59 protein-coding genes and 2 pseudogenes (1 of these 61 cut by a window edge) are annotated in these 57,283 nt (G+C 61.6%); 35 read left to right on the top strand and 26 right to left on the bottom strand.

The features are described 5' to 3' along the window. Window positions 1–696, top strand: the final stretch of a protein-coding gene (locus tag G8767_RS26380; protein ID WP_166812714.1) for an AMP-binding protein. Its footprint begins 807 nt before the window's first position; the window shows 696 of its 1,503 coding nt (coding positions 808–1,503); the start codon falls outside the window, past its left edge; its stop codon occupies window positions 694–696. A 52-nt stretch (window positions 697–748) separates the two neighbouring features. Here G8767_RS26380 and G8767_RS26375 read toward each other — a convergent pair whose 3' ends face one another. The 6 genes from G8767_RS26375 to G8767_RS26350 all read right to left on the bottom strand — a co-directional run bounded on the left by G8767_RS26375 (window position 749) and on the right by G8767_RS26350 (window position 6,798). Beyond that, the gene (locus G8767_RS26375) at window positions 749–1,036 is read right to left on the bottom strand and encodes a putative quinol monooxygenase (protein ID WP_095972772.1); all 288 of its coding nucleotides are present in this window, start codon (window positions 1,034–1,036) and stop codon (window positions 749–751) included. Between the two features lie 75 nt (window positions 1,037–1,111). Then, a complete protein-coding gene (locus G8767_RS26370; RefSeq protein WP_166812712.1) occupies window positions 1,112–1,744 on the bottom strand; it encodes an HAD family phosphatase in 633 nt (210 codons plus the stop codon). A gap of 38 nt (window positions 1,745–1,782) precedes the next feature. Then, window positions 1,783–2,457, bottom strand: a complete 675-nt coding sequence (locus G8767_RS26365) for a TetR/AcrR family transcriptional regulator (protein WP_095972774.1) — start codon at window positions 2,455–2,457, stop codon at window positions 1,783–1,785. A 68-nt stretch (window positions 2,458–2,525) separates the two neighbouring features. Further along, the gene (locus G8767_RS26360) at window positions 2,526–3,917 is read right to left on the bottom strand and encodes an MFS transporter (protein WP_003943131.1); all 1,392 of its coding nucleotides are present in this window, start codon (window positions 3,915–3,917) and stop codon (window positions 2,526–2,528) included. 250 nt (window positions 3,918–4,167) lie between these two features. After that, entirely contained in the window at window positions 4,168–5,823 is a 1,656-nt protein-coding gene (locus G8767_RS26355) for an AMP-binding protein (RefSeq protein ID WP_166812710.1), read from the bottom strand. Window positions 5,824–5,826: 3 nt separating this feature from the next. Further along, window positions 5,827–6,798, bottom strand: coding sequence for a phosphotriesterase (locus G8767_RS26350; RefSeq protein ID WP_095972776.1), 972 nt, complete (start codon window positions 6,796–6,798; stop codon window positions 5,827–5,829). Between the two features lie 159 nt (window positions 6,799–6,957). Between G8767_RS26350 and G8767_RS26345 the strand changes: the two genes are divergently transcribed. Continuing rightward, window positions 6,958–7,518 carry a QsdR family transcriptional regulator gene (locus G8767_RS26345; RefSeq protein ID WP_166812708.1) on the top strand — a complete coding sequence of 187 codons (561 nt, stop codon included), beginning with the start codon at window positions 6,958–6,960 and terminating at the stop codon, window positions 7,516–7,518. Window positions 7,519–7,757: 239 nt separating this feature from the next. Here the strand turns inward: G8767_RS26345 and G8767_RS26340 are convergent, their stop codons facing one another. The 4 genes from G8767_RS26340 to G8767_RS26330 are packed head-to-tail and all read right to left on the bottom strand — an operon-like array spanning window position 7,758 to window position 10,951. Then, entirely contained in the window at window positions 7,758–9,017 is a 1,260-nt protein-coding gene (locus tag G8767_RS26340) for a D-amino acid dehydrogenase (protein ID WP_124568113.1), read from the bottom strand. Beyond that, entirely contained in the window at window positions 9,014–9,409 is a 396-nt protein-coding gene (locus G8767_RS26335) for a RidA family protein (protein ID WP_095972779.1), read from the bottom strand. The genes G8767_RS26340 and G8767_RS26335 overlap by 4 nt, the downstream gene beginning before the upstream one ends. Further along, entirely contained in the window at window positions 9,402–9,530 is a 129-nt protein-coding gene (locus tag G8767_RS36400) for a hypothetical protein (RefSeq protein ID WP_260395616.1), read from the bottom strand. The genes G8767_RS26335 and G8767_RS36400 overlap by 8 nt, the downstream gene beginning before the upstream one ends. After that, window positions 9,527–10,951, bottom strand: coding sequence for a sodium:solute symporter family protein (locus G8767_RS26330; RefSeq protein ID WP_124568112.1), 1,425 nt, complete (start codon window positions 10,949–10,951; stop codon window positions 9,527–9,529). Before G8767_RS26330 ends, G8767_RS36400 begins: the two co-directional genes overlap by 4 nt. Before the next feature lie 158 nt (window positions 10,952–11,109). On the opposite strand from G8767_RS26330, the gene G8767_RS26325 reads away from it, so the two are divergent. Next, on the top strand, window positions 11,110–12,258 hold the full coding sequence (locus G8767_RS26325; RefSeq protein ID WP_095972781.1) for a sugar diacid recognition domain-containing protein: 1,149 nt from the start codon (window positions 11,110–11,112) through the stop codon (window positions 12,256–12,258). Between the two features lie 115 nt (window positions 12,259–12,373). Here G8767_RS26325 and G8767_RS26320 read toward each other — a convergent pair whose 3' ends face one another. Further along, window positions 12,374–12,910, bottom strand: coding sequence for a cupin domain-containing protein (locus G8767_RS26320; protein ID WP_095972782.1), 537 nt, complete (start codon window positions 12,908–12,910; stop codon window positions 12,374–12,376). Window positions 12,911–13,162: 252 nt separating this feature from the next. Between G8767_RS26320 and G8767_RS26315 the strand changes: the two genes are divergently transcribed. From G8767_RS26315 to G8767_RS26285, 7 genes are all read left to right on the top strand, one after another. Next, window positions 13,163–14,674, top strand: coding sequence for a Na+/H+ antiporter NhaC family protein (locus G8767_RS26315; RefSeq protein ID WP_206029809.1), 1,512 nt, complete (start codon window positions 13,163–13,165; stop codon window positions 14,672–14,674). Between the two features lie 64 nt (window positions 14,675–14,738). Next, complete coding sequence (locus G8767_RS26310) at window positions 14,739–15,671, top strand: dihydrodipicolinate synthase family protein (RefSeq protein ID WP_124568110.1); 933 nt, start codon at window positions 14,739–14,741, stop codon at window positions 15,669–15,671. Further along, window positions 15,668–16,873, top strand: coding sequence for an FAD-binding oxidoreductase (locus G8767_RS26305; protein ID WP_095972784.1), 1,206 nt, complete (start codon window positions 15,668–15,670; stop codon window positions 16,871–16,873). The genes G8767_RS26310 and G8767_RS26305 overlap by 4 nt, the downstream gene beginning before the upstream one ends. After that, entirely contained in the window at window positions 16,863–17,147 is a 285-nt protein-coding gene (locus G8767_RS26300; RefSeq protein ID WP_095972785.1) for a (2Fe-2S)-binding protein, read from the top strand. The genes G8767_RS26305 and G8767_RS26300 overlap by 11 nt, the downstream gene beginning before the upstream one ends. Beyond that, window positions 17,148–18,581, top strand: coding sequence for an NAD(P)/FAD-dependent oxidoreductase (locus tag G8767_RS26295; protein WP_166812706.1), 1,434 nt, complete (start codon window positions 17,148–17,150; stop codon window positions 18,579–18,581). It abuts the gene before it with no gap. A 151-nt stretch (window positions 18,582–18,732) separates the two neighbouring features. Then, on the top strand, window positions 18,733–19,437 hold the full coding sequence (locus G8767_RS26290) for a FadR/GntR family transcriptional regulator (RefSeq protein ID WP_124568106.1): 705 nt from the start codon (window positions 18,733–18,735) through the stop codon (window positions 19,435–19,437). Between the two features lie 15 nt (window positions 19,438–19,452). After that, window positions 19,453–20,259: an ATP-binding cassette domain-containing protein gene (locus tag G8767_RS26285; protein WP_124568105.1), complete on the top strand. Its 807-nt coding sequence runs from the start codon at window positions 19,453–19,455 to the stop codon at window positions 20,257–20,259. A 12-nt stretch (window positions 20,260–20,271) separates the two neighbouring features. On the opposite strand, the gene soxR is transcribed toward G8767_RS26285, so the two are convergent. Beyond that, complete coding sequence (soxR, locus tag G8767_RS26280) at window positions 20,272–20,712, bottom strand: redox-sensitive transcriptional activator SoxR (protein WP_060937845.1); 441 nt, start codon at window positions 20,710–20,712, stop codon at window positions 20,272–20,274. 63 nt (window positions 20,713–20,775) lie between these two features. On the opposite strand from soxR, the gene G8767_RS26275 reads away from it, so the two are divergent. Together G8767_RS26275 and G8767_RS26270 are read left to right on the top strand one after the other, a co-directional pair. Further along, the gene (locus G8767_RS26275; protein ID WP_166812704.1) at window positions 20,776–22,227 is read left to right on the top strand and encodes an MFS transporter; all 1,452 of its coding nucleotides are present in this window, start codon (window positions 20,776–20,778) and stop codon (window positions 22,225–22,227) included. A 32-nt stretch (window positions 22,228–22,259) separates the two neighbouring features. Then, entirely contained in the window at window positions 22,260–22,463 is a 204-nt protein-coding gene (locus G8767_RS26270) for a DNA-binding protein (protein WP_095972789.1), read from the top strand. A gap of 9 nt (window positions 22,464–22,472) precedes the next feature. On the opposite strand, the gene G8767_RS26265 is transcribed toward G8767_RS26270, so the two are convergent. From G8767_RS26265 to G8767_RS26255, 3 genes are all read right to left on the bottom strand, one after another. Next, window positions 22,473–23,624, bottom strand: a complete 1,152-nt coding sequence (locus G8767_RS26265) for a GGDEF domain-containing protein (RefSeq protein WP_346843043.1) — start codon at window positions 23,622–23,624, stop codon at window positions 22,473–22,475. A gap of 178 nt (window positions 23,625–23,802) precedes the next feature. Then, complete coding sequence (locus G8767_RS26260) at window positions 23,803–24,942, bottom strand: serine hydrolase domain-containing protein (protein ID WP_166812702.1); 1,140 nt, start codon at window positions 24,940–24,942, stop codon at window positions 23,803–23,805. A gap of 104 nt (window positions 24,943–25,046) precedes the next feature. Continuing rightward, window positions 25,047–25,916 carry an oxygenase MpaB family protein gene (locus tag G8767_RS26255; RefSeq protein WP_166812788.1) on the bottom strand — a complete coding sequence of 290 codons (870 nt, stop codon included), beginning with the start codon at window positions 25,914–25,916 and terminating at the stop codon, window positions 25,047–25,049. 116 nt (window positions 25,917–26,032) lie between these two features. Between G8767_RS26255 and G8767_RS26250 the strand changes: the two genes are divergently transcribed. Then, window positions 26,033–26,665, top strand: coding sequence for a TetR family transcriptional regulator (locus G8767_RS26250; RefSeq protein WP_235170517.1), 633 nt, complete (start codon window positions 26,033–26,035; stop codon window positions 26,663–26,665). Between the two features lie 2 nt (window positions 26,666–26,667). On the opposite strand, the gene G8767_RS26245 is transcribed toward G8767_RS26250, so the two are convergent. Together G8767_RS26245 and G8767_RS26240 are read right to left on the bottom strand one after the other, a co-directional pair. Further along, on the bottom strand, window positions 26,668–27,360 hold the full coding sequence (locus tag G8767_RS26245; RefSeq protein WP_124568099.1) for a GntR family transcriptional regulator: 693 nt from the start codon (window positions 27,358–27,360) through the stop codon (window positions 26,668–26,670). Between the two features lie 9 nt (window positions 27,361–27,369). Continuing rightward, the gene (locus G8767_RS26240) at window positions 27,370–28,512 is read right to left on the bottom strand and encodes an acyl-CoA dehydrogenase family protein (RefSeq protein ID WP_166812700.1); all 1,143 of its coding nucleotides are present in this window, start codon (window positions 28,510–28,512) and stop codon (window positions 27,370–27,372) included. Window positions 28,513–28,639: 127 nt separating this feature from the next. Here G8767_RS26240 and G8767_RS26235 point away from each other — a divergent pair, with 127 nt between their 5' ends. Then, entirely contained in the window at window positions 28,640–30,160 is a 1,521-nt protein-coding gene (locus G8767_RS26235) for an aldehyde dehydrogenase family protein (protein ID WP_166812698.1), read from the top strand. A 20-nt stretch (window positions 30,161–30,180) separates the two neighbouring features. Here G8767_RS26235 and sfnG read toward each other — a convergent pair whose 3' ends face one another. After that, entirely contained in the window at window positions 30,181–31,305 is a 1,125-nt protein-coding gene (gene sfnG, locus G8767_RS26230; protein WP_095972840.1) for a dimethylsulfone monooxygenase SfnG, read from the bottom strand. Window positions 31,306–31,403: 98 nt separating this feature from the next. Between sfnG and G8767_RS26225 the strand changes: the two genes are divergently transcribed. Then, window positions 31,404–32,624: an SfnB family sulfur acquisition oxidoreductase gene (locus G8767_RS26225; protein WP_166812696.1), complete on the top strand. Its 1,221-nt coding sequence runs from the start codon at window positions 31,404–31,406 to the stop codon at window positions 32,622–32,624. Window positions 32,625–32,630: 6 nt separating this feature from the next. Here G8767_RS26225 and G8767_RS26220 read toward each other — a convergent pair whose 3' ends face one another. Further along, a complete protein-coding gene (locus G8767_RS26220) occupies window positions 32,631–33,293 on the bottom strand; it encodes a TetR/AcrR family transcriptional regulator (RefSeq protein ID WP_124568095.1) in 663 nt (220 codons plus the stop codon). 119 nt (window positions 33,294–33,412) lie between these two features. On the opposite strand from G8767_RS26220, the gene G8767_RS26215 reads away from it, so the two are divergent. Together G8767_RS26215 and G8767_RS26210 are read left to right on the top strand one after the other, a co-directional pair. Then, window positions 33,413–34,807 carry an MFS transporter gene (locus G8767_RS26215; protein ID WP_095972797.1) on the top strand — a complete coding sequence of 465 codons (1,395 nt, stop codon included), beginning with the start codon at window positions 33,413–33,415 and terminating at the stop codon, window positions 34,805–34,807. Between the two features lie 6 nt (window positions 34,808–34,813). Next, the gene (locus G8767_RS26210; protein WP_095972798.1) at window positions 34,814–35,809 is read left to right on the top strand and encodes an ABC transporter substrate-binding protein; all 996 of its coding nucleotides are present in this window, start codon (window positions 34,814–34,816) and stop codon (window positions 35,807–35,809) included. Here G8767_RS26210 and G8767_RS26205 read toward each other — a convergent pair. Next, complete coding sequence (locus G8767_RS26205; protein WP_166812694.1) at window positions 35,796–36,623, bottom strand: AraC family transcriptional regulator; 828 nt, start codon at window positions 36,621–36,623, stop codon at window positions 35,796–35,798. The two genes, G8767_RS26210 and G8767_RS26205, sit on opposite strands and share 14 nt — an antisense overlap. A gap of 140 nt (window positions 36,624–36,763) precedes the next feature. Between G8767_RS26205 and G8767_RS26200 the strand changes: the two genes are divergently transcribed. Both G8767_RS26200 and G8767_RS26195 read left to right on the top strand, forming a co-directional pair. Beyond that, window positions 36,764–37,432, top strand: coding sequence for a DsbA family protein (locus G8767_RS26200; protein ID WP_166812692.1), 669 nt, complete (start codon window positions 36,764–36,766; stop codon window positions 37,430–37,432). A 148-nt stretch (window positions 37,433–37,580) separates the two neighbouring features. Next, on the top strand, window positions 37,581–38,012 hold the full coding sequence (locus tag G8767_RS26195) for a MarR family transcriptional regulator (RefSeq protein WP_095972800.1): 432 nt from the start codon (window positions 37,581–37,583) through the stop codon (window positions 38,010–38,012). A gap of 54 nt (window positions 38,013–38,066) precedes the next feature. Here the strand turns inward: G8767_RS26195 and G8767_RS26190 are convergent, their stop codons facing one another. Continuing rightward, window positions 38,067–38,759 (bottom strand): alpha/beta hydrolase, encoded by a 693-nt coding sequence (locus tag G8767_RS26190; protein ID WP_166812690.1) that lies wholly within the window; start codon window positions 38,757–38,759, stop codon window positions 38,067–38,069. 176 nt (window positions 38,760–38,935) lie between these two features. Here G8767_RS26190 and G8767_RS26185 point away from each other — a divergent pair, with 176 nt between their 5' ends. Further along, complete coding sequence (locus G8767_RS26185) at window positions 38,936–39,844, top strand: AraC family transcriptional regulator (protein ID WP_166812688.1); 909 nt, start codon at window positions 38,936–38,938, stop codon at window positions 39,842–39,844. A gap of 2 nt (window positions 39,845–39,846) precedes the next feature. On the opposite strand, the gene G8767_RS26180 is transcribed toward G8767_RS26185, so the two are convergent. Together G8767_RS26180 and G8767_RS26175 are read right to left on the bottom strand one after the other, a co-directional pair. Then, a complete protein-coding gene (locus G8767_RS26180) occupies window positions 39,847–40,575 on the bottom strand; it encodes a YdcF family protein (RefSeq protein WP_166812686.1) in 729 nt (242 codons plus the stop codon). A gap of 266 nt (window positions 40,576–40,841) precedes the next feature. After that, on the bottom strand, window positions 40,842–42,125 hold the full coding sequence (locus tag G8767_RS26175) for a PucR family transcriptional regulator (RefSeq protein WP_166812684.1): 1,284 nt from the start codon (window positions 42,123–42,125) through the stop codon (window positions 40,842–40,844). Window positions 42,126–42,261: 136 nt separating this feature from the next. On the opposite strand from G8767_RS26175, the gene G8767_RS26170 reads away from it, so the two are divergent. Both G8767_RS26170 and G8767_RS26165 read left to right on the top strand, forming a co-directional pair. Further along, on the top strand, window positions 42,262–43,137 hold the full coding sequence (locus G8767_RS26170) for an SGNH/GDSL hydrolase family protein (RefSeq protein ID WP_166812682.1): 876 nt from the start codon (window positions 42,262–42,264) through the stop codon (window positions 43,135–43,137). 50 nt (window positions 43,138–43,187) lie between these two features. Then, window positions 43,188–44,564 carry an MFS transporter gene (locus G8767_RS26165; protein ID WP_095972805.1) on the top strand — a complete coding sequence of 459 codons (1,377 nt, stop codon included), beginning with the start codon at window positions 43,188–43,190 and terminating at the stop codon, window positions 44,562–44,564. A 50-nt stretch (window positions 44,565–44,614) separates the two neighbouring features. Here G8767_RS26165 and G8767_RS26160 read toward each other — a convergent pair whose 3' ends face one another. The 3 genes from G8767_RS26160 to G8767_RS26150 all read right to left on the bottom strand — a co-directional run bounded on the left by G8767_RS26160 (window position 44,615) and on the right by G8767_RS26150 (window position 47,620). Continuing rightward, window positions 44,615–45,865 (bottom strand): Tat pathway signal protein, encoded by a 1,251-nt coding sequence (locus tag G8767_RS26160; RefSeq protein ID WP_240952824.1) that lies wholly within the window; start codon window positions 45,863–45,865, stop codon window positions 44,615–44,617. A gap of 5 nt (window positions 45,866–45,870) precedes the next feature. Next, a complete protein-coding gene (locus tag G8767_RS26155; protein WP_166812678.1) occupies window positions 45,871–47,196 on the bottom strand; it encodes a lipase family protein in 1,326 nt (441 codons plus the stop codon). A gap of 235 nt (window positions 47,197–47,431) precedes the next feature. Beyond that, window positions 47,432–47,620, bottom strand: coding sequence for a hypothetical protein (locus G8767_RS26150; RefSeq protein WP_166812676.1), 189 nt, complete (start codon window positions 47,618–47,620; stop codon window positions 47,432–47,434). A 58-nt stretch (window positions 47,621–47,678) separates the two neighbouring features. Between G8767_RS26150 and G8767_RS26145 the strand changes: the two genes are divergently transcribed. The 13 genes and pseudogenes from G8767_RS26145 to G8767_RS26090 all read left to right on the top strand — a co-directional run. Next, complete coding sequence (locus tag G8767_RS26145) at window positions 47,679–47,870, top strand: hypothetical protein (RefSeq protein ID WP_143538729.1); 192 nt, start codon at window positions 47,679–47,681, stop codon at window positions 47,868–47,870. A gap of 219 nt (window positions 47,871–48,089) precedes the next feature. Further along, window positions 48,090–48,455, top strand: a pseudogene (locus G8767_RS36395) (transglycosylase family protein); the annotation flags it as partial. Between the two features lie 54 nt (window positions 48,456–48,509). Next, window positions 48,510–49,067: a M23 family metallopeptidase gene (locus G8767_RS35580; protein WP_206029814.1), complete on the top strand. Its 558-nt coding sequence runs from the start codon at window positions 48,510–48,512 to the stop codon at window positions 49,065–49,067. 153 nt (window positions 49,068–49,220) lie between these two features. Beyond that, entirely contained in the window at window positions 49,221–49,886 is a 666-nt protein-coding gene (lepB, locus tag G8767_RS26135; RefSeq protein ID WP_240952831.1) for a signal peptidase I, read from the top strand. A gap of 106 nt (window positions 49,887–49,992) precedes the next feature. Beyond that, entirely contained in the window at window positions 49,993–50,346 is a 354-nt protein-coding gene (locus G8767_RS26130; protein WP_124568083.1) for a VOC family protein, read from the top strand. A 53-nt stretch (window positions 50,347–50,399) separates the two neighbouring features. Then, window positions 50,400–51,449, top strand: a complete 1,050-nt coding sequence (locus G8767_RS26125; protein WP_095972812.1) for a saccharopine dehydrogenase — start codon at window positions 50,400–50,402, stop codon at window positions 51,447–51,449. Further along, on the top strand, window positions 51,446–52,030 hold the full coding sequence (locus G8767_RS26120) for a TetR/AcrR family transcriptional regulator (RefSeq protein ID WP_095972813.1): 585 nt from the start codon (window positions 51,446–51,448) through the stop codon (window positions 52,028–52,030). The genes G8767_RS26125 and G8767_RS26120 overlap by 4 nt, the downstream gene beginning before the upstream one ends. 21 nt (window positions 52,031–52,051) lie before the next feature. Continuing rightward, window positions 52,052–52,678: an SMI1/KNR4 family protein gene (locus G8767_RS26115; protein WP_095972814.1), complete on the top strand. Its 627-nt coding sequence runs from the start codon at window positions 52,052–52,054 to the stop codon at window positions 52,676–52,678. After that, window positions 52,675–53,775, top strand: coding sequence for a galactose-1-phosphate uridylyltransferase (gene galT, locus G8767_RS26110; RefSeq protein WP_166812786.1), 1,101 nt, complete (start codon window positions 52,675–52,677; stop codon window positions 53,773–53,775). The genes G8767_RS26115 and galT overlap by 4 nt, the downstream gene beginning before the upstream one ends. Beyond that, on the top strand, window positions 53,775–54,905 hold the full coding sequence (gene galK, locus G8767_RS26105) for a galactokinase (protein WP_166812670.1): 1,131 nt from the start codon (window positions 53,775–53,777) through the stop codon (window positions 54,903–54,905). The genes galT and galK overlap by 1 nt, the downstream gene beginning before the upstream one ends. A 118-nt stretch (window positions 54,906–55,023) precedes the next feature. After that, window positions 55,024–55,473, top strand: a complete 450-nt coding sequence (locus tag G8767_RS26100; RefSeq protein WP_042446409.1) for an Rrf2 family transcriptional regulator — start codon at window positions 55,024–55,026, stop codon at window positions 55,471–55,473. Between the two features lie 31 nt (window positions 55,474–55,504). After that, window positions 55,505–56,698, top strand: coding sequence for a globin domain-containing protein (locus tag G8767_RS26095; RefSeq protein WP_166812668.1), 1,194 nt, complete (start codon window positions 55,505–55,507; stop codon window positions 56,696–56,698). A gap of 92 nt (window positions 56,699–56,790) precedes the next feature. Next, window positions 56,791–57,171: pseudogene (locus tag G8767_RS26090) on the top strand (LysE family translocator); the annotation flags it as partial. Between the last annotated feature and the right edge of the window lie 112 nt (window positions 57,172–57,283).

Genomic DNA, 57,283 nt, shown 5'->3' with positions numbered 1-57,283 from the left:
TCCGGTGGCGCATCACTTCCCGGTGAAGTTGCTCGCGCCTTCGAAGCACGGTTCAACTGCACGATCCTCGAGGGCTACGGCCTGACCGAGACGAGCGCATTCGGAACTTTCAACAGCATCGACCGCGTTGCAAAGATCGGATACACCGGCCTCGCCGTACCGCGCACCGAGGTCGAGGTGCGTGATCACGACGGAAATGTCTGCGAGGCAGGCACAGTGGGCGAAGTATTCATCAAAGGACCGACGGTCATGAAGGGCTACTGGAAGCGCCCTGACGACACGGCCGCCGTTCTTTCCGACGACGGATGGTTCCGCACCGGAGACCTCGGCGAGACCGACGCCGACGGTGACCTTCGCATCGTCGACCGAGTCAAGGACCTCATCATCCGTGGTGGATACAACGTCTATCCAGGCGAGGTCGAAGAGGTGCTCTACCAGCATCCCGACATCATCGAGGCCGCGGTGATCGGCATACCCGACGACTACTACGGCGAGGAGGTCGCGGCAGTGGTGGCCGTGCGCCCAGGCTCCGACCTCGAGGCAGACGCCGTCACCTCGTGGGCTCGGGAACGTCTGTCCGCCTACAAGATTCCGCGGGTGGTCCAGTTCATCGACGCCCTCCCGAAGGGTTCGACGGGGAAGATCCTCAAGCGATCGATCGACCGCACCGAACTCCTCGCCCAGAAGCAGAACTGAAAAAACAGGTGAGCCCCGGCGAGATTTCGCCGGGGCTCACCTGTCCATTCGCTCAGAGAGCGTCGAAGTACTCGATCTGCGGGGCGCCGGCGAGGAACGGCGCCATCGCCTTTCCTGCAGCCTGGAAATGCTCGGACGTTCCGTGTGCCTTGATGGCAGCGCCGTCCTGGTACAACTCCATGAACTTGTAGGAATTCGTATCCGTCTTCGAGCGGATCAGTTGATACAGAATTGTTCCGGGCTCTTCTGTGCGCACCTTCTCGGCGAGTTCGGCGATTACGGCTTCGAACTGCTCGCCGCTTCCGTCCTTGACGGTGATATCCGCGATGACAGCAATCATTCATTCCTCCAAAAGTGTTCCGGCAATATCCGAGTGTTCCAGCAGTGTCCACGTGTTACCGAGAAACCTACAGTTTCACCGCGTGGGCAGTAGTCCGAACGTCGATTCCAATTGTCTGCGAGTGCTTTCCGCATCAGTGTGAAGAATGCCGGCGATCCCCACCCGCGCCGCACCGTCGAGGTTCTGTTGCAGATCGTCGATCATCACGGCGTCGTCGGGCGCGACGCCCAGTCGCTCACACGCAATGGTGTAGATCTGACGAGAAGGCTTGCGAATCCCGACTTCCGACGAGATCACCACCTCATCGGCCAACTCCTCGAGGACAAATCCCGCATAACAATCACGCCCGAAAGCATTCGACACGAGCGCAACAGGGTGTCCCGCTGCCCGAACATCTGCGAGCAGACGCACCATCTCCTCGTCTCGAATCAGCCCGGCCTGCATCCGGTCCACCAATCCGGCGCTGTCGACGACGGCGCCGTGTGCTCGTAGCCGTTCCCCGAATCCGACCTCGAAGGCCTCCTGGTCGATCTTTCCGGATTCGTGATCGGAGAGCAGCTTCTTCGAGACGTCGTCGCGGGAAAGCAGGGTCAACGGAAGTCGTGGGTCGCCGCCGAGCGAGGCCCCGAAGTCTTCGAAGGCCTGCAGAACACTGGAGGTGAGGACTCCACCGAAATCGACGAGCACTGCCGTACGCGTGGGTGTCATTGCTCCATCAGACACCAGACATGAACCCGGCGTCAACATCAATTTTGTTGCAGCGAGAATTGCAAAGTGTTGATCCACAACCGGTTGACCGTATCGAGCAGACCGTCGAAGGTCACTCCGGCCGCGCCGTCCTCGCCGCCGCGGGATACGAAGTACCCGAACGCAAGTCGACTGATCATCCCGGAGAGCGCCCGAGACGTCAGGAGCGGATCGAGATTCGCGTCCGCCAGACCCGCTTTCTGCAGCTTCTCGATACTGCGCGCGTTGCGTCGAACAAACGCGTCAGCGCGCTCGAGGCGCAGAACCCGGAACTCCGGATCGATGCTTGCGACCTGCTCGAGCAGTCCCATCAGCTTCGCGTTCCGTCGGTACGCCTCGAGGTACGCGCGGTTGCTCGCCGCGATGACGTCAGCGGGATCCGCGCCTTTCGGAGTGTGCGGCATTCCCGGATGCATCATGTCTTCTCGCGCCAGCTCCATCACAGCCGCGAAGATCTCTTCCTTGCTCGCGAAGTAGGTGTAGAAGGTGCCGGCCGAGCACTGGGCCTCCACCGTGATGTCGATCAGACGCGAGTCCAGATAACCGGTCCGCTCGAAGACGGTGCGAGCCGCATCGATCAACGATCGACGCGTACGCAAACCACGCTGAGTGGAGGGAAGTTCCCGTGACACTGTCGACGAAGCATCTTCGGAGCCTGTGCGTGCTGCAGCCATGCTCCAGTTATACGTCAGACGCCCGCCACCGGTGACCGGTAGCGGGCGTCTGTTCGAAACCGAAGGTACTACTTGGCGTAGAGATGCGCGCCGGGAATGGCGTTCGGATCGTCCCGAACTTCCTTCGGGTTGGTCTCTTTCAGTACCCAGGCGCTGAAGAAGGTCACCAAACCCATGAGTGCTACGAACACGGCAACCCACGTCGTGGTTCCGGTCTTCGCGATAAGCGCGGTCATGATGAACGGGGTTCCACCACTGACCGTGATCGCGGCCAACTGGTAGGCCAACGATGCTGCCGAGTAACGCACGTTGGGTGCAAACAGCTCACCCATGTATGCCGCGATCGGCCCGTAGGTCATCGACTGGAACACACTGCCGACCGTGACTGCGATGAAGAACAGCGGCAGGGACTTGGTGTTGATCAACCAGAAATACGGGAATGCCCACACCACGATCGCCGCGGCGCCGATCAGGATCATCGGACGACGACCGATCTTGTCCGACATCTTCCCGGACCACAGCACCACGCCGACTGTCAGCAACGCACTCAGGAGCGAGATGATGAGCAGTGAGTTCCGCTTCAACCCCAGTTCGGTTGTGCCGTAGCTGAGTACACCGGCGATACTGATGTAGAACAGCGCATTGGTGGCGGCCAGAAGTCCGCAACCGAGCAGAATCTTGCGCCAGTGATCCTTGAGCGCCTGAGCCAGTGGAGCCTGAACGACGACATCCTTCTGATTCTTCTTTGCATCTTCCTGCAGCTCGAGGAACTCCGGCGTGTCCTCGACCTTCGTCTGGATGTACAGAACCACCGGGAAGAGCAGCGCGCTGGCGAAGAACGGAACCCGCCAACCCCAGCTCAGGAATGCTTCGTTGGAAATGGTCGCGGTCGCGACGAGGAAGACCAAGTTGCCCAGCACTACACCGAACGACACACCCATCTGACCGAAAGTGCCTGAGAATCCACGCTTCTTGGGACTCGCGGATTCAGTGAGGAGAAGGACGATTCCGCCCCACTGGCCACCGCAGGCGAGGCCCTGGATGAATCGCAGTGTCACCAGAAGAATCGGAGCGACGACGCCGATTGCCGAAGCACTCGGAATCGCGCCGATCAGGAACGTCGCGACAGCCATCAGCAACAGGCAGGTGACGACGGCGGGCTTGCGTCCGTACTTGTCGCCGAAGTGTCCGGCGACCAAACCACCGATGGGACGGGCCACGAAGCCGGCCCAGAACGTACTGAACGAGAGCAGTGTGCCCATCAGTGCGGATGAGTCGGGGAAGAACACATGCGGAAAGACCAGTGCCGCAGCCGTTCCGTACAAGAAGAAGTCGTACCACTCGATGGAACTGCCGAGCAGTCCCGCGCCGAGAAGTTTGCGGTGCGCCTTCTTCTTCTTCCGTTCCTGATCGGACAGGCCCCCTGCCTGCGTGCTCGAATCCACTGCCGATCTCGTCATGGGTTACTCCTCGATGGGTCGGACGCTCGTCGCGCCGGGAGCTGAGAAGTGAAACCGGGCCAGAAGTAGAAACTGACACCAACTTCAACTCTGCGGCGTTGCGATCAGTCTGCGATACAAAAAGAGTGATGTCAATCACTGAAATACATTGCCGCATAAGGGACTAAATCCCCTATCGATGCTCGCCGATCACCACGACGAATGGCCGGCTCACCCAGTCGGCGGCCGGCAATTCGTTTGTCAGGTGGATCTAGCTCGGTACCCGCAGTTCGCGACGGAGAATCTTTCCGCTCACGGTCTTGGGCAGGTCGTTCATGATCTCGACGATGCGCGGATACTTGTATGCTGCAAGTCTTTCCTTGCAGAACTCGACCAGATCCTCGGTGGTCGCTTCGGATCCTTCCTTGAACGACACGAAGGCCTTCACGGTTTCACCGCGGTACGGATCCATGACACCGACGACGGCGGCTTCCCGCACGGCAGGGTGTTCGTAGAGAACATCTTCCACTTCGCGCGGCCACACCTTGAAGCCCGAGGCATTGATCTGATCCTTCATCCGGTCGACGACGTAAAACCAACCGTCACTGTCCATGAATCCGATGTCGCCGGTGTGAAAACGACCGCCTGGCATGGCATGTGCAGTTTCCTCCGGCTTGTTCCAGTAACCGAGCGCGACCTGCGGACCGGAGACCACGATCTCGCCGTACTCGCCGATCGATACCGGCTTGTCGTTCTCGTCCACTATCTCGGCGTACGTGTTCGATACCGGAACACCGACGGCAACGGCGCCCGACGACGGATCCACCGGCGCTTCACGCGAATTCGGTACCACGATTGCCGGGCTGTTCGTCTCGGTCAGCCCGTAGCCGTTGTGAATGTAGTGACCGAACTTCGCCCGGAACGCTTCCAACGCTGCGTGCGGGATCGGCGCGCCACCTGAATACACCGACTCGAGACTGCTCAGCGATTCCTTCGAGACTGCCGCGCTGTCCGTCCACGCGATGAATACGGTGATCGCACCGATGATCGCGGTGGCCCGATGTTCCGAAATCGATTCCGCTGCAACAATGGGGTGGAATCGGCAGGTCAGAATCGTGGGCGCGCCGGCCAGGAGTGGAGCCGCGACGTGCCCGATCAACCCGGTGATATGGAACAGTGGCGCCACCGCGAACATCGCGCCGCCGGGGCGCAACCCCAACCAGTCCCGATAGATCTGTGCTGCGAACACGACATTTGCGTGTGTGTTCATCGACCCCTTCGGCGGGCCGGTTGTCCCTGACGTATAGGGAAGGTAGGCAAGGTCTTCCGGGGACAGATCGACCTTCTCGGGCTTCTGCCCTCGATGAGCCTCGATCAATTCCAGTAGATCCGGAAATCCATCATGACGAATCCTGGACGCCGAACCGAAGATTCGTTCATCGTCGCGCGACTGGAAATCCAGTTCCGACGTGGTGACGACCCGTCTCACTGCGGTGCCCTCGGACGCAGTCGCCACGGTCTCGGCCGAGGACTCGAGACAGATGACTGCTACCGCGCCGCTGTCGGCGAATACGGTGGCCAGCTCACGGTCCCGGTACATCGGATTGACCGGAACCACGACGGCGCCGCGCTTCCAGACCGCGACCGTCGCGATCACGAACTGCGGAACATTCTGCAGGACAAAGGAAACTCTGTCACCGAAACCGATTCCGTCCTCGGCGAGGGCTACGGCAAGCGCGTCCGACATCTCGTCGAGCTCGGCAAAGCTGACGGTCGTGTCGAAGTACCTGATGATCGGGGCGTCGCGATCGCGATCCAGCGACGCACGGAACATCGTCAGGGCATCGGCATGCTCGATGTCCACGTTCGGCGGAGTGTCAGCGTCGTAGTTGGCGAGCCAAGGCTTGCTCTCGTACACGTTGGTCATAGCTCAGCTCTCGAAGTACCGACGTGGGTTGTCCACCAGCATGGTGTTGATCTGATCCTCGGTGACGCCACGTTCGAGCAGCGTGGGGATGACCTGATCGCTGATGTGGGTGAAGTTCCAGTTCGGTACCGCGGCAGCCTTGGCTTCACTCGAGAACCAGTCGATGAAGCATGAGGCATCATGTGCCAGAACCATTTTCTCGGCATAGCCGCGGCGCGCCAGTTCCACGACGGTGTTCACCCGCTCCTCGAACGGGAGCAGAACATCGAGACCGAAACGGTCCATCCCGAGTAGCGAGCCTGCATCGGCCAGCTCACACAGGTAGTCCAGGTCGGTGGAATCACCCGAGTGCCCGATGACCACCTTGGTCAGATCCGCACCCTCCTCGGCCAGAACCTTCTGCGCAACGAGGCCCGATTCCGTGTGCGGGTTGGTGTGGACCGTGATCGGTACACCGGTTTCGACCTGTGCCTGACCGACAGCTCGCATCACCCGCTCGACGCCGGGAGTCAGACCAGGTTCTTCGATGGCGCACTTGAGGAACGACGCGCGGATGTCGGTGCCGGCAATGCCGTCCTTGATGTCCTTCACGAACAGATCGACCATCGGCTCGCGAACGTCGAACAGCAAACCTGGTCCGGTGTAATGGAATTGGAACGGGATGTCGTTGTAGGTGTAGACGCCGGTCGCGACGATGATGTTGAGGTCGACCTGCTCGTTGATCCGGGCGATACGCGGGATGTAGCGACCGAGTCCGATCACCGTGGGATCGACGATCGTGCTGATCCCTCGTGATTTCAGTTCGGACAGCTTGGTCACTGCATCGGCTACGCGAGCCTCCTCGTCCCAAGGCTCCGGGTAGTCGGGATAGTTCTGACGCATCTCCTCACCCAGAACGAAGACATGCTCGTGCATCAACACCTTTCCCAGATCGGCTGTGTCCACCGGCCCACGAACGGTTTGTACTGAACTCATCGATCGAACCCCTGACTGTGATCGCCATCACTAACATGAGACAATGAGCTAGTGTGTCTCACGTCGCTTGGTTCGTCAATAGGCTCGGATCCACCCGAGGCCCACCTCTGTTCGACCGCCGAAATTGTGCAGTACCGGACAACCGGAGAGAATGTCCCGATGCCTACCGACCTCGAACGCCGACGCGCGATCGACACCGCCGCGAGCATGTACCTCGCGGAGGAACCACTCGACATGTCACTGCTCGCCGAACGTCTCGGAGTAGGCCGCGCGACGCTCTACCGCTGGGTCGGCAACCGCGACGAACTGCTCGGAACAGTGCTGGCCGAGGCCACCGAACGGACATACCGGAAGGCGATGTCGCAGGCGTCGGGGCAAGGTCCGGAGTACATCCTCGACGTCTTCGGTCGCGTCATGCAATCGGTGGAATCGTCGACCGAACTGCGAGCGCTGACCAAACGCGAACCGATGGTGTTCATCAAACTCGCGATGATGCCCGGCTCCATCGAATCGATCTCCGCCTCCATCACCGCCGAAATCCTGCAATCCCAGGTCGACGCCGGCCAACTGACGATCACGCTTTCGCCGCAAGTGCTGGGCGAAGCTCTCGTTCGCATCTGCGACGTACACCTCTACGCCCCTCTACTCGGGCGGGAAAAGGCGGAGATCGAGACGGCCCTCGACCTGATCGCACTGCTTCTCGGCGTCACCCGTAACTAACAGGAAAACACGGGCACATCAGCAAGCGTTACCGCATTCGACGTCGAACCCACCAACCGTATGCTCGCATCCCGCACTCGACGCCAACGTGATTGCGGATGGCTGTAAATGGGTCGAACGAATCAATCTCGTGTCGGCTTTCGACGGGGCGAAGTCCTCCGATCCATCGTCACGATGTGAGTGCCCGCCGCCCTGTTCGCTCCACGAAGCCAACAGGGCGGCGGTAGTCACCACTCGAATCAGTGCCGCCTCGACTGAATAGGCGAATACGGTGATGGATCCAGATCCGGATCGAGCCCGTCCACGATGTCGCACAACATCTGTGCGGAACCGCAAGCCATCGTCCAACCCACGTGGCCGTGCCCTGTATTGAAGTAGAGGTTGTCCAGTCTGCCTCGGCCGATCAACGGAGGCCCATCCGGAGTCATCGGACGAAGGCCCGTTCGATACTCGGCCGTGTCCCAATCGAGGGCATCTGGGAACAATTCGTTGCCGGCTGCGATGATCCCCTTGAAGTCCTTCGGCGACTGACTCCGGTCGTATCCTACAAACTCCGCGGTTGCTGACATTCTCACCTTGTCCCCGAATCGCGACCAAGCGACCAGAGTTCTTTCGTCAATGCCCCCGACGGTTGGTGCACGTTCGGCATTTTTCACTCGCGCGGTGAGGGTGTACCCCTTCGCCGGGTATACGGGCAGACGAAATCCGCTGTTTCGCGCTAGAAGTGGACTCGATGCACCCGCAGCCAGCACATATCCGTCCGCGCGGACACGACGAGCGCCCACGACGAGCGAGTCGACAGACGCGCCGTCGGTTTCGACTCGATCGACAGCCTCACCGAGGTGAAAGGTCACACCCAAGCGTTCGCAGGATGCTGCCAAACCCAGCGAAAAGCGATGTGGATCACCAGTTCCATCCGAGCGGTCGTGAATCGCTCCTGCGAACTCGGCTCGGCTGGAAGCGAGAGCTGGTTCCACAAGCGGAATCTCGGAGCTACTCAACACTTCCTGAACTCGTCCGTGATCTGCCAGAAGCCTGGAGTTCCCGACCGCCTTTCCAAGCTCTTTCTCGTCGCGATACAGATAGAGGACACCACCGTCAGTTTTCCAATACTGAAGTTCCTCTCGAACGGCGATCTGTTCCATGAGTTGCTGGCTGTACTTCGCGAGCGCGAGCTTGGAGAGCGTATTCGAACGAGACCGCGACGGAGTACATTCACGCAGGAAACGCGTGCCCCACCGCAACAACGGGATGTCCACTCGGGGAACAACTCGGATCGATGTTTGTGCGCCTGCCATAGATCGAACGAGCATAAGCGGGGCGGATGGCGACGCCCATGCATACGAGTGCCCCGGTGCAATCAAACCTGCTGTGCTGGAGGATGTATCGGATGCCACCCCACTCCGTCGATCATAGACGTGCACTTCATGTCCGCGCTGCGCCAGCGAGTAGGCTGACGCGACCCCGACCACCCCCGCGCCGATAATTGCGATCTTCATCGGATACCACCACTTCCGCGAACCGCGGTGGCCGAAATCTCGACCAGCAGTCGCGAATCCAACAACTGCGCGACAACAGTGGCACGCGCCGGCCTGATGTCGGCAAACCAGTGGGACCACTCTCGATTGAAGTCGTCCGCGTAGGCTGCGTCTGCCAGATAGACCGTTGCCTGCACTACGTCTGCAAGCACTGAACCGACCCCGACCAGAACGTCCGCCAACCGCGAAATACATTGCGCTGTCTGCGCGGTCACATCGCCTTCGTGAACGACGGCGCCGTCGTCGTCGAACGACACCTGGCCGGAAACATACACGAGTTCGCCGGCCGCAACTGCAGACGGATAGACCGACGACAAAGTCGTAATTCCGGCAACATCGAAAGTCTCACGCATTGTCGTTCTCCTCGTCATGCAGAACCTCTTGAACATAGAACTTCCAGCCGAGGAATCCCACCCAGAGAGTCACCACGATGACTGCCACCGGGACACCATAGAGAAGCAGTTCGAGAATCATGCCGGATCTCCTTGCAGGACAGGTGCTACCGGATGTGGACGGCGTGGATACTTGGTATTGGTCGACACCGCGACAACAACAAATACGAGCAGGTTGGCAATGACGCCAGGGATCAGCCCGTCCAAGCCGAAGGGTGATTCGAGCACCCACTGCCACATTGCGGTGACAACAGCGCCGGCTCCGATCGCCGAAAGCGCAGCGGGTGTCGATCGGACTCCGAAGAGAACCGCACCGAACAGTGGGACGATCACTGTGGGAGCCCACAGTGTGTAGCTGTAGAGCAAGGCATCCACGATGGATGGGACGCTGAGTGCGAAGATCGTGGCTCCTGCCCCGACGACGACGCTGGTAATACGCTCGACGGTCAATCGTTTCTTGGCAGGTAGTTCGGATTCGGTCAACGGCTGATAGATATCTTTGGTCAGCACTACTGCCGTCGAATTGAGATATGAACTAGCCGTGGACATCACAACCGCCAGCAGCGCTGCAACGACCAATCCGAGCACACCAACGGGCATCAAGTTCATGACCACGGTGGGCAGCGCCTGATCCGACTCGATATCGGGATACAGCACCATGGCGATCAATCCGATGGACGCCGCAGTGAAGAAGAAAAAGAAGGAAAAGAAGCCGGCCAGCGCGTAGCCCTTTCTTGCGTGACGGGAATCCGGAGTCGAGAAGGTTCGTTGCGCGTACGGGGGTACGAGGGTCTCCCCCAACAGGAGCGCAGCAAACAAGGTGAGGAACTGAACTGGGGTGTAGTCACCCATGAAAGTGAGATGATCGCTCGGCACCAACTCGACGAGGGCAGATGGGCCACCGACAGCGTCAAGACCGATCAGGAGCGCTACTGGGAGCAGCACACCGAGGAAGACGAACTGCAACATGTCCGTCTGAATGACCGCCCACGCGCCACCGAAAGACGAATACAGCACCACGACGCCCATACCGATGATCACGGATGGAACGACCGGCACGTCCAAGGTCGCATTGACCACCGTACCGATCGCCAATGCCTGAGCACCGAGGATGCCTGCGCACAGGACGACCGAAAGGACTCCGGTGACCAAGCGTGCGGGCTTGCCGTAGTGCGTTTCCATGACGTCGCCGAGGGTGTGGGCGCCGATGTAGTTTTTGAGTTTCGGTGCAACGAAGTAGCCGACCAGCACGGTCTGAACGCCGAAGGCACAGAAGGCGAACATGTAGACGTACCCGTCGCGCATAGCAGCGCCTGCCATGCCGAGCGAAGCGCCGCCGCCCAGAAAGGCGGCAGCGAGGCTTCCGAAGAAGACGGGCCAGACGATCCGGTTACCGGCAACTGCAAAATCGTCTGGTGATTTGACTCGACGCATCGTCTGCACTCCGATGAGGACAAGCAGCCCGAAATACACGCCGAGGAGGATCCAATCGAGGATGGCCATGTGAACTCCTAGTTGAGGATTGGCCAATCTTATGAACGGGATATGACGCAAGTCACTGGCAATCAGCCCTAAGATCGCCGTCGAATTGCACAGTTTTTCAGGCACATTGCACAGACGATTCTCTTCCGAGTAGATCAGGCTCGAGAGAGACTCAAGACATGTTAAGCAACGCTCTCGCCCAGCAGATCGCAAACGACATCACCGACGTGATCGGTCACAACGTCCTGATCACGGACGGAGCGGGGGTCGTTCTCGGCAGCGGTGATCAACAACGCGTTGGTCAGTTCCACGAAGCGTCAGTCGAAGTGATTCGCAACCGAAAGCCGATTACACACACTGCTGAGGATGTTCGTGATCTCGTGGGCAGTCTCCCTGGGGTCACAATCCCCCTGGTGATCGACGGCGATGTCGTCGGAACTGTCGGCCTCTCTGGTTCACCAGACAAGGTTGAGCAATTCGGGTTGGTCGTCAAGCGCCAGACAGAGATCCTCATGCAAGAAGCAGAACGAATCGGATCACGCCGAACGCGGGAACGGTCAATCGAGGAGTTGCTGCGTGACATCGTCGAATGGCACCGCTCGACGCTTGGTGTCCAACCAGTCGAACGTCGCGCGCAAATGTTGGGGTTCGACCTCCAGCGGCCACGCGCCGTAATTCTCGTCAGCTACATCCCGTCCGAAATCGACTCGCTACCTTCGAATGTCGGACCGGACAAGGTGGTGAACGTGTTGGCCTCCACCTTCAGTTCACCTGCTGACATGATCGCTCCGCTGGCTCGATCGATGATTGCTGTCTCCACGGAAGTCGAGGCCGAATCAACTACACGGGATTCGACAGTCATCTCCAGATGCCGCACTTTCACAGCCGACTCCAGAACGAGGGCATGGAATATCAGAATCGGCCTGGGATCGCGGGCCTCTGGTGTCGAAGGGCTCAACTGTTCCGCCCGCGATGCATATGACGCCATTCAACTGGGCACCCATCTCGACCCCAGAGGCCAGTTGTACGACATCGAGAATTTTCGTGTACACCAGGCACTTTCAGTGATACCGGATGACAGTAGGCAGCGTCTCACTCAGGCAGTTCTCGGCAAGTTGCCCAAACAATCGGACTGGCCCGCGCTGCGGGACACGATGATCGCGTGGGGCGATTCCGGTTTCAACTCGAGCACGGCGGCCGCAAGTCTGCACATTCACCGGAACACACTGAACTATCGACTCGACAAAATCGCTCGCGCGGTGGGGCGCCCTCTCAGCGAATCAGGAACGGCAATTTCCCTCTACCTGGCATGTTTGATGAGAAGATGAGTGCCGAATCCTCAGCTACCGTGACCGTCAGCGGGTTCGCCGAGTCTGTGATTGTCTCCCGCACCCAGCAGGCACACTGAACAACACCCGACCGCGGAACCCGCCTGCAACAAACTCAGGGAGTGGGTGGGCTTGCCGACAAGACGAACTCCACCAACGCGTCCGAGTTGTTGGCGTACATGTGAGGTTGATTCGAATCGAGTGTGATCGCTTCGCCGCTGAGCACCTCATACGTTCCGACACCAACAGTGACGGTAAGTGTGCCCGTGAGGACGTAGGCACATTCGACTGCCGGATGTGACCACGGCTCATCGCTGGAACGTTCTCCTGGCTTCAGCTTGGCCTTCAGCATTTCGAGCTGCCCGTTGCCTGATGTCAGACGTTCGTACTGGATGCGACCGGCCGGCGTACTTATTCTGGATCGCTGCCCCGGCTTGCTGATGTGCACCAGACCCGCCACGGGGTCTTCGAACAACGCGGAAATCGACTGGCCGAATACCGGGGCCAGGGCACGGAGAGTCTTCAGGCTCGGCTCGGTGACCCCACGCTCCACTTGACTGAGCAGCGTTGGAGACAACCCCGTCTCGGCAGCCAAGCCGCGCAGAGTCATGCCGTGCTCGGTTCTGAGTTCCCGCAGCTTCCCGCCAATCACCTCCGCACCCTATCCCAGCGGATCGGTAAAGATTTCTTGTGCATTTTTACTGCACATCTTGACGATTCGGTCACAGCGTGACTACCCTCCATTTTGCAGCCGTCACGCTCACAAAATCAGCGCATACTCAGGCAAAAAGAGTTCGCTGACTCAAATTTCTCGCCATAGTGTCGAATAATTTTGTGCGGCCACACTGCCGAAGAACTCCTGATCTCTGTCCTATTTGTACATTTATTTGCACACTCCAGCGTCATGCAAGATCCAGTCGGCGAAGCCGCGACGAGAGGGAACCTCATGGAGAACGACACCCGCCTGCAATTCCGAGGAGGCTGGATGATGGCGTTCGTTCCCATCGTCGCCTTCCTCGCGTTCTGCGTCCTGTTCTTCGTCGTGTTCAAAGCATTCGACATGACAGCCTTGGCGATGGGTGGGTTTGTCTCTCTTCTGATCGGCGCCCTGTTCGCGAAGCCGTACGGCAGCTATTGGGACGCCGTCATGAAGGGCGTCGGCAGCCCGACATCGGTGTCGATCGTGCTCATCCTCTTCACCGTCGGCATGATGTCCTCCCTGATCAAGGCCACCAACGTCTCGGGTGGCTTCGTCTGGATCGCCGACACTCTCGGCATCGGCGGGGGAACGTTCACGCTGTTTGCATTCATCTCCGTCGGCATCATCTCCATGTCGACGGGATCCTCGATCGGCACCATGTTCACGGCGTTCCCGATCTTCTACCCGGCCGGCGTGCTTCTGGGCGCGGACCCCGCCATCCTGGCCGGCGCAATCGTTTCGGGCGCAATCTTCGGCGACAACATCGCGCCGATCTCCGACACGACGATCATTTCGGCGTCGACGCAGCGATTCCGCCGCAAGGAAGGGTCGGCCGACATCGGCGGAGTTGTCGCCAGCCGCGCGCGCTTCGCATTGACAGCCGCGGCTCTGAGCGCCGTAGGCTTTCTCGTTCTCGCCTCGGTCAACAAGCACGACTCCGCGGACGGCGCCGAGGAACTGCTGGAGAGCACCATGTCAGTGAAGTCGCTGGTCATGCTCATTCCGGTCGCAATAATGTTGGTCGTCGCGCTGCGAACGAGAAACATTTTCAAAGCGGTCACCGTCGGGCTCATCACCGGCATCCTCACCGGGTTGGCCGCCGGCCTCATCGTTCCCACCGACATCGTCGGTGTAACCGACGGTGTACCGACCGGCTTCCTCGCCGCCGGAGTGACGAACATGCTGGGCACCGTGGCCCTCGTCTTCGCGGTCTTCGGAATCATGGGAGTTCTCACTGAAGCCGGAGTACTGGAACGTCTTGTCGAAGCAATCAGCCGCGGCCGGTTGTCCGACACCCCACGCGGAGCGGAAATCGCTATCGGCCTGGGAGTCTCGGTCACGACGCTTCTGTTCGGCGGCGTCAATTCCGCTGCGATGCTGACCTTCGGCCCGGTCGCCGACGAGATCGGTTCCCGTGTCGGGTTGCACCCGTACCGCAGGGCTGTCGTCATGGATTGCTTCGCGATGGGTATCGCCTGCATCGTGCCGGTCCTGAGTGCGTACCTGTTCATCGGTGCACTTCTCACCAGTGGATACGACACTGCACCGGCGCTGTCCACCACACAGATATTCCTGGCGATGCTCTATCCCCTGGTGATGACCGTCGTCATGTTCGTCGCCGTTGGAACCGGCTGGCACCGCCGCTTCGAGGGCGCGGACGGTGTCGCCGTCAAGGATCCCGACCACGCGTACCTCGCCGCCAACCAAGTCGCGTGACGCACGATCGAACACCAGATCAGTTTCCACACAATATATTTCGCTCCGATGCCGAAGGTCGGTCATGAACAGAAACACAGTCGGCTGGACCGGCTACATTCCCGCGATCACCACTCCTTTCACCCGAGAAGGCGCCCTCGATCTCGACGGGTTCGGCGAGCAGATGGGGTGGCTCACTCAACAGAGAATGCACGGCGTGATCCTGGCCGGCACCAGTGGCGAATGGTTTTCGATGAACGCCGACGAGCGTAGGCAACTCTTCGTCGAGGGTGGCAGACATCGCAGCGACAACCTCGTCGTCATCGGTGCCTGCAACGCTTTCACCCAGCAGGAAGCGATAGTGCACGCCCGCGCCGCCGAGGACGCAGGTCTGGACGGAATCCTCGTCACCCCGCCCCCTTACGTGGTGCCGAACCGTCGCGAGATCGTGAAGTTCTACACCGACATCTCCGATGCCACGGATCTGCCGATCTGCGTGTACAACTGGCCGCGTGGATGCATCGTCGATCTCGACACCGATATCCTCACCGAACTGGCCGAGATCGAGAATGTCGTGGCGATCAAGAACTCGACGGGCAACTTCGCAGGCTTTCTCGCCGGCATGTACGCACTCGAAGATTCCGTCAGGTACTTCGGGATGCCGACAAGTGCACTCGGCGCGGATCTCGCTCTTCTCGGTCACGGTGACGGGCTGATGGGGTCCGGTGGCGTGCTCGGATCCGATCACCCCGACTTCTGGCGTGCCATCGCCGATGGTGACCGCGAACGAGCACTCGAGTTGGGTGCGCGTGATCGCGTAGTCATGGAAAGCTGGTTCACCCCGGACTACGGCGTCCAGTTCGGTAACCAGCAGGCCATCATGAAGACCGCATTGCGTCTGCAGGGCATACCAGCCGGCTACGTCCGTGATCCCCTACTCGAACTGACGGCGGAGGAAGTCAAGATCATCGCCACCACTCTGGAATCTCTGGACATCGAGACGACACCGTTGCCGTGAAAAGCTCATTCGATGTCGTGATCGTCGGCGGCGGTCTTCTCGGTTGTGCGGTGGCGTGGATGCTCGCCCGAGAAGGCGCCGACGTCCTGCTCGTCGAACGCGACCAGGTCAACCAGCACGCTTCCGGGCAGAATGCGGGCAGTCTCCACTTCCAACTCGAGTATCGGATGATCGAAAAGGGAATCGAGGCAGCCAAACAAGCTGCCGAAGCCATGCCCCTCCACCTCGAGGCTGCGCGCTTGTGGGCAGGACTCGCAGAAGAAGTCGGCGAGCCTCTCGGGGTGGTGCAGCGCGGTGGACTGATGCTCGCCGAGAACGCCGCCCAGGCCTCGTTGCTCGAGACCAAGGCCGAGATCGAGCGATCCTGGGGACTCGACGTCGACGTACTCGACGGCAACGAGGTGCGCACCATCGCACCGTACCTGTCGGAATCCGTTGTGGCAGCGTCGTACTGCCCTATCGAAGGCAAGGCAGATACTCGCACCGCCGGCCCCACCATGGCAAGGGCAGCAATCCGTCTGGGCGCGACCGTGCGTACCCGGACCGCAGTCACCGATCTTCGCCGCAACGGCTCGTCCTGGTCGGTGACGCTGACGGACCGGAACAGTGGGGAGAGCCCTCGGGCGCAGACAGTCACGGCGGAGTCGGTCATCTTGACCGCCGGTGTGTGGACGACAGAACTGGGCAACATGCTCGGTGGCTATCTGCCCACCATCCCTTTGGCCTTGACCATGACGGTCACTGCGAAGACCGAGAAGTTCATTCCCCACCTCGTCCAGCACGCGGGTGCCCGGCTCTCGCTCAAGCAGTCCCTCGACGGCAACGTGTTGATCGGCGGGGGTTGGCCGGCACGACTGGTCACCCATGCCGACGGCACTCCGGACTTCTCGGTTCGTCCGGAGCTGCTTCGTGCCTCCGTTGCCGGAAACGCCAGAGCTGCAACGGCAGTCGTTCCACGCGTCGGCCCACTACCGGCTCTGCGTACCTGGGTGGGCACCACGACGGTCACACCGGATCAGCTGCCCCTGGTCGGTCCCGTTCCCGGCGCGCCCGGAGCATTCGTCGCGACAGGCGGATCTGCCTTCACTCTCGGGCCGAGCTTCGCCCAGGTACTCGCAGAACTGGCGCTCGGGCGAAAGCCCGGAATCGACCTCACGCCATACGATCCGAGTCGATACGAAAGGGGAGTCGGTGTCTCCTAGCCGAAAGCTGCCAACCCGACGAGGGAAAGACCTCGACATCACTTTCGACGGCCGAGTCGTGCCCTGCCACGAAGGTGACACAGTCGCCGCCGCGCTTCTTGTCGCCGGAATCCACGAATTCGGCACCACCAGGGACGGGGACCCGCGGCAGCCGTTCTGCAACATGGGGACGTGCTTCGACTGCGCGGTCACCATCGACGGTCGCCCTCTGATTCGCGCCTGCATCACGCCGGTCCGCAACGGGATGGACGTCACCTCCACGAAGGGATATTGAATGTACGACCTCGCCGTGATCGGTGCCGGACCTGCAGGCATGGCCGCAGCCCTGGCGGCTGCCGACGCAGGATTGAATGTCGTCGTCGTGGACGAACAAATCCGCGCGGGTGGTCAGATATTTCGTCAGCCACCAGTCGAATTTCCGGATGCGGCACTGAAACCCACCGCGGGGTACGGCTGGGCGATCGAACTCTTGGAGCGCTTCGAAAACCACGAAGACATCGAACACCTGACCTCCACAACGGCATACGGAATTCTTCGCGACCGTGACAACGACGAGATCTCGTTGAAACTCGCAGTTTCCGGCCCAACGGTCAGCGGCGTGATCTCCGCGCGACGCCTCCTGATCGCCACCGGTGCCTACGATCTGCCGGTCACCTTCCCTGGCTGGACGTTGCCCGGCGTCATGACCGCAGGCGCTGTGCAAAGCCTTCTCAAGAGTCAGCATGTCCTTGCCGGGGAGGATCTTGTACTCGCCGGATCACACCCGCTGCTCGTCGTCGTGGCCGACCAACTTGTCGCCAAGGGTGCTCGCGTCTCCGAACTCGCATTCGCGCGGGGAATTCCCGGCCCACGTGAACTTGTCGCTGCCCGCCGCGCGATTCCCGGTCACACCGATCTCCTCGCCGAATCCGCGCTGGCTGTAGCACGACTCGTCTCACGCGGTGTCAAGGTCAGCACCCGAACGATAGTCACCGGAGCCTTCGGTGACCGAGCGGTCGAATCGGTCGAACTTGCGCGAGTGGACCGAGATTGGAAGGTCTCGAACCGTCGACGTCGTCGTGAGGCGTCGACGCTCGTACTCGGATACGGATTCTCACCGTCGACCGAACTCGCCAGACAAGCAGACTGCCGCATGGTCTGGAGTTCACCCAAGGGCGGTTGGGTTGTCGCACACGACGAGCGGATGGAGAGCAGCGCTCCCGGAATTTTTGTCGCCGGTGAGCCGACCGGCGTTGCCGGAGCAGACCAAGCCCGTGCCGAGGGGCACCTCGCTGGACTGTCGATCGCGCGTGAACTGTCAGCCCCTCGCACACCATCGGGCGCAACATTCGCCGCAGCCGACAAGGGCATCACCCGGGCGGAGCACTTCTCCACCGTCGTCCAGACGATGTTCGAACCGAAACGCGAGGCCCTGGCGACGCTCGCCACGCCCGACACCATCATCTGCCGCTGCGAACTCGTCACACGCACATCGGTGGATGCGACGCTGGACGACAACCCGTTCGTGTCCACCGCCAGCGCAGTCAAGCTGCAATGCCGAAGTGGCATGGGACCATGCCAGGGACGCTACTGCGAGGGCACGATCGGCGCGCTCGTCGCGAACGCCCGCGGGACGAGTCTGGCCGAGGCCGGGCACTTCACCGCGCATCTCCCTGTGAAACCTGTTCCGGTCGAAGCGCTTACAAGGCTGGACCAACTCGACTCCTGACAACCGTCGAACGGCCCTCTCTTGTCCGACACGGAGCATGACGCCACGCGCGCGTGCAATCGCATCGGTCGACTTCCGACACACCGTCAACCCGAGTCCTCAGACGTCTGACGAGTTGCTACCCTGTCGGTACCCCCACGAGAGGCAAACCGTGTCCGACGACCACACAGGATTCACCCTTCGCAGTGGTCCGCTGGTACCGCAACTCGAACAGTTGCTGCGCGGGCGAATCATGCAAGGAACGTGGGCGCCGTCCGAGCGCATACCGAGCGAGGCGGCCCTCGCCGTCGAACTCGGCGTCGGGCGTTCCTCGATTCGCGAGGCCATCCGCCTCCTCGCTCGCGACGGACTACTCGAAGTCCGACACGGCGTCGGAACCTTCGTGGCTGCCGCGTCCGAACTCGAGCACGTCGACGAATTCACCAAACTTCTTCGACGCTCGCGGATCCTCGAGGTCTTCGAAGTGCGGCGCGCACTCGAGATCGAGGCCGCCAGGCTGGCCGCGGAGCGGGTACAACCCGAGGATCTCGACGGCCTACGGCGGCGACTGACCATGCGACACAGTCATTTCGAGGGTGATGTCGAGAAGTTCGTGGACGTCGATCTCGATTTTCACACCGAGGTCGTTCGGCTGTCGGGAAACGCAGTGCTGCTCTCGCTCTTCACGTCGGTGCGTCCACTCCTTCGTGAATCCCTCGTCGAGATGATGGCCCACGAGGCCGGCGTCCCCGACACCTCACATGCCCATGATCAGTTGGTCGAAGCACTTCAAGATGCCGACCCCGAAGCCGCGGTAGCGGCAACACGAGCGAACATCGACACCGTCCTACGGCGGTTGCGTGTGCTCGACGCCTAAGAGAGGTTAGTTCTCGTGCAACACCCCACCGGCACAGTTCTGTCGACCGAACACGTGGATCTCGTCCGCGACGGCCGATACTTGTTGAAAGACATCAACATTTCGATCGAACCCGGACAACACTGGGTCCTCCTCGGCGCGAACGGCGCAGGCAAGAGCACCCTCCTGAGCCTGCTCGGAGCAACCGCCCACCCGACTCGCGGTTCCGTCTACGTCCTCGGACACAAGCTGGGCCGAGTCGACATGAGGGAACTGCGGATGGACATCGGGCACGTGAACCCGCGTCACACGATCGGAATTCCGATCACCGTCCGCAACGTCGTGATCACCGGCCTCACCAACACCACCGAGGTGATGCCCCGGTGGTCACCGACTCCGGAACAAGAGGCTCACGCCGACGCACTGATCGATCTCCTGGGGATGAGACCGCGCTCGGACGCGCTGTGGCCCAACCTGTCCCAGGGCGAACGAGGACGAGCCCTGATCGCCCGCGCGCTCATGGTCGAACCACGCCTGCTCCTGCTCGACGAGCCGGCGACCGGGCTGGATCTGGCTGCGCGCGAACAACTCTTGACGGCTTTGGACGACCTCCGCAATCAGAACCCGTCACTTGCCAGCATTCTGGTGACGCATCACATCGAAGAGATTCCGAGCACCACCACGCACGCTCTGCTGATCAAGGATGGAGTCGTGACCGCCAGCGGGCTCGCCGAGAATGTGATCACCACCCAGAACATCAGCGAGTGCTTCTCGCATCCCATCGAGATCGAGCGTCGCGGCGGTCGGTGGAATGCACAATCCAGACCGCGCGAAAGAGTCTGACCGACAGGATTTTCAGAGGCGTCTGGCGCCGGGCCCCTCCCGGCCCAGTTCGTCTCCCGGGTTGAGCAGGTTGCAGGTCTTGAGTGACAGACACCCGCAGCCGATGCACCCCGTCAGTTCGTCCTGCATCCGGGCGATGGCCTGCTTACGATCCTCGAGTCGCCGATTCCACTCCGTCGAAATCTTGCGCCAGTCCTTCTTCGTCGGGGTCCGCCCCTGCGGCAACGACCCGAACACTTCGGCAACTTCGGCCAGAGGTATCCCGAACCGGACTGCCAACTGGATGAGCGACACCCGCCGGATCGAGTGCCGCGGGAACTTCCTCATATTTCCCGCCGTCCGCTCCGCAGGAACCAAACCGAGTGTTTCGTAATAGCGCACCGCCGACACGGCGACGCCGGTTCGCGCCGATACCTCACCGATCGAGAGAAGTTCGTCACTCTTACGGATCATTCTGCCTCCCAATGGCTGCGCGACATTGACCTGAAGCGCACTTGAGATTCTACCTTCGACAACATGCACTCCCCCACCGATGCTCCCGCCGGAACCTGGCGGCAGCTCCTGAGCGGTCGATACCTCGGCACCGCAACCGTCCTCGCAGGCGGAGTCGCGCTGTACGCGACCAACGTCTACCTGACGACCAGCCTGCTTCCGACTGCCATCGACGACATCGGCGGTCAGCAGTATTACGCCTGGACCGCGACGGTCTTCCTGATCGCTTCCGTCATCTCTTCGATGCTGGTCACCAACGTCCTCGCCGCCAGAGGCCCGCGCGGGGCATACCTGATCGGCCTCGCGATCTTTGCACTCGGCACCGTCGTCTGTGCGGTCAGCCCGACCATGGAATTGCTGTTGGTCGGCCGCACGATCCAGGGTTCGGGAGGTGGCCTGCTGGCTGGTCTCGGCTACGCCGTCATCAATGCCGCGCTCCCCAGACATCTGTGGACCCGCGGGGCCGCGCTGGTCTCGGCGATGTGGGGAGTCGGCACCTTCGCCGGGCCCGCCATCGGCGGAGTGTTTGCTCAATTCGGCGCCTGGCGGTGGGCTTTCGGCGTTCTGGTCATCGCGACGATCGCAGTCGCAGCTCTCGTTCCCGGTGCTCTGCCCGCGCACGAACCGGGCAGCACCACCAGCAGTCCGGTGCCGGTCCTCTCACTGGCACTGCTGACTGCGGCGGCTTTGTTGGTCAGCGTGGCGGGGATCCTGTCCAATATCGCGGTGACTGCAGCGATGGTTCTCGCCGCTGTGCTGCTACTGGTCGCTTTTGTCGCAGCAGACCACCGCTCGCGCCACGGCGTACTACCACCGTCGACGTTCAACGCGTCATCCCTCAAGTGGGTGTACCTGACAATCGTGGTCCTCGCGGTCGCGTCGACCGTCGAGACGTTCATCCCCCTCTTCGGCCAACGACTTGCCGGGATGGCGCCGCTCGCAGCCGGATTCCTCGGCGCCGCACTGGCTCTGGGCTGGACTCTCGGCGAGATCCCGAGCGCCTCGGCGACGGCCCCTCGAATGGTGCGGCGAATCGTTGTCAGCGGTCCGATCCTCGTCGCGATCGGTTTGGGCATCATGGCGGCATTCCTCACCGAACATGCCGGCGCCGGTGCGATCGTCGCGTGGGTGATCGGACTGTTGGTCGCCGGCGTCGGAATCGGCATCGCCTGGCCTCACCTTGCAGTCGGTGCGATGACGTCGGTAACCGATCCCGGCGAAGGGGCGCGTGCCTCGGCTGCCATCAACACCGTGCAGCTGATCGCCAATGCCTTCGGCGCAGCCCTGGCCGGAGTTCTGGTGAACATCGGAGAACCGTCGACGCTACGTTCTGCGCAGCTGCTTCTCGTCACATTCGCCGCGATAGCGATCGTCGGCATTGCCGTAGCAGTCCGCGCACTTCCGCGACGGCTCGACAAGATCGACCGATCCGAAAGCGCACTCGACCGACCCGACATCGTTCACGACACTCGCTAGACTGTGGAAAACCCCACACGAGGAGTTGACCAGTGACAGAACCAGATCCGGACACCGACTTCCCGAAAACAGGGGCTCCCGCGCAGCGCGCGCTGATCGGGGCGGGTTACACCCGACTCGCACAGCTGACGTCCGTATCCGAGAAAGAACTGGGCGCTTTGCACGGGATGGGGCCGAAGGCACTGAGGATTCTGCGTGAAGCACTCGCCGAACGCGGTCTGAGCTTCGCCGACTGAGATCTCACATCAGACCAGGCTCGCGCGAACCTGGTTGCCGCCTTCCCGCTTTGCTTCGTACATCGCCGAATCCGCAACACGGAAGAGTTCGGCGAAAGCATCGTCCACCGACTCGTCCGGATGCCGTGGCGCGGTCCGGACCGCCATTCCGACGCTGGCACTCGTCCGCGGATCGTCGGTTGCTCCGTCCATGGCCGAGCGGATCTGTCCTTCCAGCCTGGCGATCGCATTGACGGGCACGCGCTCCACCACGACGAACTCGTCGCCTCCCATCCTGGCCGTCAGCGCGGATGTGGTTGTCCACAGACGAATACGCAGTGCAGTTCGCATGATCGTGCTGTCTCCCACGTCGTGGCCGTGAACGTCGTTGATCGTCTTGAATCGGTCGAGGTCGATCACCACCACGAGCAGCGCGTCGGACTCGGTGATCGGAGCATCCATGAGGTCGTTCACCCGACGCGCCAGTCCGCGACGATTGAGCAGTCCGGTCAACGGGTCGATGTCGGAGGTGGTGGCATCCGAACCGAGGACCGCCAGAACGATTTGTGACACAACGGGAATCACGATGATGGTGGCCATCACGACCGCGATTTTCGCCAACCCCAAGCCGACGTCCGCTGCTGGCCCGAACAACAAAGTCCACCCCGAAAGCACCGTGACCATCGAGGCGAAGACCAGGTGACCGACTTGGAGTTTCGGATTGTGAAAGAACGCAATATAGCCGCCGATCGACGCAAACACGACACACGCGATCAGTCGGCCCAGCGGTTCCGAATCGGTTGCCGCTGCTGCCGCAATCGCGATGTCGGAACCCACGACGAAGGTGTACGACCACAGCGGCGTCGGCGGGAACACCCACCAGACAAGAGCCGCGCCGAGGCACAACACGATGACCGTCAGATTGACCGCCCGCCAGAGCGTCCCTTGCGGACCGACGTCACTGAATCGGGCCGACAGCAACACCAATCCCATCCAGAACGCCGTTCCGCCGACCAACACCCGGCAGGCAGTGAAGAAACCGCGATCTTCGAGATAGCGACTGAACGTGTGAAACTGGTCGGGCGTCTGCCACCAGCGTCCGACGACTTCGATCAAACCACTCATCGACGAACCGCCGAGACGCTTGTGCAACCTTTCGGCACACTTCGACGTTGCGGACACGCTGATTTCCCCCCGGAGCACACTGGCATATCCGGCAGCATAGTCAGCTCGGGTCGGGCAAACCAACCGTTCTGCCGGATTACCGAGGACGCTTAACCGAACACCGGTGAGCTATTACTCGGCAAGGATTCGAGTAACGCCGACGCCTCTGTTCCGTCGATCAACACTGCACGTCCGATCATCTCAGAGCGCTGTAGGCAGCCGATACGTACTGCGCCGATCGTTCCGAACCGAGCAGGCCCGGCCCCATCTTGTTCATCACGTAGGAGAAGGTCATGCGCTTGTCGGTGTCGATGATGATCTGCGACCCACCCCAACCGCCCCAGAAACAGATTCGTCCCTCCGGAATGAACGGCACGGACTCGGGCGTCGGCAGGCCGAATCCGACGCCGAAACGGACCGGCACACCCAGGACGAGGTCGACCCCGTACGACTGCTCCTCGAAGATCTTGTCGATCGTTTCCTCCGACAACAGACGGACGTCACCGACCTTGCCGCCGCACGCGATCACCGATTGAATACGTGCGAGCGCCCTCGCATTCGAATGTCCGTTGGCCGCACCGATCTCGGCAGCGCGCCACCCGTCGGTCCACGAACCTGTTGCATCGGCCGGCGGCGCAGTGAACGTCTTCACCATGATGTTGTCCATCCCGAGTGCCGCGACGTCGATCGGCAACGGCGGGGGCGCAATGACATTCGAGACTCGGCCGTACTCCGACTTCGGCAGCCCCAGGCGGAAATCTGCATCGAGCGGACCCGCGATCTCCTCGCCGATGAAGCGGCCGAGGGTTCGCCCGTCGATGCGCCTGACGACCTCGCCGATCAGGTGGCCGTAGTTGAGAGCGTGATATCCGGACGCGGTTCCCGGTTCCCACCAGGGAGCCTGAGTGGCCAACCGGGCGGTGGCATATTCGTCGTCGCAGATGTTCTCCAAGGTGAACGGTTGATCCCACCCCGACACACCCGACGTATGCGACAACAGTTGCCGGACCTGGATGCGGTCTTTCCCGGCTGCTGCGAACTCGGGCCAGTACTGCGCGACGGGGGCATCCAGATCGAGCAACCCACGGTCGACGAGCATGAGCGCGGCCATTGCGGTCACGGTCTTGCTGCAGGACCAGACGTTGGTGACGGTGTCGCGGGCCCACGGTGCAGTGTGTTCGGCGTCGATCCACCCGCCCCACATGTCGACGACGGGTTCGCCGTCGATCGTCAGTGCGATCGCCGCCCCGACATCCTCGCCGGAATCGAGATTGCGTGCCAGCGCCTCCTTCAAGCCAGAGAACCGCTGGTCACATACGCCTTCGATGTTCGCCACTGACAGCCTCCACAGGAATGATGAAACTTGACGTCAACTTCAACTAAGTTGAGTATGTGTCCGATTTACCTGTGGTGTCAATCACTTCAAGTTCGAGAGTCGGCTCAGACCAACGGGATTCCCTTGGCAATGCGCCGACGTAGATCCCAGAGGTAGAAGTTGTAGGGGAACATCCGCAGAATCTTCGGGCTGAACCGATTGACCAGCGCAGCGACACGCATGGATCGGTCGAAATTACGCTGCCGACGCGCTGACCACGGGAGCCGCATTTCGTCACGGAAGGTCTGGGGCAGGAACCCGGTGGTGACAAACCGATTGAGTGGGCCGACCACCGGATGCAACAACTTCGGCGTGAAGGTCGCCGACGCGATCCCGTACAGATGCTCACGAATCGTCTCGTCGATCGCCACCTTGTCGAGGTTCTCGTTCCAGTAGACCTCGAACGCATCCCGGTCCGCCGGCCACATGTCGCGTCGCATCTGGAGGGTCGTGCCGAACGTGGCGCTTCGCTGATAGAACGCATCCTGAGTAACTGGATCGAGATCCCCGTACAAGATTGTGTAGACATCCTCGAAGCCTCGATACAGACAGGCGGCTACCCACAACTGAAGTTCCGGATCGAACGCGTTGTACTCGACCGCACTGTTCTCATCGGAGCGAACGTGTTTGTGCGAGCCGTTGACGGCACGTCGGTACAGCTTCTTCTCTTCGTCAGTCGCCAGGCTCGCGACTGCGAGATAGGTCAACGTCGTCCGGGTTCGCTTCACCGGATGCCGATCCAGCCGTCCGGTCTCGACCTTGCTCTCGTACACGCCGTACCCCACCGCCGGACGCGCCAACTGCATGATGACGTTCGCGCCGGCAGCCAACAGTCCGAGCCCGGACATCGCCCTCTCGACCTCGGCGTCGATGTCGACCTCTCGATTGCCGACCGCTCGACTGCCATCCGCCACCGTCTCCCCGCGCCCGTCCATCGAATCCCTACTCACCGTCATGGCAGAACCCCTTCGAAGTCATATCTGCGAACGCACGTTCTCAGATGAGTGAAACGCTGAAATGCCGAGATGTCAAGCAATCTCGGGATGCCAAGATGGTCTTCATGAATGACCAACCGCGTTCGTACGGTGGCGTCGACGGCGCGCTCCGCGTAGCCCAACGACGAGAGACGCTGATCGAGGCCGGTCTGGAACTCATGGGTTCGACCGAGCCCGAACTGACGGTCCGCGGGGTGTGCAAGAAGGCCGGTGTCGCGGCGAGGTACTTCTACGAGAGCTTCACCGATCGTGATGCTCTGATGTCGGCCGTCTACGACACCGTCATCACGGACATCGCCGTTTCGACCCAGGCCGCGGTGGACGCCGCCGAGACCGAGCGCGGCAAGGCCCTCGCCGGAATCGCGAACATCGTCCGCACTATCGCGAACGATCCCCGTCGCGGACGTCTACTGTTCTCCAGCGCCCTGACGAGCCCTGTCCTGGCCGAGAAACGACGAGCGTCGACGACGATTTTCATCGGTCTCCTGGCCGCCAACGCCAAGACCTTCTACCGTTTGGATGACAGCGGCCACCTGACGCTGACGGCAACCTTCCTGGTCGGCGGCCTGGCGCAGACCCTCAGTGCATGGCTCGACGGCTACATCGACGTGACGGAAGAAGAACTGGTCGCCGAATGCGCAGCGATCCTGCTCGCTCCCGCCCTACCTCCGTCTCGAGAGCCTGACTGAATTCAGTCCCAGATCCCGATGTTGTCGAGGTGAGCGAGAAGTCGAGCAGCGCCGTCGGAGAACTGCAGACTCATCTGCGCGTCCACCTGTTCTCGATCGTGCTTCTCGAACGCCTCGATCAACGCGTCGTGGCTCGACACCGCAAGCTCACCCCAGCCTGGATCCGTCGCGTAGAGACGAGCAGGGGTGTACCGAATCGCGCCGAACAGGAACCACGCCAGTTTCGCACCACCCGCAGCGCGATTGATCAGGCGATGGAACTCGAATTCGCACTGCTCGATCGCAGCAGCATCCGAGGCGTCGACCGCCGCTCGCAAATCGGCATTGAGTTCCGTGAGTTCCACCAGTTGATCAGCAGTGATGCTGTCCATCGCCCGCAAAGCCAGCTTGACCGCGATCTGCCCCTGCAACCAGAAGATGTCTTCGATGTCCTGGCGACTCAGCGGCGAAACGAGATAGCCGCGATGTGGAACCAACTCGACCATCCCCTCGCCGCGTAATGCGACGAGGGCTTCTCGCACCGGCGTGACGCTGACCCCGAGGTCGGCCGCGGTTTCGTCCAGCCTGACGAACTCGCCCGGACGGACCGAGCCGGACATGATCAGGTTGCGAACGTGGTTGGCCACGTCCTCCGACAACTGTGGCCGCCTCCTCAGCTCAGATGTCGCCCTCCGAGTGCGTGCAGACGTTGCCACAACCGATCCTCACAGTCCGTACGTTTTGCCGATGATGTCTCGCTGAATCTCGTTGGTACCACCATAAATGGAGGACACAAGAGTCTTTCGCACATGATGCTCCATGTCGAACTCAGTGGCGTAACCGTACCCACCCATCATCTGCATGCCTTCGAGCGCGACCTTCTTGGCGGTCTCGGTCAGCTTGAGCTTGGCCATCGATGCTTCCCTCGGGAACATCTTGGTCGGGTCGGCGTCGACCATGCGGGCAACGCTGTAGACCAGTAGACGGCCACATTCGATCTCGGTGGCGAGATCCGCGATCCGGTGGCGAAGTGCCTGAAACGATCCGACCGGACGGCCGAACTGCTTACGCGTAGTGACGAATTCGAGGGTGTCGTCGAAGGCCCGCTGCGCGGTCCCGAGCATCATCGCGGCAAGGATGAGGCGTTCGATGTTGAGCCCGGCCATGAGCTGACGCCAGCCGTTGCCGACGTCCCCGACCACCGCGTCCTCGGGCAGGAACGTGTCGGTGAAGTAGAGATCGTTGACCTCCTTGCCGCCCATGGTGTCGATTCCGCTGATCTTCAATCCGGAGATGTCGGCCGGGACGTGGAACATCGTCAGGCCCTCGTGCTTGCCCTCGCCCTTTGATGTACGAGCCACGAGGAGGATGTTCTCGGCGAAGTGAGCGTTGGAGCACCACGTCTTCTGTCCGTTGATCAGCCACCCACCGTCGACCTTCTCGGCGCGGCAACTCAGGTTGCCCACGTCGGAGCCCGCTTCGGGTTCGGACATCGAGATCGACTGCGAAGCGCCACGGACGATCCCGCCGAGCACTGCTTCCTTTTGCGCCGGACTACCGAACTTCTCGTACGCGGCTCCCGTGATGACGGTCGGGCCGAGTCCACCGATCGGCGCCATCCCCTTGGCTGCTTCCTCCAGGAAGATGCACAGGTCAACCGTGCTTCCGGCCGATCCGCCGTACTCCTCCGGGACAGTCAGTCCGAGCCATCCCAATTCCGCCATCTTCTCGTAGAACGCCTGGTTGTGATTGTGGGCGCCATGATCGGTCAGCAGATCTCGCTGCTCACGAGTGCCACTTTCCTTCTTACAGAACGCCGCTACCGATTTGGCGAAATCAGACTGCTCCTGCGTGAAATCCATGTACATCGAAAACTCCCGAGTGAGATGAGGCTGGAGGCTTGTCGGAGCTCCGTCCGACGCATACTGTGACTACCAGCACAGTAAATCACATCACATATATGTGATGCACCGACATGTGGAGGATCTGAAGAACATGACAGAACAGCTCGGCCGCCAGAGCACGTCTACAGATCTGAAATCGGACGATCACACCTTCGCGAGCCTCGACCCTCGCAACGACTCCGTGGTCGCGCAGCACCCCATCGCCGATCAGCAGGCGATCGAGAAGGCGGTCGCCGCGGCGCGAACCGCGTCGAAGTGGTGGGATCAACTCGGATTCCAAGGGCGCCGGAAGGTGCTCGGCAATTTCCGCGCCGCGATCGCCACCCACGCCGAATCGATGGCAGCGATCATTTCCGCCGAGACGGGAAAGCCCAGCGACGACGCACTACTCGAAGTCATGCTGGCCGTCGAACACCTCGACTGGGCGGCACGCAACGCCCAGAAAGTGTTGCGCCGCAGACGCGTCGGCGCAGGACTGATCAGCGCCAACCAGTCTGCATCGGTCGGCTACCGGCCGATGGGTGTCGTCGGCGTGATCGGCCCCTGGAACTATCCGCTGTACACACCGATGGGGTCGATCGGCTACGCATTGGCCGCCGGTAATGCCGTCGTCTTCAAACCGAGCGAACTCTCACCAGGTGTCGGCGTCGAATTGGCGCGGTTGTGGAACATCGCCGCACCCGGACACCCTGTCCTGCAGACCATTACCGGTGACGGCAAAACCGGCGCACTTCTGTGTTCGTCCGGTGTCGACAAGATCGCATTCACCGGTTCGACCGCTACCGCGAAGCGCGTGATGGCAGCCTGCGCGGACACCCTCACTCCTCTGGTCGCCGAATGTGGCGGCAAGGACGCCATGCTGGTGGACTCCGACGCCAACCTCGATGCGGCCGTGAGCTTCGCCGCGTTCGGAGCAGTGGGCAACGGCGGACAGACCTGCGCCGGCGTCGAGCGAATCTACGTCGCAGCGCCCGTGTACGACGCCTTCCTGTCCAAACTCACAACCGCGTTACGGGACGCCCACGCCGGTGCCACCGACAGCTCGACCTACGGGCCGATGACGCTGGGAAAGCAAACCGCGATAGTTCGGGGCCAGATCGAAGACGCTCTCGGTCGCGGCGCGAAAGCTGTACTCGGCGGACTTGATTCGTTCAACGACCCGTTCATCGATCCGATCATCCTGACGGATGTTCCGGAGGATTCCACCGCGATCACCGAGGAAACGTTCGGCCCGAGCGTCGTGGTGAACAAGGTGGCCGACATGAACGAGGGGATCGAGCGCGCCAACGCTTCGAAGTACGGCTTGGGCGCCTCGGTGTTCACCAAGAGTTCGTCGAAGGGGCGAGCGATTGCCGAGAAGCTCGAATGTGGTGTAGTCACGGTCAATTCGGTTCTCGGATTCGCCGGAATCGCCGCCCTGCCATTCGGCGGGGTCGGCGATTCCGGATTCGGTCGAATCCACGGAGCCGACGGACTGCGTGAGTTCAGCAGCGTGAAATCACTGGCCGTTCAGAAGTTCAGCGCTCCGCTGGACCTGCTGACCATCGAGCGAAAAGCTCGGGACATGAAGATCTCTCGTTGGATGCTGGCGAAGCGCCACGCAAAGTCCTGAATCACCAGCGCCCGCGGTGATCAGCCGGCGGTGACGAGCGCCTGCTCGTCGCTGTCGGCTGCTTCGAGTTCGCGAACCAGCGGGAGCACCTTGGCCCCGAAGTACTCGATCTCTTCCTGGAAGTGCAGGAATCCGCCGAGAATCAGATCGACACCGCGGCGGCGATATTCGACGATCCGATGGGCGATCTGTTCCGGCGTGCCGATCAGTTGTGAGCGGAAGCCGTCGTTGTACTGAACCAAGTCCTCGAATGTCGAATCCGCCCACATCCCGTCCTTGGACGCGGTCGACGCGCCGGCTTGTTGGACTGCATTCTTGAATCCCTCGACTGCAGGACGGTTCGCCTTGGCGATGATCTCGCGCAGCGTGTCTTTCGCCTCGGCCTCGGTATCGCGGGCGATGATGAACCCGTTGAGCCCGAACTTGACCTCCCGATCGTTCTCACGAGCAACACGGCGGACGTCGACCAACTGTTCGGTGACTCCGTCGTAGTCCTTGCCGTTACTGAAGTACCAATCCGAATAGCGACCGGCGTTCTCACGGGCAGCCGCCGAGTTACCACCCTGGAACAGTTCGGGATTGGGGCGCTCCGGAGTGTTCAGCGGCTTCGGCTTCAACGTGAAGTCGTGAATGCGGTAGAAGTCACCGCGGAAATCGACGTCGTCCTCGGTCCAGATCTTACGAAGAACCTGAAGGAACTCGGCGCTGCGACGATAGCGCTCGTCGTGCTCGAGCCACGGCTCGCCGAGATGGGTGAACTCGTCCTTGAACCAACCGCTGACGACGTTGACGGCAAATCGTCCATTCGACAGGTGGTCAGCGGTAGCGCCCAGTTTCGCCAACACGGCCGGCTGCCAGAGTCCGGGGTGCACCGCGGCGATGACCTTGAGCTTCTCGGTGGCCAAGAGCAGCGCAAGACTGAAGCTCGTGGATTCGTGCTGGAACTCGGCCCCATAGCTCGCCTCGTAGCGAACCTGACTCAGGGCGTACTCGAAGCCGTTGTTCTCCGCGGTCTGCGCCAGCTTCTTGTTGTACTCGTAGTCCCAGCTGGTCCGCTGCTCGATGTCGGAGGTGACCAGACCACCACTGACATTGGGCACCCAGTAGGCGAACTTGATCTCGTCGGCGATACGTTCAGTAGACATGAAACCCAGCAAACATGCAGTTCCCAGGGGTTTCCAGGGTAGCGATCACACAGGTTGTAAGTGTTGGGTGGGTGCTGCGACTGTGAAACGGTGGCAGCATGACTGCTGTGGACATTCAGGAGATCGCGCACCGCATCACCAGCGAAGACGAGGCACTCTCGGTAGCGTCGCAGCTGTCCGCCGAGTTCGCGGCAGGCGCCGGTGTCCGCGATGCGCAGCGCCTCCTTCCCGAAGACGAGGTCCGCACCCTGGCGCAGTCCGGCCTGCTCGGACTATCCGTGCCGACGGAGTTCGGCGGCATCGACGCGAGCACCGAGACGTTGGCCGAGGTCTTCCGTTTGCTCGCCGAAGGCGATCCCAGCATCGCGCAGATTCCGCACAGCCACTTCACTTTCCTGGAAGCGCTCCGGTACCAGGGGTCGAACGAGCAGAAACAGTTCTTCTACGCCAAGGCGTTGTCGGGTAAGCAGTTCGCCAACGCGCAGAGCGAACGCGGCAACAAGACCATCGACATCGACGGCACCACCCTGACCCCCGACGGGGACGACTTCGTGCTCGAAGGTCGCAAGTTCTATTGCACAGGAGCACTTTTCGCGGACTGGATCGTCGTGCGCGCGGCTAATGCCGATCAGTTCACGGAGACCGGCGCTCAAGTGAAGTCTGCGGTCTACCTGCCCCGGAATACTCCCGGACTGTCGATCGTCGACGACTGGGACGGCATGGGGCAGAAGACAACTGCAAGCGGAACCGTGACCCTCGAATCCGTGTCGGTGCCGCGGTTCAATGTCGTCCCCTTCACGTCACTGTTCGCTCACCCAACCACCTACGGGGCACAGGCCCAGATTCTGCACGCCGCGATCGACACCGGCATTGCATCAGCTGCGCTGCGTGAATCCGTAGAACTCGCCGCAAAAGCGCGTCCGTTCTTCGAGGCGAAAGTCGATACAGCAGTGGAGGATCCACTGCTCGTTCAACTCGCCGGCGAAGCAGCCATCGAGGTTCGCGCTGCCCGATCCCTCTTGGCGGAAGCGGCGCGATCGATCGACGTGGCGAGGCGAGATCCCACCGAGGACTCCACGGCCCGAGCATCCATCGACGCTGCAACTGCCAAGGTGGTCGGAGCGCGAGCGTCGTTGGCGGCTACGAGCACCCTGTTCGAGATCGGTGGCACCAGAAGCGCGGGTGAATCAGCGAACCTCTCGCGATTCTGGCGTGACGCACGCACGCACACCCTGCACGATCCGACGAGGTGGAAGGTCCAACATATCGGCCGCTGGACGCTGTCGGGCACGGTCCCACCGAGGCACGGACTGCTGTAAGCCCACTCAGTCGGAATTCACGTACCCGCTGATCAAGACTTCGAGACCTTCCAGGTAACTCTCGGTCGTCGTCCCTCCCGGCCAGTCCTCGAGCACCTCACTGAGTACCGGCAGCTTCTCGGGCCCGATTTCTCGGATCTTGACCGCGAGAGGTGACACACTGCCTTCCGGTCGCGCGGCGGTGTCGTAGATGTTGAGCAGTGCGCCGAGTGTGTAGTTCCACAGCGCTCGATAGACCAGCAGAGCGCGACGGGGCGACATGCCGAGTTCGACACACGCGGCCATGGCCCGGTCAACCAAAACCACGGCACCGCTCCCACCACGCCCACCGCGCTGAAGCAGCTCGATGATCCAACGCTCCGATGCGAGTGTTTCGAAGATCGCGGTGAAGATCGTGCGAAGTCGCTCGACCTGATCCTGGGGCAGGACCAGAGAGCCGAGGTCTTGTGAGTACACGTCGAGAACCGCGCTGATCAGCTGTTCCTTGTCGCCCACGTGCCGGTACAGCGCCATCGGCGTGGTGCCGAGCGACTTCGCCAGCGCTCGCATGCTCAGCGCGTCGGCGCCGCCGGACTGAAGTTGCCGTTTCGCTTCTTCGACTATCTGCTCCGACGTGATAGTCGGGGGACGTCCGAGCCGCGGGGATCTCGGTTCCATCTTTTCGGCCATTCGTCGATTGTGCGCGTTCCCGCTACGACGCTCTCCCCCGGGGAACCCCTTGCATCTCGATCGTCAGCAAGGTAAACCTAACTACTTATGAGAACGCGTATACAAATTAGGTACCTGCAATGACAACAACAACGAGGGCGGTAGCCGCGCCTGCTCTGGTCCTCACCGCCGCCGCGGCAGCGCAGTTCCTGGTGGCCTTCGACATGTCGGTCATCAACGTCGCATTGCCGGACATCCAGGAATCGCTGAACTTCTCCGACGCCGGGTTGTCCTGGGTCGTCAACGCGTACGCCCTGGCCTTCGGCGGGCTGCTGCTTCTCGGCGGCCGTCTGTGCGACGTGATGGGCACTCGTCGCGTTCTGGTTTCCGGGCTGCTGCTGTTTGCGCTCGTCAGCATCATCGGGACTTTCTCGGGGTCCGCCGAAATGCTTGTCGGAGCTCGGGCGCTTCAAGGCGTCGGTGCCGCGATGATCGCACCGGCCGGGCTCGCCGCCCTCAGTCAGGCCTTTCCCACCGGACGTGCCAGGGCCAAGGCATTCGGCATCGGCGCAATGTCGTCAGCACTCGGCGGCGCACTGGGCGTCGTTCTGAGTGGCATTTTGACCGAAGGACTCAGTTGGCGATGGGTGATGTTCGCCGGCGCACCGGTGGCACTGATCGCCGCAGTTGCCGGTGCCCGTGGCCTGCCGGCCGGCCAGGCCGCCAGAGGCGGCTCCCTCGATCTCCCCGGCGCCATCTTGGCGACGGCCGGAATCACCGCCCTTGTCGGCACCGTCATCGCCACTGAATCACATTCCTGGACTTCGAGTTACGTGCTGGGCGGATTCGCGCTCACGATCGCTCTGCTGACTGCCTTCGTTGTGGTCGAAAGCCGCTGCGCCACACCACTGGTACGACTGTCCACCCTGCTTCGCCCCCGAATCGGTCTGGCCAACGCCATCATGTGCCTGGTGTGTGCGGCACAATTCAGCGCGTTTTTCTTCGTCTCACTCTTCCTACAACGTGGACTGGGCTATTCACCGACCACCACCGGTCTGGCTTTCCTGCCCTTCTGTTTCGGCCTGGTGATCGGCATCCTCGCTTCCACCAAACTCCTTCCGCGCTACGGAGTCCGGCCACTGCTCGTCGTCGGAACAGCAGTCGCAGCAGTCGGGACGTTCATCTTCTCGACCATGAACCTCGACAGTCCCTTCTGGGCCGTCATCCTGGTGCCTTCGCTTCTGGCAAGTATCGGCATCGGCCTGTCGTTCATGCCGCTCAGTAACGTCGCCACCGCCGACGCTCCTCCCGAAGAGGTCGGCATGGCATCAGGGCTACTGAGCACGTCGCGTCAGATCGGCGGTTCACTCGGACTGGCCGTTCTCGTGAGCGTCGCTGCTTCCTCGACGGCACGCTCGGGCAGTGCGCCGACCGAAGCACTGGTTTCCGGATACTCCCAAGCCCTTTTCGTCTGCTCCGGCCTCCTGCTGGCCGGCACCCTCCTGTCCTTCTTCTTCCCACGAATGGATCGTTGACCTCAGATGTTCACCACCCGAACCGCATTCGGCATCGTCTCGGCGCTTCTCCTCACCGTTGCCGGCGCCAGCGCGTGCAGCAGCTCCGCCGAGTCCGACGCCCCTTCCGCAACTCGCTCCGTCACACACGAACTCGGCACCGTCGAGGTCCCCGCATCACCGCAGCGCATTCTCGCTCTCGACGAGTATGCAGGCCTGAGTGCACTCGCACTCGGCGTGAAGCCCACCGTCGTCTACAGCACCCTGCGATCGGACGTCGCCAAATCGATTCTGCGCGAGCAGGGCGTCGAAGTTCTCGACAAACCGACCTTCTTCGCCAACCCGGCCGTCGAGGAGATCGCGTCGGTCGAGCCCGACGAGATCTTGATGAGCAATGCCGGTCCACTGCCGAGTCTGTTCGCTCAGATCAACGCCGTGGCACCAACCCTCGTCCTCCCCTACTCGGCACCGTGGCGCGACGTGCTCGAACAAGCTGGGGCACAGCTCGATCGAGGCAGCGAAGCAACCGCCATGATCGGAAAGCTGGAATCCGGTCTCGACGACGTCAAGACCGCGGCGGGAGGCCAGAGCCTTGCGATACTGCTCGGCTACAGCGGGAACCTGTTCACCGTGCCACCGACCACTCCCATCTCCACCCTCGTCACCGAGGCAGGATTCACCAGGCCCGTATCGGAAGTCAACGCCACCAACAATCAAGACACCGGCACGATTTCACCCGTCTCACCGGAACTCCTGCCCGAGCATGCGGCGCAGACCGTCGCCGTACTTTCCGGGCAGCAGTACGACGCGTCCGTCGTGCGAAACACTCCGCTGTTCGACAACCTGACACCCGATTCTGCGCACGCTCTGGACGTCAGCGGTGATCTCTGGTTCGGCAGCCATCCCTTCGCCATCTACTGGATCATCCAGGATCTGGACGGCATCGCACACGGCAAGGGGCAGAGCGGAATCGGAACGCTCGACAGCGCCGACGCGCGATGGGCGGCGTTCAGCGCGCTCTGACGTCCTGACGGAAGGTCAGCGGAGAAACACCCACCCGGGTGGCGAAGAATTTGGTGAAGTTCGCAGAATCGTCGAACCCCAGCTTCGACGCCACCTGGGTGACCGTGTCCGTACCGAAAGACAGTAATCGTTTCGCTTCGAGCACCACTCGCTGATCGATGTACTGCTTCGCGGTCATCCCGGCAGCGGATCGGGTAGCTCGTAATACGGTCTTCTCGGAGTACCCGATCGTGTTGGCGTACTCCGAAACCGAACGTACCGTGGCGAAGTCACGTTCGACAGCGGCATGAAACCTTTCGAACACGTCATTGTGTGCCAGCACCGAACTCTGCTCCTGCCCGCCGAGATGGGTCAGTTTCAACAGAATTGCCGTCAGCGTGTGCCGCAGAATCGCCGCGCGAACGGCCGGCGCGGAAGTATCCGGACACGCGTAGTTCAGGTTCAGGTGTTTCATACCCGTGCTGATGGTCTCGAGGTTCTCGCCGGACAACTGCCACGCTGCCTGCCTACTACGAAAGTTTCCGTCCAACAACTGCTGGCTGACGGCATCGAGCGACGAGGGTGTGAACAGAACAACCATCGCCTCGAAATCCTGGATTCGCCCCCACTGTTGCACCTGCCCCGGTCTGACCCAGAACACAGTCCCCGGACTCACCGCGTAGTTCACGAAGTCGATGGTGTGTAGCGCCGAACCCTCGGTCACCAGCGCGAGCAAGTGAAACTGCGGACGTTGGGGGCCGACGAACTCTGCGCTTCCCCCATTGACGCGAATGGTGTCCAGGCTGAGAACTTCGATCTCGGTCGCATCCGCCACCGAAGATGCGTACCCGACGTCCCGGACGGGCACTTGTCTGTTTTTCACTAGTTCGGGACTCATCTTCACCGTGACCGAATACCCGAATGCGACATACCGTCAGAGTATCAATCAGTTCACGCTCGGATAGGAATCCTCCAGTGCAGACATCACGCTCGAGAACAGCAGGCAAGACGCAACTCACCTACGTCTTCGACGCCTATTGCGGGTGGTGTTTCGGCTTCGGTCCTGCTTTGACGGAGTTCGTCCGTCAAAATGCCGACGCCGTCGACGTGTCCGTGGTCAGCGGCGGACTGTTCACCGGTGAGCGCGTCGCACCCATGTCTTCGGCTCCGTACCTGAAAGCAGCCAACGCCGCCATCGCAGCCCAGACCGGCGCCGTCTTCGGTGACGGATATTCACAACTGGTGTCTGACGGACGGTTCGTCATGGATTCGACGGATGCTGCGATCGGACTCGCCGCGCTGCGCGCACAGGACCCGACACGCGCACTCGACGTCGCGGAGGCCATGCAGATCGCTTTCTACCGAGACGGCCACAGCCTCTCCGATCCCGAGACCTACCGAGCCATCGCGAAGTCACTCGGACTCGACCCGTCTGCCGCAATGTCCTCCCTGTTCACCCCCGCGTCGAAGGACGCCGCCCGCGCCGATTTCGTCCGTGCACGCACGCTCGGCGCCACGTCGTTTCCGACACTGTTGTTCCACGGAAGCGACGGGTCAGTCGTGAAGTTCGGTTCTCCGACCAGTACGGCGGCCGATCTCACCCGCGACCTGAACACGTGCGTGCGGGCGTATGCCGTGGCCTGATCCACTCACTTCCCGAGCGAAAGGTACGTTCAGCGCCGTCAGTGCGCCGAACGTACCGTTCGCTCAGCGCAAGTCCACCGAATTCACACACCCTCCAGTTCTGGTTTGATGAACATCGGAACAAATTGCACCAAGGGGAGGAAAACCTGTGGTTTCAGATCCGATCACCGGCCTGGAGATGGAACTTACCGACATGTGGCAGAAGGGACGTGCGCGCTCGCGAGACGATGCGCGGGCGATTCATCCCAAACTCGACCCCGCTCTGTACCACGTTCTGGTGCTCCTGAGCCGGTCCGACGCCGTTCGGATGGCAGACCTGATCTCGATACTCAACATCGAGAAGTCGACGCTGACCAGGCAGATCGATGCGGCGGCCAGACTTGGTCTGGTCGAACGCATCCCCGATCCCGACGATGCCCGCGCAAAGTTGGTCGCGCTGACGCCCGAAGCACGAACGAAGCTCACGACTTACCGCAACCAGCAAATCGACCGTTGGCGTGCTCGCTTGGCCAAATGGGACACCGACGACGTCATCACGCTGACCGCTCTCCTGCGTCGCCTCGCTCAGGCCAAAGACTGACACCGGAACAGTCGCGCAGAACGGCCGACTCGAATGGCCGGACGCATTACCCCGTCACGACACTTGTGCCGCAGCACGCAGAATCAACTGGGTTACCTCGTGCGGGTGTGACGCCAACGATGCATGACCCGCGTCGAGTTCCTCGATCTCGCGCGCACCGATGCGCTCTGCCATCCAACGCTCGGTCTCGGGAGGAATCATTCGGTCCTGCCCGGAAACCTGATACCAACTCGGCTTCCCACGCCACGCCGGCGGCCCTGATGGATCCGAGAAGCACTGACCCGCAATGGGTTTCTGCGTCAGCGCCATGACCAATGCCTCGGTATCGTCGAGGTCCTGACTGAAACTCTCCTGAAACTTGTCCGGGGTGATCCACAGGAAGCCCTCGGCGTCCGGCGCAATGTTCGCCGCTCCCGCAGGCTGATCAGCGCGAGCGAAGATGCTCCCCAGACTGTCCCCCTCGTCCGGTGCAAAGGCAGCGATATACACCAGTCCCACAACATTTTCCGCATGACCCGCGCCTGTGATCACCGCACCGCCGTACGAATGCCCGACCAGTAGCGTCGGGCCGTCCATCGATTCGGCCAACTTCCTGGTGCGGTCCACGTCGGCGGCCAGCGAAGTGAGTGGATTCTGAACCGCGATCACCCGATGCCCGGCGTTATGGAGAGTCGGTATGACGTGACGCCAATGAGAACCGTCTCCCCACGCTCCATGCACCAGAACGATGTTTACCTTCTCTGCCATGACCAACTCCTTCAGATACGCAGTGGGAACGAGCACTCCGACAATCGGCAAGCCTCCGAAAACTCGCCTTGCCTGTTACCCACGTTAAGGGGATCCTGGATCAATAACCATGACCAGATTGCCAAGTTTTTATGCAGAAACACCGAAATGTTCGAGACCTCCGGAGTGACCGACCCATGACGACGACATCCTCACAGCGGTACGTACCCACCACCGACGAGACCCGAACCCGGGACACCCTCTCGCATGTTCTCGAAGTCGTTCACCTTCGCGGCGATCAGATTCATCGCTGCGTCCACAGTGAGAACTTCACCGTGGAGGTGCCGGCGGGAGTACGAGCACTTCACATCGCCGAGCGCGGTGACATAGTGATCAGAACCCACGGAAAGGAACCGATCGAACTCGGTCCAGGGGAACTCGTACTGTTACCCCATGGGCACGCACATACGATCGAGAATGCGGTTCCGGTCCTCCCGAGAACCGAAACACGGTGGCTTTTCGGAACTTTCACACTCGACGACGTTGCGGCTCAGCGACTGCTCTCGGTTCTACCGGACTTCGTCGAACTGCGTCCGACGCAGTCGCCCCCGGTCGAGTGGCTGGAGGTGAGCAGTCGCCTGTTGAGTGAGGAGGTGAACGATCCGAGACCTGGTTCCTCCGTGATGGTTTCCCGAATTCTCGACCTTCTCTTCGTCCAGATACTCAGAGCGTGGGCACGGGCGGACGGCTCGAACGGCGGATGGCTGACCGCCGCAATGGACCCACGAATCGGGCAGGCGCTCGAGGCCGTCCACAACGACCCCTCTCGCAACTGGAGCATCGACGAATTGGCGACACTGTCCACGCTGTCGAGATCGTCTTTCGCGGAGCGATTCTCGCGACTGGTCGGTCAGACGCCCGGCGCTTACATCACCGAACGCCGACTCGACCGCGCGGCCGAACTACTCGTGCAAACTACCGAGCCGGTCGGAACCATTGCGGTAACTGTCGGCTACGAATCCGATGCCGCGTTCAGCCGCGCCTTCCGTCGACGATTCGACGCCTCGCCGTTGAACTGGCGAAAATCCAACTTCCACAATCACTGACGTCAGGTCGCAGCGATTACACCGGCGACCGGAATCCGGCCGAGAACCGCAACGCGGAAATCCACCATCGCACGTTCCACGTGATTGGCGCTCGAGACCACAACCACGCCGGTCGCGCCTCGATCGGCGAGAATCCGCGCAGAGTTGAGCGCGTTCTCCACCGTCGACCACGACGTTCCTTCTTCGGTGATCCGGCCCGGGTCGACGCCGTTGGCAACCAGCCACTCACGCATCGCCCTGGCTTCGGTCACTCCGGCCTTCGGAGCCCCACCGCTCGTGATGATCGGAGATTGCGGGTACTGACGAGCCAGCTGCAATGCCGCCTGAAGTCGGTCGACCAGCATGGGACGCATCGTGCCGTCATCGAAGAGGCCGGCACCCAAGACGACGATGTTGGTGCCCACCGGGTTGAGGTCGAGCAGGACAGGCGACTGGCGCGTCAGCGTCTCAGCGCTCGTGCAGGCAAGAATGAGGGACCGCACCGGTGTTTGGCACCCACCCACCGTCGACAAGATTCCGTTGACGACCGTTGTCGGTGTGATGTCGGCGCTCGCCGTCGCCGGCGAAAGACCCACCCCAGCTGCGGCGATTACCGAAGCCGCGATCAAACCCTTCGTCACAGACCTGCGAACATTTGCCATGTAGCCGAACCCCCAGATTGTCGATTGTCCAGCCCACGGTAACGAATATTTGGCCGCGATTGCATCATTTGACTCAAATTTACTGTTCACTGACCGTCACACAGACTAAACATAAATATTGGGCAACAATTCGGATTCGAAACCGTCATCTACCAGCATCTCGAATCGACGCGCCCGCCTCATTACCTATCTGAGCAGCAGCGTCACCGAGAAGGTCGACAACGCTGAACGGCAACAATTGGTTGTCCCAGATCACGATGTTGCATCCAGGTGTTCCTGGTCGCCCGATCCCCCTGGCCATGTCTCCCGGCCGGATCTCCAGCCCTCCGGCTCGTTCACCGAGAACCACAGACGCGTCATGTTCGGGAAGCGTCCGCCTCGATGCCGATTGCGCGGCGCGCTCCCAGCGCCATGGTGACGCGCACGAGATCCTTCGGCGACGACAGGTCAAGTCCCGTCAGGGAACTCGCCTTCCGCAGGCGGTACACCACTGTGTTCGGATGTACGTGTAGCTGCCGGGCGGTGGCGGCTCGATCGAATCCGGAGTCGATGAAAGATTCGAGCGTCTCGAGTACCGCACTATCAGACTCCAACGGCAACAACACATCTGCCAGTATCGGTAGAGCAGCGCTGGGCCGCGTCAGTTGGTACTCGACTGCAAGATCTTCGAGACGGACTACGCCACTGGTGCGTCCGTACTTTCGGGCGACGTTCAGCACCTCGCGCGCCTGAGTCACGGCTGCAGGAACTGCGACCGGTGCGGCGATATGTACGGCGGCCACTGTGGACGCACCGATCACCTTTTCGAGATCCCCCAACCGTCGACACAGCGTCAGATACTGCGGGCTCGACGCCCAGTTTCCCTCTGCAGGTTCCGATTCCACGATAGGGATCAGCACGGCTCCGCCACTGCTCCCGAGCACTCCGAGGGCTTTGTCCCGCCCCACCTGATCCAGTTCGCGTTGCAGGTGGCGCACCTTTCTCCGCTCCGCGACGGCAGTATCCACCTCGGTCGAGGACTCGTCGTCGTTCCGCTCGACGTGCAGCGCCACCACCCAGTACAGGCGCGCCAACCTGATCCCCACCTCGTCGGAGACTCGATCCACATCGACACCCGTCGAAAGTGCTACGAACAGCGACCTTCGCGCCGAATCCTCGTCCGTCTGGGTAGCGTGGTCGGAACCGTAGCCGGCCAGAACCGCGGACGTGGAGGCCGCGGTGTATGCATTCAAGAGTCGTCCGGTGCGCGCAAGTGCAACACCGTCTTCCGGAACCGCCCATTCGCTGATCGTCTCCCACCACAACCCTGCGGCCAGGTGATATGCGCGCAGCACCTCACCGAGCGGAACCAATTCCTGCGCCCGTTGACGAGCCGATTCACTGATGTCGGCGAGCAACTCGGGCGCCAGATCTGCGCCCGTCCGGAGCATCGAGATGAACAGTTCCAGGTTTCGCCTCACGATAGTGGTGACGTCGTTACGCAACGCCTCGTCCGGGAGCAACCGGTAGAAGGTGACGTCGCGGTGAACCAGGTCGACCGTCGCCATGACCAGCGGATGGGTGCGTTGCGCCAAGCGATCGGCCAGAGATCTGCCGCCAACCAATATCGGCTCGAACGGCAGTTCTTTGTTCTTAGACACAAAACCCTCCACAGAATTGAATTGCCATCACAAGGCCGACCTGCCTTTTTCCTATCACTATGTAACCCACGCCACTCTCGAATTCACAATCGGTGGCGTAACTGGAAGTCTCACTTTCGACCAATAGGAGCCTCGAGTGACGTTGAAGACGCGCAGCGCAGCCATTCTGGCAGGCGTCGTCGCTGCCGGTTCGATCGCCGCCATCGGGACCGGTGTGTCGAGCGCCGAGACGTCGGACAGTGTTGTCCAGTACGTCGCACTCGGCGATTCCGCAGCGGCCGGCCCACTGGTAAACGCACAGGACTCGTCGTCGCCGGGCTGCCTACGATCACTCGACAACTACCCTTCCGTAGTGGCGCAAAGACTCGGCGCTCAACTCACGGACGTGACCTGCTCGTCGGCGCGATCCGCCAACACCACGGACACCGCACAACCGACGTTCTCCGGTCAAGTACCGCCGCAGGCAACAGCATTGGGTCCTGACACCGACCTCGTCACCATCACCGTCGGCGCCAACGACATCTCGTTGTTCCCGACAGTTCTCAGCTGTGTCAATCCACTTCCCGAACCCACCGGAACTTCCTGCCGTGACAAGTTCACCGCGGGTGGCGTAGATCAGCAGCGACACATGATCGAAAATGTCTCCGCGGGTTGGGGTTCCATGATCGAATCGGTTCGCGACCGTGCGCCATCGGCACGCATCGTCGTGATCGGATACGGGACATACATCGCCACCGGCGGATGCCCCGGCACCCAACCGTTCTGGCCGCGTGACGCCGACTATCTCCAGAGTGTGATCGACTACGGCAACACTGTCATGGCAGCGACCGCTGCCCGTCACGACGTCGAGTACATCGACATCACCGAAGCCACTGCCGGACATGACATCTGCACGGATCCGGCAACCGCGTTCTACACCGGAATGGTCCCGACCCAGCCGGCGGTTCCACTGCATCCCACCGCAGCCGGAATGCAAGCCATCGGCAACGCCGTCGCCGACGCTCTGTCCTGAGCCCTCCCCAGCACAATTCATTCAGCACTCGCGAAAAGGGTGGAACAACCATGTCAATTCAACGAGACGCTCCACCGCTGCCGTCCGTCGACGGCGCCCCCGTCGGAACCCGTGACAAACTGCTCGGCGGCACACTCGTCGCACTGTTTCTCGCAAACATGCTCAACTTCTTCGATCGGGCGATCCCCTCGGTCGTCGCCGAGCCGATCAAGAACGAGTTCTCGCTCAGCGACCTGCAATTGGGATTGATCACCTCTGCCTTCACCCTCGTCTACGCGATCGCCGGGCTGCCGCTGGGCCGGTTGGCCGACACGAAGAACCGGCCCAAGATCATCGGCATCGGCCTCCTGGTGTGGAGCGGCCTGACGGCAGCAACCGGTGCAGCCGGCAGCTACGTGCTGTTCATCCTTGCGCGTCTGGGTGTCGGCGTCGGCGAAGCGACGTTCACACCTGCGGCAAACTCCATGATCGGCGATATGTACCCGGCGGAACGACGCTCGCGTGCTCTCGGCGTCTTCATGCTCGGCTTGCCGATCGGTCTGATGCTCGCGTACTTCACCGTCGGCAAGATCGCAGAGGCCTTCGACAGCTGGCGGGCACCGTTCTTCCTCGCCGCGATTCCCGGTGTCCTTCTGGCAGTTGTCCTCTACCGCATGGCAGATCCGGTTCGTGGTGGTTCCGAAAGTCCGGAGGCCCGCGCAGCCGCTGTTTCACAGGCACCGATCACGCGACCGATCCGTCGCCTGCTTGCAATTCCCACGCTCCGCTGGCTCATCCTTGCCGGACTGACCTTCAACTTCGCTGCCTACGCGGTCAATTCGTTCGTCGTCCCGCTTCTGATGCGCCAGTACCACCTGAAACTGACTGCTGCAGCGTCGGTCACCGGCATCATCGTCGGTATCACCGGCCTGATCGGATTGGTTCTCGGCGCCAAGTACGCAGACAAGGCCAGCGCACGCTCACCGCGGGCACGCTTGATGATCGGCGTGGGAACCTCGGCATTGGCAGCGCCTTTGACGGCGTTGGCACTTCTGCAACACGGCGGGAGCGTCGTGATGTTCACGCTCTTGTTCTCGGCCGGTTGGCTTCTGGCCTACGGCTTCTACATCAGCGTCTACCCTGCAATTCACGACGTCGTGGTTCCCAGGCTTCGCGGCACTGCGACGGCGCTGTTCTTCGCTGCCATGTATCTTCTCGGCGGATTCTCGGGACCTGTTGCTGTAGGCGCGATTTCGGACTGGTTCGCCAAGCGTGCGCTTGCCGACGCCGGTACCGGAAAATTGACTCAGTACGCCGGCGACGGGCTGAACTCGGCAATGTATCTCGTGCCGATCATGTTGGCACTCACCGCGGTATTCATCTACCTGGCCACGCGCACCGTCGGCAAGGACTCCGCGCGCATGCAAGCAGAACTGAGCCAGGCCTGATCAACTAGCTCACGGCGGTGGCGGGGCTTCCCGAAGCCCCGCCACCGAAGTCAGTTCACCGTGATCGCAAGAGTCGACAGCACGGACCGCAGCATGTCCGGCAAGCGAGCGATCATTCGCTGCTCGGTAATCCGAACGGACACCGGCGCCGCCAGCGTCGATCGCCACAGTTCCGGCTGATTCTTCATCAGGTTGTTGTAGACCGGGAGCAACTGATCGTTGATGTAGGTCCAACGACCGCCCCGGTCAGCCCAGTTGAAGTCCGGAAGCGGTGTTTTCACAACGGCATTGCCCACCGCGAACGAGAGTGAGTTCGATTCACGCGGCGGCACGACGCCCGGCATGGACGGTGATGCGGCGAAGGTGGTCAGGTAAGTCAACGAGCGACCGACGGTGCCACGGTAGGCCTTTGCCTCGTCCCACTGATCACCCACCGACTGGTACTGCTCCCGCCGCAGCAGACGCACGTTGCCGTCGAACACGGCCTCCGGTGTCCCCGAAGCGATGTTGGTCCACGCGGTACGGGCATTCTCGTCGAGCAGCCCCGCACGATCGAGTTCGGCAATGCCGTCGACGCCGTCGTGAACCCACGCCATGTGCATCGGAATCAGATCCGAGAAGATGTGTTTGCTCATCGCGATCACCTTGCCCTGGAACCACATCACGTCCTCGGGACGAATCTCGTGGCCGACCTGGAGGAGCGCCGCGATGTCCTCGGGCGCTCCCATCGACGTCGTGATCGGCGATCCGACGCGGTCGACCTCTCGCCACACCAGTGCCATCGCTTCGCTGATCGCCTGGACTTCCAACACCACTCGCCCGTAGTCCAAGTCGAGCAGGCCACCGGCGAAAGCGGGCCCGACCATTCCGCCCATACCTGCCCACTGCAGTTCTCGATGCTCGAGTTGGAGTCGCTCGTAGAACTGGAAAGTGTTGGTCAGGTTTCCGAGATTCGCGTGTACCCCGTCGAACGGCGTCCACGACGCGAGATCGATACCTGCGGATTCAGTTCCCACTGCGAGCCAGTACTGCTTGAGGAGGGTCTGATAGCGGTACGGGTCTACACCCGACGCTCGGGCAGCATCGACCAGACTCCGCAGCGTCGCGGAATCCGACGGGAGTAGCGGATGCAGACCGCCCGCTGCTTCGGCGTTTGCGTTCACTGCTTCGAGGTCGAGGTACCTGTCCAGGTCACCAGTGCCCGCGGACGCCCGGCTTCCCAGTACGACCGCACCTCCGATACCTGCCGAAGCGACGAGAACTGCGCGCGCAAAATCCCTGCGCGTCAGAGACTTCCGCATGCTCATCACCCTTCGGCTTCGTCGAAGGTCTTTGCCAACCAGGCAATGTCCTGCATACCCAACTGATCGGTCACCGTCTTGTAGAGATTGGTCACGTAATCGAGCGGCCCGCACTGCGAGGGGATCAGGTCCACATCTGCACCGCCTGTGCGATACGTCTGCGCCAATTGTTCTGCCTCGCTGAAGGGGACGAGAAAATCGTCCTCACAGGAGGAGATCAGAAGCTTGGAAGCCGGCGCCTGCTTTCCCAACGTGTTGTCCGCGTACGCCGCCGCCAGGGCCGGGATCGTTCGGGGAGCCGGGTTGGTGAGCAGGACGTCGAAGGGAACGAACGGGAGCCCGAGGTACAGCGCCTGGCACGAAGCGCGGAAGGCGCCGGCCACGTTGTGCCCGATCGGAGTGAGGTGATCATCGAGACGGATGTCGGGGTAACCCGCGTCGAATCCGAGAATGCTCGAGAAGACGAATCCCGAACCGATCCCTCCGGCCGCCGTCTCCTCGAACGTCGCCGGATCGATCATCATCGCCTGGATGGCACTGGCCTGGACGTTCAGTTCCGGCGCGTAGTCGTGCGCCTGTTCTGCGGCAAAACCTGCTGCGACACCGCCTCCGGCGACGCCGTAGATACCCACAGGTGTATCAGATTCGAGGCCGGCTTCAGGAAGCGCGAGCGCTGCCCGCACACCGTCGAGCGTCGCCTTGCCCGAGAACTGTCCGATCGAGAACGGGTGAGGAGCCGTGTCGCCGTCGTTGCCGACGTCGCTCATCATCACTGCCCAGCCGTGACCGAACATCTGCGCCACCGGGCCGAGCGCCGAGAACATCGCGGGGTCGCTCTGGTTTCCACCGGTCCACTGATGACTGGGCGCGCAGTTCGCGCCCAGGCTGTCGTTCGCCTCGGCGTATCCGATGATCTTGCGTTCACCTGGTGCAGTACCGTCCTCGGGGATCATCAGAATCCCGGTGCTGATCACCTGCCGACCGAAATGATCAGTGGTTGTGTACATGAGCTGGTGAGCCGAAACGACGTCCGGGCGGACCTGGTAAACCTGAACGCTCACCGGACGCGTCTTGAGAAGAGTCCCTGGGGCGGTGCCGGGCTCGATTTCAGGCTCGTCGAACCACGGATCGTCGGACGAGAGCCCGATTGGAGTCAATTCGGTCGAGATGTCGGCGCCCTGAAGTGCCTTCACGACCAACGGGTTGAACACGTCGGCCAGGTCGACGGTCTCCTGCGCACCAGCCGGCGACCCCACCGCAAACAAGGCCACTGCCAGGGCCGATGCCGTTCCGGCGCGCCATGACCACCGTCGCCACGTCGAGTCAAACATCGTTCACGGGTTCCTTACTTTCGGGTAATGAGCACCCCTACACTCCCATTCACCTGCATTAACAGACAAGTCGGGCACCGATCCCTTGGCTGAATACCTCGATCGGGCACAGGCTGACGGCACCTGTTCGGCAAGTCTGCTGTGAGTGTTTCGGCTCGAACCATTGATCGCACCCGGCTGGTTCGACGGCCACCCGCTATGTCGTCGCGACGGCCGTGCTGACAATGCGCCCTGGTCACCACGCACCCTTGTCGACAGACGGCGAAAGACAGGCGGCGTACGAGACGCTGCCTTCGGCGTCCACTACGGCAAGAGAATGCCCTCCTGCAGTATCCAACTCTCCGGATACCGCAGGAGGGCTCATCCCCGGGCGCAGAACGCGACCCTTGGGGCGCGACACATCTCCCTCAAAAGGGTGCGCCATTCGTTCAATGTGGCGCCGGCGTGCCGCAAGCTCGGGGATCGACAGCGATCCTGTTTCGGTGTTGCTTCAGCATGGCAACCTGCGCTCGGCTGCACACGGGCCGAATGGCCTGTTCGGCTACCTGTATCCGCCCGGTATCGAATCGCCGACGACCGGGACACGGCAGCCAGTTGCCTTCAAGCGGCACCAATCGGCGCCGACTGCGTCGGTGGTCGTACTGCGTCGGTATCCGTACTGCGTCGGTCCGTAAAACAGGTATGCCACCGGGCCATTGAGCCGTTGTCGGCGATCGCGAAGAGCGGCCAATCTTGCCATGCCTCGAAATCATGACGTCGAAGCCAGGACCTTCACACACCGTCCGCCTCAATCACATTTCAGCACTGACGATTTCGCGAAACGCGTTGCGCAACACACCAGCCGCACGTCGAACCGCAATCGCTGTCCGTCAGACCGATCAAGGAAAACAATCATGGGAAATCACCGGAGAAACAATCGTTCTCACACCGCACGGTTCGTCACGATAGCCGCGGGAGCAGGCGCTCTCACAGTTGCCGGCGCAATCGTCGACACGGGCGTAGCCAGCGCACACGATTGGTCACAAGTGGCCATGTGCGAGAGTTCCGGAGACTGGAACATCAACACCGGCAACGGCTTCTACGGAGGGCTCCAGTTCACACAGTCGACGTGGGACGCATACAAACCGGAGGGTGCACCGGCTCGCGCCGACATGGCGTCGGTTGCCGATCAAGTCGCGGCTGCGGAGACAACCCTCTCAGCTCAGGGCATCGGTGCATGGCCGGTGTGTGGCGCCTACCTCGGCTGGGGTGGCACCACCCCGGATTCGTCCACTCGGACTCCATCGACCGAAGAGTCCGCCGAGGCTCTCCAGATGGCACCGGCGGCACCGCAGGCCGACAACATATGCAGGTGGGAATGGCCGGTCGACGGGATCATCTCCCAGGGATTCCATCCTGGGCACGACGGTACGGATTTCGCGGTCGATGTGGGGACCGTGCTCCATGCCCCGACCTCGGGCTCGATCTCAGTTGCCGGACCGTACGATCCCGGCGGATACGGAACTTACATCCAGCTGGAAGCGAACACCGGCGAACAGATCCAGATGGGACACCTCTCCGAAACCTGGGTGAGCGAAGGCGATCATGTCGAGGTCGGTGACAAGATCGGCGCTACGGGCAACACCGGGAGTTCGACCGGCCCGCATCTTCATCTCCGCATCCACAACAACGACGCTGTCGATCCTGTCGGCTTCCTGAAATCGGCGGGAGCATGCGATACAGCAGCGGGCGACGCGGTGACCGTGTCCGCGGGCGATACGTTGTCCAACCTGGCCTCTGCGAAAGGTTTTCGTTGGCAGGATGTTTGGGCTGCTAATGCCTGGATCGCCGATCCCGACCGGATATTCGTGGGGGATGTGATCAAATTCTGAAGCATGGCCGACTACAGGTAGTCGCACGAACCGAGAAGGTGCGTATCGGGTCGGCGACTGGTGGCGGCATCTATTGTCGGAAGTGTGACGGAATCCGACGCCCACGAAGGCTCGACTGAATCGACGACGGCTGCTCATCCGAGAAAACGTCCACTGTGGCGTGAGATTCTCATTCTCGTTGTCGTCGCCCTGGTTCTGAGTGTCGTCATTCAGAACTTCGTCGGACGCATATTTCTGATCCCGTCCGAGTCCATGGAACCGACGCTGCACGGATGCACCGGATGCACGGGCGACAAGATCCTCGTCGACAGGATCAGCTATCGATTCGGGGATCCGCAGCCGGGGGATGTAATCGTGTTCAAAGGGCCCGAATCCTGGAACGACGAGTATCGATCCATTCGATCCGACAATTCGGTGGTTCGAGCGTTTCAGGGACTCGGGTCCGTCGTCGGCTTGGTCCCCCCGGACGAAAACGACCTCGTGAAGCGGGTTGTCGCGGTCGGAGGCCAAACCGTACAGTGTCTGTCCGAGGAAGAGGGGCTCAGAGTGAACGGCGAGCCGCTGACGGAGCCGTACATCGACAATCGCATCTCGGGCAACGGAATCCCTTGTCAGGGAAGATATTTCGGCCCGGTCACCGTTCCCGACGGGAACCTGTGGGTAATGGGCGACAACCGCGCCCATTCGAAGGATTCACGTTTCCATCTCGATGACGAACACAGTGGAACGGTGCCGATCGACAATGTCATCGGCAAGGTTCAACTGGTCGTCCTCCCCTTCTCACGGTGGGGAACTGTGAGCTCGTTCGATCCGCAGTGACAGATCGAATCAACCAGGTAGCCCGCATCTTCGGACTACACAGTCGACACGACTCCGCATTCGGACGATCATCGAGCACATCTGTTGCCGAAGGTAGGAGAACCACATGCGTACACGACGCATCACCGCCAATCTCAAAGTCGCCGATGTCGGAACCGCCAGTAGCTTCTACTCCGACTATCTCGGCCTGAGCACCGAAGAGTTCAACTTGGGATGGGTCGCTCGCTACACCTCCCCCGACACCGGGGCGCACGTACAGCTCGTCACGCACGACGCCACTGCGGCCGAGGACTCGGTCATCTCCGTCCACACGGATGACGTCGACGGCGCCTACGAAGAGGCGCGAAAGCTCGGCTACGAAATCGTGCACCCCATCACGACCGAAGAGTGGGGTGTTCGCCGATTCCTCGTCCGGGCACCCGACGGCAACGTCGTCAACATCGTGCGACACCGGGACTGAGCACTCGAAAACGCCATTCGACGTTTTAGGTCATTTGACCTAGAGTTGAGTGCATGACCGATTCATTGCAGTACTCAGCCGACGGCCCGATCCTCGTGGCCGGCGGATACGGAACCGTGGGCAGCGCTCTGACCGCCCTGCTCGCCGCAGACTTCCCGCTGCTCCTCACCGGGCGCACCCCCGAGCGCGGCAACGAACTGGCTCGCCGTCACGGCGCCTCCGTTCGTCGTTGGGACCTCCTCGACCCGACGCCCTTCGACGCGTCGGTACGCGCGGTCGTGTCGACGGTCAACGATCCCCACGATCGTGTGTTGTCCGCCGCCGTCGAGGCCGGAATTCCCTACGTGGACATCACCCGCTGGACATCCCGCGTCGCTCGCGCCGCCACTCTGGCCGGCCAGATGTCGCCGAAGGCACCGGTGTACCTCTCGTCCGGATGGATGGGCGGCGTCACCAACATCGTCACCGCAGCATTGGCCGAGGAACTCGGTGGCGCAACCACCGTCGACGTCTCGATTCGCTACGACGTCAACGATATTGCCGGGCTCGACTCCGTCGACTTCATCGATCGCCTCGGCCAGGATTTCGAGGTGATGCAGAACGGCAACCCGATCACCGTCAGCCCGTTGACCGATACACGCTGGATCGACTTTCCCGGTTCGCGTACCAAGGTCGGAAGAATCGACACTCCGGAACAATTCACATTTCCCATGACATTGGGAACCGAAACTGCCAGTACTCGAATCGGTTTCAGTTCGAATGCATCCACCACCGCCCTACTTGCCGCCAAGAAGGTGGGCCTGTTTCGTTGGGGTCGCGGCGACCGCTTCACGCCCCTACGACGTGGACTCCTGTACTCGCCCGGCAAGGGCGGGAGTGCGCAAGTACGCATCGACGTCACCGGTCCGAGGGGCACGACGAGCGCAACGATCGTAGATCCGCAGGGACAAGCTCACCTCACCGCGGTGGGCGGCGCGCTCGCCGTCAGACGCGCCTCGAGCGGCGATGCTCGGCCGGGAGTTGCTTTCCCCGAGTCGCTTCCGAACCCGCGCAGCACCGTCTCCGAGTTGGAGAACTTCGGGGTGGCAGTATTGCGGGCATGACCCCCTCCAAGGGTGCCGCCCGCGCGGCAGCACTTCTCGACGCAGCAGAACAGGTCCTCACCACGCAGGGCAATGCCAACTCGGCAATGCGCGATTTCGCAGCCGCGGCCGGCGTGCGGGTGGGGCACCTGCAGCATTACTACCCCACCCGCGCAGATCTGATACGCGCAGTGATGTCACGTGCATTGACCCGTTCACTGGATCGCCTTGCCGTCGTCACCGATACGGATCAGAGCTTGTCCCGCGAGGAATCCGAACACTTCATCGCAGTCCTGCTCGGAGAACAGGACGACGAGGCAACAGTGCGCTTGTACGTCGAAGTATGGGCGATTGCTGCGGCAGACGAGGAAGTGGCTGTGGTGGTTCGAGACTTCTACGCGCAGTACATCGCACACGTGGAGCGCGCTGTTGCGTGTGCACAACCGGATCTGGATGCGGTGGACCTCAGCGCAACGGCCCAGACCATCGTGAGCCTGCTCGAGGGTTCCGCCGTTCTCCGCTCGGGAATCACCGGCCGAAAGTCCGAGGCTTCGGACCGAAAGCTGGTGAACACGCTCCAGTACCTGATTCACGGGTCCTGACTCGGACGTATCGTAAAGCCCATGAGCGTTGCAAACGAATGGAGCCGAATCGAAGCGTGGTGCCGTACACACGCACCGGTGACGGCTGCAGCGTTTCAACCAGGACTCGGTGACGCCGTCGTCGAGGAATTCGAAGCCTCGACCGGCGTCACGTGGCCCCAGGAACTTCGCGACCTGTACCGGGTGCACAACGGCAGCCTGACCCACGACGACCGGACGGGACTCTTCCTCGGCAGCGTGCTCCCCGACAAGTTCTTCTACCCCATCGACGTCGCAACCGAAGTTCGTCTCACTCTCCTCGAAACGTGGGACGAGACGATCTACGAGAATCCCGACCTCTATGCCGAGGACGAGATGGATCGACACGATCGACGCGACGCAGGCACTGCCGCAACCATGTTCATCCCTTCGTTCATTCCCTTTGCCGGACTGGACGAGTACCACTACTTCGTGGACACGCGCAGCGGCGCACTCCATCATTGTGTGACGGAGTACGCGTCGGACGCCACCGACAACGGCGGGCCGATCTGGGCGTCCATCTCGGTCATGCTGGCCGCCCATGCCGCTGCGTTGGAGACAGGGTCCACGATCGGAGTCTGGAAACCCGTCGTCAGCAAGGGTGTTCTGGAATGGGAAGTCGACGCATGACGTCGGAGCGGAACCCGACCCGCCGCTCCCTTGCCGACGGGCGTCAGATCTTCTACTTCGACGACGCCGGCCGTACCCGCGACCACACTGCGCGAGATACCCGCGAACTGCCGACACTCGACCACTCGTCTCGAATGAGGTACGACGTGCTCACCGGCGAGTGGATCACCGTGGCCTCCCATCGCATGACACGGACCCATCTCCCCTCCACTGCCGAATGCCCGTTGTGCCCGACCAACGAAACACGCACGCCTACAGAAATACCCGACGCGAACTACGACGTCGCGGTGTTCGAGAATCGGTTTCCGAGCTTTGCGTCGGCACCGCAGGATGGCGCCCCCAACACCGGAGACGGCCCGGGGGATCGCCCAGCCCTCGGCCACTGCGAAGTGATGTGTTTCTCGAGCGATCACACGGCGTCCGTCGCCGAACTTCCGCTCGAACGCATGCGCACGATTGTGGGTGCCTGGATTTCTCGGACCGAAGAGTTGTCAGCGGATCCGGTTGTGGAACAAGTCTTCTGCTTCGAGAACCGCGGCGAAGAAATCGGGGTAACACTCACCCACCCGCACGGACAGATCTACGCGTACCCGTATGTCACGCCACGCACCCGATCGATGCTGACGCAAGCGGACAAACACTTCGAGCGCACCGGGCGCTCACTACTGGCCGATGTTCTGGCGTCCGAGCGCGAGGACGGAACCCGGTTGATCTACGACGGCGATCACTGGAGCGCCTACGTCCCGATCGCCGCACGATGGCCCATCGAGATCCACCTGGCACCGCATCGCGACATCCCGGACCTTCCCTCGCTGAACGACGAAGAGCGCGAGGAACTTGCGGTCGTTTACCAAGATCTCCTGCGCCGTGTCGATCGCTTCTATCCGGGCATCGACCGGGTACCGTACATCGCTGCCTGGCACCAAGCTCCCGTCCGCATCGACCGACCTCTGAGTCGACTGCATCTTCAGCTGTTCTCGATCTTGCGCGCGCCGGGCAAACTCAAATACCTCGCCGGGTCCGAGTCCGCCATGGGCGCCTGGGTGAACGACGCCATTCCCGAGGCAGTGGCGGCCCGACTACGGGAGTTGAAATAGTGGATGCCGTCTCGAAAGAATCCGTGCTCCAACAGTTCATCGACGCCTGCGGGTATCCGGCAACCGGAGTTTGGGCGGCACCTGGTCGAGTCAACCTTATCGGTGAACACACGGACTACAACGGTGGATTGTGCCTTCCGGTCGCTCTCGAGCAGCGAACACTGGTTGCTGTCGCACTGCGCAGCGACGGCGTCGTCCGCGTGCACAGCCGGCAATCCGACGAGACATACACCGGGTCCATCGGCGACATCGCAGCAGGATGGGCCGCCTACCCAACAGCCGTTCTGTGGTCTCTTGCGCTCGAAGGCCTCCCACTCGGAGGAATCGATCTGGCAGTCGACTCGTCGGTACCCGTCGGAGCCGGGCTCTCGAGTTCCGCTGCCCTCACCTGCTCGGTCGCGTTGGCCGTCAACGAACTTCACGATTCACCGTTCAACCGTGACCAGCTCGTGCAAGCTTGTATCCGAGCCGAGAACGAGGGCGTCGGGGCACCGACCGGCGGCATGGATCAAACAATTGCCCTCTTTGCTCAGCCGTCGACCGCGCTCCTGCTGGACTGCCAGGACGGGTCCACCGAACCCATCCCGTTCGACCTCCACGGTGCGGGTTTCGAACTGATCGTCGTCGATACTCGGGTCAAGCACTCGCTCGCGGACGGGCAGTACGGGTTACGACGCTCTCAATGTCTCGATGCAGCTACAGCTCTCGGCGTCGACAGTTTGCGAGAGGCTACTGCAAACCAGGCCGAGGCAGTGCGAGACCCGATCCTCCGAGCGCGGGCACGGCACGTGGTGACCGAGATCGAACGAACCCGAAGGGTCGCAGAACTCCTACGCAGCAACAGATTCAGTGACATCGGAGAGCTGCTCGACAACTCTCACGCTTCATTGCGTGACGACTTCGAGGTCTCGTGCGAAGAACTCGATGTCGCCGTTGCCGCAGCACGACGCGGGGGTGCGATCGGCGCACGGATGACCGGCGGCGGCTTCGGAGGCTCGGCCATCGCGTTGGTTCCGGAAGGAAGCAGTGCGGAGGTCATCGCGTCGGTGAGCCGCGAGTTTGCGGCGCGGCAGTGGCGAGCACCCCACTTTCTCAGCGCAACTGCCGGAGGTTCGGCCATCCGATTGTGAGCGAACGGTACGTTCGGCGCACTGAGGGCGCCAAACGTACCGTTCGCTCCGGTTGGGGCCCTCGAGATCCCCCTCACATAAATAGTCATCTCAGATGCGAATTATGTAGGTTCAGATCATGCAACTGACGCAGTTCACCGATCTGGGATTGCGCGTCGTCATGCGGTTGGCCGTACTCGACGCGGATGCCTCCCCCAGCACTCGGGATGTTGCGCAGCAGCTCAACGTGTCGTACTCCCATGCCACCAAAGTGGTTACACGGCTCGGCGAGTTGGGCATCGTCACCACCAGGCGCGGCCGCGGCGGCGGACTTTCCATCACCGAACTCGGCCGCACCGCCACCATCGGCTGGCTGGCCAGACGCCTCGAAGGCCCGGGTGAAGTCGTCGACTGCGAAGGCGACAAACCGTGCCCACTGCGCGGTGGTTGCCTCCTTCGGAGTGCATTGCGTGACGCTCAGGAAGCGTTTTTCGTCTCGCTCGACGCCGTCACGATCGAGGACGTCATCCGACAGCCGTCCAAAACTGTTCTGCTTCGCCTCACCACTCGTAGCGACGAAGCAGGCTGATCAACCGAATCTCGACCGAACGGAGCAGCTCATGCTTTCCCCACAGTCAACCGAGGTCATTCGCGCCACACTCCCCGTGGTCGGCGCCGCCATCGGCGATATCACAACCCTGTTCTACCGCAAGATGTTCGACGCACATCCCGAACTCGAACGCGACCTGTTCAATCGCGGCAATCAGAAGCAGGGCGAACAGCAGAAAGCACTCGCGGGCGCTATCGCGGCATTCGCTACGCTGCAGCTCGAACCCGACAGCGCCAAGGTCGATCTCATCCTTTCGCGTATCGCTCACAAGCATGCGTCGTTGGGAATCACCCCCGATCAGTACGCGATCGTTCACGAACACCTCTTCGCCGCGATCGTCGAAATACTCGGAGATGCAGTCACTCCCGAAGTCGCCGCAGCCTGGGACGAGGTCTACTGGTTGATGGCGGAAACCCTCATCACGATGGAACGGGGTCTCTACCAGCTCGCCGGTGTCGAGACCGGCGACGTGTGGCGAACGGTCAGAGTCAGCGAGCGCGTCCTTCAATCCGCCGACACTGTCTCCCTGACACTCTCCTCGGTCGACGGCAGCGCTCTACCCACCTTCGCTCCCGGACAGTATCTTTCGGTCGGTGTCGTCCTTCCGGACGGCGCCCGCCAAATCCGTCAGTACAGCCTGTGTTCGATACCGAGTAGCGCGGACTGGCGGATCAGTGTGAAGCGAATCTCGGGCACTCCCGACGGTGAAGTGTCGAACTTCCTCTACAACAACGTATTCGAAGGACAAGAACTCTCCGTCACCACCCCGTTCGGTGATCTCACCATGCCTGACGACGACTCGCCACTGCTACTCGCATCGGCCGGAATCGGTTGCACACCGATGATCGGCATGCTCAACCATCTTGCCGATACCGGCGCACAGCGTTCCGTCTCCGTCATTCATGCTGATCGATCCATCGCAGATCATGCTCACCGAGCAGAACTCAGCACGCTCGTCGACAAAATTCCCGCAGCAACCCTGCACCGCTGGTACGAGGACCTCGGCACGCATGTGCCCTTCGGATCGGTTCACGAAGGCCGAGCCGATCTGCGTGACATCACCGTGGAGCCGGACACCCAGGCGTTCCTCTGCGGGCCGATGCCGTTCATGTTGGCGATGCGCGCATCGTTGCTCGAACGCGATGTCCCGGCGCAGAATATCCACTACGAGGTCTTCGGTCCCGACAGCTGGGCCAATACCTGAGCGGACCACTGTCTGCGAACTGGACCTTGGCCTGCCACGGCAACCCCTTGTGTACTCGACGGAACATCCAGATCGAGAAGTGGGAGACCGACATGATCACGTCAGCGTCGATGACGGGAGTCGCGCTGATCGCCCTGGCGATGGTCCTGACACCGGGCCCCAACATGATTTACCTGGTGTCCCGCAGCATCAGCCAGGGCCGCCGGGCAGGTTTGATCTCGCTCGCCGGAGTCGCAACCGGTTTCCTGGTCTACCTCGCCGCCACGTGTGCCGGGCTGACGGCGGTTCTCTTCGCCGTACCCACGGTGTTCACCGCGGTGAAAATCGGCGGCGCCCTGTATCTGGCCTATCTCGCCTGGTCGACGCTCCGACCAGGCGGGAAGTCCGCCTTCGAGGTAGGCGCCGTCGACCGCCACGGCAGCGGTCGACTGTTCGGGATGGGTCTGACCACGAATCTGCTCAATCCCAAGATTGAGACGAATTGCCTGCGTAACGGGATCGCACCAAATCGGCCTCGCTAAGGGAACGAAGGTCGCCTAAACGGTAACCAGAAGATCACACTTCGGTAATGGCCAACTATGAACC

Origin of the sequence: Rhodococcus sp. IC4_135 (assembly GCF_011602025.1) — a bacterium.
Lineage (GTDB): Bacteria > Actinomycetota > Actinomycetes > Mycobacteriales > Mycobacteriaceae > Rhodococcus_F > Rhodococcus_F baikonurensis.
The sequence above is the reverse complement of the archived record's forward strand: the minus strand, read 5'-3'. Positions and strand labels throughout refer to the sequence as shown.

Coding starts and splice junctions, on each gene's coding strand:
- G8767_RS26115 (WP_095972814.1), top strand. CDS start 52,052: ATGAGCGTTGCAAACGAATGGAGCCGAATCGAAGCGTGGTGCCGTACA.
- G8767_RS26370 (WP_166812712.1), bottom strand. CDS start 1,744: ATGACACCCACGCGTACGGCAGTGCTCGTCGATTTCGGTGGAGTCCTC.
- G8767_RS26310 (WP_124568110.1), top strand. CDS start 14,739: ATGAACAGAAACACAGTCGGCTGGACCGGCTACATTCCCGCGATCACC.
- galT (WP_166812786.1), top strand. CDS start 52,675: ATGACGTCGGAGCGGAACCCGACCCGCCGCTCCCTTGCCGACGGGCGT.
- G8767_RS26340 (WP_124568113.1), bottom strand. CDS start 9,017: ATGAAGATCGCAATTATCGGCGCGGGGGTGGTCGGGGTCGCGTCAGCC.
- G8767_RS26240 (WP_166812700.1), bottom strand. CDS start 28,512: ATGTACATGGATTTCACGCAGGAGCAGTCTGATTTCGCCAAATCGGTA.
- G8767_RS26120 (WP_095972813.1), top strand. CDS start 51,446: ATGACCCCCTCCAAGGGTGCCGCCCGCGCGGCAGCACTTCTCGACGCA.
- soxR (WP_060937845.1), bottom strand. CDS start 20,712: ATGATCCGTAAGAGTGACGAACTTCTCTCGATCGGTGAGGTATCGGCG.
- sfnG (WP_095972840.1), bottom strand. CDS start 31,305: ATGTCTACTGAACGTATCGCCGACGAGATCAAGTTCGCCTACTGGGTG.
- G8767_RS26335 (WP_095972779.1), bottom strand. CDS start 9,409: ATGCGTGAGACTTTCGATGTTGCCGGAATTACGACTTTGTCGTCGGTC.
- G8767_RS26355 (WP_166812710.1), bottom strand. CDS start 5,823: ATGACCAACGTGTACGAGAGCAAGCCTTGGCTCGCCAACTACGACGCT.
- G8767_RS26190 (WP_166812690.1), bottom strand. CDS start 38,759: ATGGCAGAGAAGGTAAACATCGTTCTGGTGCATGGAGCGTGGGGAGAC.
- G8767_RS26160 (WP_240952824.1), bottom strand. CDS start 45,865: ATGCGGAAGTCTCTGACGCGCAGGGATTTTGCGCGCGCAGTTCTCGTC.
- G8767_RS26095 (WP_166812668.1), top strand. CDS start 55,505: ATGCTTTCCCCACAGTCAACCGAGGTCATTCGCGCCACACTCCCCGTG.
- G8767_RS26250 (WP_235170517.1), top strand. CDS start 26,033: ATGGTCTTCATGAATGACCAACCGCGTTCGTACGGTGGCGTCGACGGC.
- G8767_RS26275 (WP_166812704.1), top strand. CDS start 20,776: ATGCACTCCCCCACCGATGCTCCCGCCGGAACCTGGCGGCAGCTCCTG.
- G8767_RS26330 (WP_124568112.1), bottom strand. CDS start 10,951: ATGGCCATCCTCGATTGGATCCTCCTCGGCGTGTATTTCGGGCTGCTT.
- G8767_RS35580 (WP_206029814.1), top strand. CDS start 48,510: ATGGCACCGGCGGCACCGCAGGCCGACAACATATGCAGGTGGGAATGG.
- G8767_RS26365 (WP_095972774.1), bottom strand. CDS start 2,457: ATGGCTGCAGCACGCACAGGCTCCGAAGATGCTTCGTCGACAGTGTCA.
- G8767_RS26360 (WP_003943131.1), bottom strand. CDS start 3,917: ATGACGAGATCGGCAGTGGATTCGAGCACGCAGGCAGGGGGCCTGTCC.
- G8767_RS26210 (WP_095972798.1), top strand. CDS start 34,814: ATGTTCACCACCCGAACCGCATTCGGCATCGTCTCGGCGCTTCTCCTC.
- G8767_RS26220 (WP_124568095.1), bottom strand. CDS start 33,293: ATGGCCGAAAAGATGGAACCGAGATCCCCGCGGCTCGGACGTCCCCCG.
- G8767_RS26225 (WP_166812696.1), top strand. CDS start 31,404: ATGACTGCTGTGGACATTCAGGAGATCGCGCACCGCATCACCAGCGAA.
- G8767_RS36400 (WP_260395616.1), bottom strand. CDS start 9,530: ATGATTCTCGAACTGCTTCTCTATGGTGTCCCGGTGGCAGTCATCGTG.
- G8767_RS26100 (WP_042446409.1), top strand. CDS start 55,024: ATGCAACTGACGCAGTTCACCGATCTGGGATTGCGCGTCGTCATGCGG.
- G8767_RS26235 (WP_166812698.1), top strand. CDS start 28,640: ATGACAGAACAGCTCGGCCGCCAGAGCACGTCTACAGATCTGAAATCG.
- G8767_RS26325 (WP_095972781.1), top strand. CDS start 11,110: ATGTTAAGCAACGCTCTCGCCCAGCAGATCGCAAACGACATCACCGAC.
- G8767_RS26315 (WP_206029809.1), top strand. CDS start 13,163: ATGCAAGATCCAGTCGGCGAAGCCGCGACGAGAGGGAACCTCATGGAG.
- G8767_RS26130 (WP_124568083.1), top strand. CDS start 49,993: ATGCGTACACGACGCATCACCGCCAATCTCAAAGTCGCCGATGTCGGA.
- G8767_RS26165 (WP_095972805.1), top strand. CDS start 43,188: ATGTCAATTCAACGAGACGCTCCACCGCTGCCGTCCGTCGACGGCGCC.
- G8767_RS26150 (WP_166812676.1), bottom strand. CDS start 47,620: ATGGCGCACCCTTTTGAGGGAGATGTGTCGCGCCCCAAGGGTCGCGTT.
- G8767_RS26345 (WP_166812708.1), top strand. CDS start 6,958: ATGCCTACCGACCTCGAACGCCGACGCGCGATCGACACCGCCGCGAGC.
- G8767_RS26295 (WP_166812706.1), top strand. CDS start 17,148: ATGTACGACCTCGCCGTGATCGGTGCCGGACCTGCAGGCATGGCCGCA.
- G8767_RS26375 (WP_095972772.1), bottom strand. CDS start 1,036: ATGATTGCTGTCATCGCGGATATCACCGTCAAGGACGGAAGCGGCGAG.
- G8767_RS26155 (WP_166812678.1), bottom strand. CDS start 47,196: ATGTTTGACTCGACGTGGCGACGGTGGTCATGGCGCGCCGGAACGGCA.
- G8767_RS26215 (WP_095972797.1), top strand. CDS start 33,413: ATGACAACAACAACGAGGGCGGTAGCCGCGCCTGCTCTGGTCCTCACC.
- G8767_RS26350 (WP_095972776.1), bottom strand. CDS start 6,798: ATGAGTTCAGTACAAACCGTTCGTGGGCCGGTGGACACAGCCGATCTG.
- G8767_RS26255 (WP_166812788.1), bottom strand. CDS start 25,916: ATGGACGGGCGCGGGGAGACGGTGGCGGATGGCAGTCGAGCGGTCGGC.
- G8767_RS26125 (WP_095972812.1), top strand. CDS start 50,400: ATGACCGATTCATTGCAGTACTCAGCCGACGGCCCGATCCTCGTGGCC.
- G8767_RS26185 (WP_166812688.1), top strand. CDS start 38,936: ATGACGACGACATCCTCACAGCGGTACGTACCCACCACCGACGAGACC.